54 protein-coding genes and 1 pseudogene (2 of these 55 running past the window's edge) are annotated in these 55888 nt (G+C 63.3%); 26 read left to right on the top strand and 29 right to left on the bottom strand.

The genetic code is table 11. From position 1 onward, the window contains the following. On the top strand, nucleotides 1-1108 hold the end of the coding sequence (locus BM019_RS23470) for a discoidin domain-containing protein (protein ID WP_092420658.1). 1760 nt of this gene lie to the left of the window's left edge; the window shows 1108 of its 2868 coding nt (coding positions 1761-2868); the start codon falls outside the window, past its left edge; the stop codon is at nucleotides 1106-1108. A 73-nt stretch (nucleotides 1109-1181) separates the two neighbouring features. On the opposite strand, the gene yedA is transcribed toward BM019_RS23470, so the two are convergent. Then, nucleotides 1182-2096, bottom strand: coding sequence for a drug/metabolite exporter YedA (gene yedA / locus BM019_RS23465; RefSeq protein WP_009045765.1), 915 nt, complete (start codon nucleotides 2094-2096; stop codon nucleotides 1182-1184). Nucleotides 2097-2257: 161 nt separating this feature from the next. Between yedA and BM019_RS23460 the strand changes: the two genes are divergently transcribed. Then, the gene (locus BM019_RS23460; protein WP_007930752.1) at nucleotides 2258-2710 is read left to right on the top strand and encodes an Lrp/AsnC family transcriptional regulator; all 453 of its coding nucleotides are present in this window, start codon (nucleotides 2258-2260) and stop codon (nucleotides 2708-2710) included. A 124-nt stretch (nucleotides 2711-2834) separates the two neighbouring features. Here the strand turns inward: BM019_RS23460 and BM019_RS23455 are convergent, their stop codons facing one another. From BM019_RS23455 to BM019_RS23445, 3 genes are all read right to left on the bottom strand, one after another. Continuing rightward, nucleotides 2835-3446 (bottom strand): 3'-5' exonuclease, encoded by a 612-nt coding sequence (locus BM019_RS23455; RefSeq protein WP_053281051.1) that lies wholly within the window; start codon nucleotides 3444-3446, stop codon nucleotides 2835-2837. Nucleotides 3447-3478: 32 nt separating this feature from the next. Next, nucleotides 3479-3958, bottom strand: coding sequence for an NYN domain-containing protein (locus BM019_RS23450; protein ID WP_007929138.1), 480 nt, complete (start codon nucleotides 3956-3958; stop codon nucleotides 3479-3481). A 136-nt stretch (nucleotides 3959-4094) separates the two neighbouring features. Continuing rightward, a complete protein-coding gene (locus tag BM019_RS23445; RefSeq protein ID WP_007929140.1) occupies nucleotides 4095-4877 on the bottom strand; it encodes a DUF2076 domain-containing protein in 783 nt (260 codons plus the stop codon). A gap of 179 nt (nucleotides 4878-5056) precedes the next feature. Here BM019_RS23445 and BM019_RS23440 point away from each other — a divergent pair, with 179 nt between their 5' ends. Both BM019_RS23440 and BM019_RS23435 read left to right on the top strand, forming a co-directional pair. Next, nucleotides 5057-5716: a DUF7847 domain-containing protein gene (locus BM019_RS23440; RefSeq protein ID WP_092420655.1), complete on the top strand. Its 660-nt coding sequence runs from the start codon at nucleotides 5057-5059 to the stop codon at nucleotides 5714-5716. An 89-nt stretch (nucleotides 5717-5805) separates the two neighbouring features. Then, a complete protein-coding gene (locus BM019_RS23435; RefSeq protein WP_092420652.1) occupies nucleotides 5806-6885 on the top strand; it encodes an endonuclease/exonuclease/phosphatase family protein in 1080 nt (359 codons plus the stop codon). Between the two features lie 393 nt (nucleotides 6886-7278). Here BM019_RS23435 and hrpB read toward each other — a convergent pair whose 3' ends face one another. Beyond that, complete coding sequence (hrpB, locus tag BM019_RS23430) at nucleotides 7279-9810, bottom strand: ATP-dependent helicase HrpB (protein WP_092420649.1); 2532 nt, start codon at nucleotides 9808-9810, stop codon at nucleotides 7279-7281. 117 nt (nucleotides 9811-9927) lie between these two features. Here hrpB and BM019_RS23425 point away from each other — a divergent pair, with 117 nt between their 5' ends. Both BM019_RS23425 and BM019_RS23420 read left to right on the top strand, forming a co-directional pair. After that, nucleotides 9928-10347 (top strand): hypothetical protein, encoded by a 420-nt coding sequence (locus tag BM019_RS23425; RefSeq protein ID WP_007927053.1) that lies wholly within the window; start codon nucleotides 9928-9930, stop codon nucleotides 10345-10347. Between the two features lie 31 nt (nucleotides 10348-10378). Beyond that, nucleotides 10379-11275 (top strand): cation diffusion facilitator family transporter, encoded by an 897-nt coding sequence (locus BM019_RS23420; protein WP_085534548.1) that lies wholly within the window; start codon nucleotides 10379-10381, stop codon nucleotides 11273-11275. Here BM019_RS23420 and BM019_RS23415 read toward each other — a convergent pair. Next, nucleotides 11269-12267: a DUF6515 family protein gene (locus BM019_RS23415; RefSeq protein WP_062824499.1), complete on the bottom strand. Its 999-nt coding sequence runs from the start codon at nucleotides 12265-12267 to the stop codon at nucleotides 11269-11271. The two genes, BM019_RS23420 and BM019_RS23415, sit on opposite strands and share 7 nt — an antisense overlap. Nucleotides 12268-12710: 443 nt before the next feature. Between BM019_RS23415 and BM019_RS23410 the strand changes: the two genes are divergently transcribed. After that, nucleotides 12711-13190, top strand: a complete 480-nt coding sequence (locus tag BM019_RS23410) for an Lrp/AsnC family transcriptional regulator (RefSeq protein WP_009045772.1) — start codon at nucleotides 12711-12713, stop codon at nucleotides 13188-13190. Between the two features lie 213 nt (nucleotides 13191-13403). Continuing rightward, a complete protein-coding gene (locus BM019_RS23405) occupies nucleotides 13404-13613 on the top strand; it encodes a DUF2788 domain-containing protein (protein ID WP_007927060.1) in 210 nt (69 codons plus the stop codon). Here the strand turns inward: BM019_RS23405 and BM019_RS23400 are convergent. The 4 genes from BM019_RS23400 to BM019_RS23385 form a co-directional block, all read right to left on the bottom strand. Beyond that, on the bottom strand, nucleotides 13608-14249 hold the full coding sequence (locus BM019_RS23400) for a pseudouridine synthase (RefSeq protein WP_009045773.1): 642 nt from the start codon (nucleotides 14247-14249) through the stop codon (nucleotides 13608-13610). The genes BM019_RS23405 and BM019_RS23400 overlap by 6 nt on opposite strands. A gap of 70 nt (nucleotides 14250-14319) precedes the next feature. After that, on the bottom strand, nucleotides 14320-15792 hold the full coding sequence (gene amn / locus BM019_RS23395; RefSeq protein ID WP_162270017.1) for an AMP nucleosidase: 1473 nt from the start codon (nucleotides 15790-15792) through the stop codon (nucleotides 14320-14322). Nucleotides 15793-15957: 165 nt separating this feature from the next. Then, entirely contained in the window at nucleotides 15958-17607 is a 1650-nt protein-coding gene (locus BM019_RS23390; protein WP_092420647.1) for an acyl-CoA dehydrogenase family protein, read from the bottom strand. A 75-nt stretch (nucleotides 17608-17682) separates the two neighbouring features. Then, complete coding sequence (locus tag BM019_RS23385; protein ID WP_092420645.1) at nucleotides 17683-20064, bottom strand: hybrid sensor histidine kinase/response regulator; 2382 nt, start codon at nucleotides 20062-20064, stop codon at nucleotides 17683-17685. Between the two features lie 292 nt (nucleotides 20065-20356). Between BM019_RS23385 and BM019_RS23380 the strand changes: the two genes are divergently transcribed. The 4 genes from BM019_RS23380 (at nucleotide 20357) to BM019_RS23365 (ending at nucleotide 23867) form a co-directional block, all read left to right on the top strand. Further along, nucleotides 20357-21154: a hydroxymethylpyrimidine/phosphomethylpyrimidine kinase gene (locus tag BM019_RS23380; protein ID WP_007927070.1), complete on the top strand. Its 798-nt coding sequence runs from the start codon at nucleotides 20357-20359 to the stop codon at nucleotides 21152-21154. Between the two features lie 17 nt (nucleotides 21155-21171). After that, complete coding sequence (gene thiE, locus BM019_RS23375; RefSeq protein WP_009045778.1) at nucleotides 21172-21789, top strand: thiamine phosphate synthase; 618 nt, start codon at nucleotides 21172-21174, stop codon at nucleotides 21787-21789. Between the two features lie 24 nt (nucleotides 21790-21813). Then, the gene (gene hemL, locus BM019_RS23370) at nucleotides 21814-23097 is read left to right on the top strand and encodes a glutamate-1-semialdehyde 2,1-aminomutase (RefSeq protein WP_009045779.1); all 1284 of its coding nucleotides are present in this window, start codon (nucleotides 21814-21816) and stop codon (nucleotides 23095-23097) included. A 215-nt stretch (nucleotides 23098-23312) separates the two neighbouring features. Next, nucleotides 23313-23867 (top strand): tetratricopeptide repeat protein, encoded by a 555-nt coding sequence (locus tag BM019_RS23365; protein ID WP_007927077.1) that lies wholly within the window; start codon nucleotides 23313-23315, stop codon nucleotides 23865-23867. Nucleotides 23868-23914: 47 nt separating this feature from the next. On the opposite strand, the gene BM019_RS23360 is transcribed toward BM019_RS23365, so the two are convergent. After that, nucleotides 23915-24241, bottom strand: coding sequence for a DUF1820 family protein (locus BM019_RS23360; protein WP_007927079.1), 327 nt, complete (start codon nucleotides 24239-24241; stop codon nucleotides 23915-23917). Between the two features lie 135 nt (nucleotides 24242-24376). Here BM019_RS23360 and miaB point away from each other — a divergent pair, with 135 nt between their 5' ends. From miaB to lnt, 5 genes are all read left to right on the top strand, one after another. Then, nucleotides 24377-25705 (top strand): tRNA (N6-isopentenyl adenosine(37)-C2)-methylthiotransferase MiaB, encoded by a 1329-nt coding sequence (gene miaB, locus BM019_RS23355; RefSeq protein ID WP_175510722.1) that lies wholly within the window; start codon nucleotides 24377-24379, stop codon nucleotides 25703-25705. Nucleotides 25706-25883: 178 nt separating this feature from the next. Then, nucleotides 25884-26894 (top strand): PhoH family protein, encoded by a 1011-nt coding sequence (locus BM019_RS23350; protein ID WP_092420639.1) that lies wholly within the window; start codon nucleotides 25884-25886, stop codon nucleotides 26892-26894. Further along, on the top strand, nucleotides 26887-27381 hold the full coding sequence (ybeY, locus tag BM019_RS23345) for an rRNA maturation RNase YbeY (protein ID WP_007927084.1): 495 nt from the start codon (nucleotides 26887-26889) through the stop codon (nucleotides 27379-27381). The genes BM019_RS23350 and ybeY overlap by 8 nt, the downstream gene beginning before the upstream one ends. Before the next feature lie 5 nt (nucleotides 27382-27386). Beyond that, nucleotides 27387-28226 carry an HlyC/CorC family transporter gene (locus tag BM019_RS23340; protein WP_007927086.1) on the top strand — a complete coding sequence of 280 codons (840 nt, stop codon included), beginning with the start codon at nucleotides 27387-27389 and terminating at the stop codon, nucleotides 28224-28226. An 8-nt stretch (nucleotides 28227-28234) separates the two neighbouring features. Continuing rightward, entirely contained in the window at nucleotides 28235-29758 is a 1524-nt protein-coding gene (gene lnt / locus BM019_RS23335) for an apolipoprotein N-acyltransferase (protein WP_092420637.1), read from the top strand. 72 nt (nucleotides 29759-29830) lie between these two features. Here the strand turns inward: lnt and BM019_RS23330 are convergent, their stop codons facing one another. After that, nucleotides 29831-30601 carry a YdcF family protein gene (locus BM019_RS23330; RefSeq protein ID WP_062824492.1) on the bottom strand — a complete coding sequence of 257 codons (771 nt, stop codon included), beginning with the start codon at nucleotides 30599-30601 and terminating at the stop codon, nucleotides 29831-29833. Nucleotides 30602-30728: 127 nt separating this feature from the next. Further along, entirely contained in the window at nucleotides 30729-31049 is a 321-nt protein-coding gene (locus BM019_RS23325) for a hypothetical protein (RefSeq protein WP_009045783.1), read from the bottom strand. A 260-nt stretch (nucleotides 31050-31309) separates the two neighbouring features. On the opposite strand from BM019_RS23325, the gene leuS reads away from it, so the two are divergent. From leuS to BM019_RS23300, 5 genes are all read left to right on the top strand, one after another. Next, a complete protein-coding gene (gene leuS, locus BM019_RS23320; RefSeq protein ID WP_092420635.1) occupies nucleotides 31310-33916 on the top strand; it encodes a leucine--tRNA ligase in 2607 nt (868 codons plus the stop codon). An 88-nt stretch (nucleotides 33917-34004) separates the two neighbouring features. Further along, a complete protein-coding gene (gene lptE, locus BM019_RS23315; RefSeq protein ID WP_009045785.1) occupies nucleotides 34005-34610 on the top strand; it encodes an LPS-assembly lipoprotein LptE in 606 nt (201 codons plus the stop codon). A 39-nt stretch (nucleotides 34611-34649) separates the two neighbouring features. Continuing rightward, nucleotides 34650-35687 (top strand): DNA polymerase III subunit delta, encoded by a 1038-nt coding sequence (gene holA, locus BM019_RS23310; protein ID WP_092420633.1) that lies wholly within the window; start codon nucleotides 34650-34652, stop codon nucleotides 35685-35687. 153 nt (nucleotides 35688-35840) lie between these two features. Further along, entirely contained in the window at nucleotides 35841-36002 is a 162-nt protein-coding gene (arfA, locus tag BM019_RS23305) for an alternative ribosome rescue factor ArfA (protein WP_007927093.1), read from the top strand. 61 nt (nucleotides 36003-36063) lie between these two features. Beyond that, a complete protein-coding gene (locus tag BM019_RS23300; RefSeq protein WP_092420630.1) occupies nucleotides 36064-37386 on the top strand; it encodes a lytic murein transglycosylase in 1323 nt (440 codons plus the stop codon). A 78-nt stretch (nucleotides 37387-37464) separates the two neighbouring features. Here BM019_RS23300 and BM019_RS23295 read toward each other — a convergent pair whose 3' ends face one another. From BM019_RS23295 to BM019_RS23235, 13 genes and pseudogenes are all read right to left on the bottom strand, one after another. Continuing rightward, entirely contained in the window at nucleotides 37465-38412 is a 948-nt protein-coding gene (locus tag BM019_RS23295) for a S66 peptidase family protein (RefSeq protein ID WP_092420627.1), read from the bottom strand. A gap of 168 nt (nucleotides 38413-38580) precedes the next feature. After that, a complete protein-coding gene (gene lipA / locus BM019_RS23290) occupies nucleotides 38581-39603 on the bottom strand; it encodes a lipoyl synthase (RefSeq protein WP_007927101.1) in 1023 nt (340 codons plus the stop codon). Between the two features lies 1 nt (nucleotide 39604). Beyond that, a complete protein-coding gene (gene lipB, locus BM019_RS23285; RefSeq protein ID WP_092420624.1) occupies nucleotides 39605-40252 on the bottom strand; it encodes a lipoyl(octanoyl) transferase LipB in 648 nt (215 codons plus the stop codon). Then, nucleotides 40252-40527 carry a DUF493 domain-containing protein gene (locus tag BM019_RS23280; protein WP_007927103.1) on the bottom strand — a complete coding sequence of 92 codons (276 nt, stop codon included), beginning with the start codon at nucleotides 40525-40527 and terminating at the stop codon, nucleotides 40252-40254. The genes lipB and BM019_RS23280 overlap by 1 nt, the downstream gene beginning before the upstream one ends. 80 nt (nucleotides 40528-40607) lie before the next feature. After that, on the bottom strand, nucleotides 40608-41765 hold the full coding sequence (locus BM019_RS23275; RefSeq protein ID WP_007927104.1) for a D-alanyl-D-alanine carboxypeptidase family protein: 1158 nt from the start codon (nucleotides 41763-41765) through the stop codon (nucleotides 40608-40610). 185 nt (nucleotides 41766-41950) lie between these two features. Then, nucleotides 41951-42952 carry a septal ring lytic transglycosylase RlpA family protein gene (locus BM019_RS23270; protein WP_007927105.1) on the bottom strand — a complete coding sequence of 334 codons (1002 nt, stop codon included), beginning with the start codon at nucleotides 42950-42952 and terminating at the stop codon, nucleotides 41951-41953. Further along, the gene (gene mltB, locus BM019_RS23265) at nucleotides 42952-43965 is read right to left on the bottom strand and encodes a lytic murein transglycosylase B (RefSeq protein ID WP_009045789.1); all 1014 of its coding nucleotides are present in this window, start codon (nucleotides 43963-43965) and stop codon (nucleotides 42952-42954) included. The genes BM019_RS23270 and mltB overlap by 1 nt, the downstream gene beginning before the upstream one ends. 17 nt (nucleotides 43966-43982) lie before the next feature. Then, nucleotides 43983-45086, bottom strand: a complete 1104-nt coding sequence (gene rodA / locus BM019_RS23260) for a rod shape-determining protein RodA (protein WP_051003959.1) — start codon at nucleotides 45084-45086, stop codon at nucleotides 43983-43985. A 31-nt stretch (nucleotides 45087-45117) separates the two neighbouring features. Beyond that, complete coding sequence (gene mrdA / locus BM019_RS23255; protein WP_009045790.1) at nucleotides 45118-47013, bottom strand: penicillin-binding protein 2; 1896 nt, start codon at nucleotides 47011-47013, stop codon at nucleotides 45118-45120. Between the two features lie 12 nt (nucleotides 47014-47025). Next, nucleotides 47026-47493, bottom strand: a complete 468-nt coding sequence (gene rlmH, locus BM019_RS23250) for a 23S rRNA (pseudouridine(1915)-N(3))-methyltransferase RlmH (RefSeq protein ID WP_003185785.1) — start codon at nucleotides 47491-47493, stop codon at nucleotides 47026-47028. A gap of 9 nt (nucleotides 47494-47502) precedes the next feature. After that, nucleotides 47503-47910: pseudogene (rsfS, locus tag BM019_RS23245) on the bottom strand (ribosome silencing factor); the annotation flags it as partial. A 75-nt stretch (nucleotides 47911-47985) separates the two neighbouring features. Then, nucleotides 47986-48630 carry a nicotinate-nucleotide adenylyltransferase gene (gene nadD, locus BM019_RS23240; protein ID WP_007927112.1) on the bottom strand — a complete coding sequence of 215 codons (645 nt, stop codon included), beginning with the start codon at nucleotides 48628-48630 and terminating at the stop codon, nucleotides 47986-47988. Next, nucleotides 48630-49895, bottom strand: coding sequence for a glutamate-5-semialdehyde dehydrogenase (locus BM019_RS23235; RefSeq protein WP_053262799.1), 1266 nt, complete (start codon nucleotides 49893-49895; stop codon nucleotides 48630-48632). The genes nadD and BM019_RS23235 overlap by 1 nt, the downstream gene beginning before the upstream one ends. 176 nt (nucleotides 49896-50071) lie before the next feature. Between BM019_RS23235 and BM019_RS23230 the strand changes: the two genes are divergently transcribed. Both BM019_RS23230 and BM019_RS23225 read left to right on the top strand, forming a co-directional pair. Then, nucleotides 50072-50758, top strand: a complete 687-nt coding sequence (locus BM019_RS23230; RefSeq protein WP_007927114.1) for a DNA-3-methyladenine glycosylase — start codon at nucleotides 50072-50074, stop codon at nucleotides 50756-50758. A 95-nt stretch (nucleotides 50759-50853) separates the two neighbouring features. Further along, the gene (locus BM019_RS23225; protein ID WP_009045793.1) at nucleotides 50854-52170 is read left to right on the top strand and encodes a bifunctional DedA family/phosphatase PAP2 family protein; all 1317 of its coding nucleotides are present in this window, start codon (nucleotides 50854-50856) and stop codon (nucleotides 52168-52170) included. Nucleotides 52171-52330: 160 nt separating this feature from the next. Here the strand turns inward: BM019_RS23225 and BM019_RS23220 are convergent, their stop codons facing one another. From BM019_RS23220 to BM019_RS23210, 3 genes are read right to left on the bottom strand one after another with little or no spacing between them, the layout of a single operon-like run. Next, nucleotides 52331-52921: an LON peptidase substrate-binding domain-containing protein gene (locus tag BM019_RS23220; protein WP_007927116.1), complete on the bottom strand. Its 591-nt coding sequence runs from the start codon at nucleotides 52919-52921 to the stop codon at nucleotides 52331-52333. A 10-nt stretch (nucleotides 52922-52931) separates the two neighbouring features. Further along, nucleotides 52932-53648, bottom strand: a complete 717-nt coding sequence (locus tag BM019_RS23215) for an LrgB family protein (protein ID WP_007927117.1) — start codon at nucleotides 53646-53648, stop codon at nucleotides 52932-52934. Beyond that, entirely contained in the window at nucleotides 53645-54007 is a 363-nt protein-coding gene (locus BM019_RS23210) for a CidA/LrgA family protein (protein ID WP_009045794.1), read from the bottom strand. Before BM019_RS23210 ends, BM019_RS23215 begins: the two co-directional genes overlap by 4 nt. 182 nt (nucleotides 54008-54189) lie before the next feature. Between BM019_RS23210 and BM019_RS23205 the strand changes: the two genes are divergently transcribed. Together BM019_RS23205 and BM019_RS23200 are read left to right on the top strand one after the other, a co-directional pair. After that, on the top strand, nucleotides 54190-54645 hold the full coding sequence (locus BM019_RS23205; protein WP_009051047.1) for a MaoC family dehydratase: 456 nt from the start codon (nucleotides 54190-54192) through the stop codon (nucleotides 54643-54645). Between the two features lie 103 nt (nucleotides 54646-54748). Then, on the top strand, nucleotides 54749-55888 hold the 5' portion of the coding sequence (locus tag BM019_RS23200; protein WP_009045796.1) for a C13 family peptidase. Its footprint extends 579 nt past the window's final position; only the first 1140 of its 1719 coding nucleotides appear in the window; its start codon is at nucleotides 54749-54751; its stop codon lies beyond the right edge, outside the window.

The raw sequence follows: 55888 nt of genomic DNA, 5'->3' as shown, positions 1-55888 counted from the left end.
CTCCCAGTTGCATTACCTGCCACGCCAGGACCAGGGCCTGAGCGGCAATATCAAGGATTACCAGGTGTATGGCGGCGCCGGCCCGGACGGTCCGTGGACGCTGCTCGCCGATGGCGAATTCAGCGCCGACAACGAGGTCAAGTCCGCCGCCCTCAAGCCGGTCGACGCCGATCTGCCGCCGGTGGCGGTGATTCATGGCAAGACCGAGGCCGAGGCCGGTCAGCAGGTAGTCCTGGATGCCTCCGCGTCCAGCGACCCGCAGGGCAATGCCCTGAGTTACGCCTGGGAAGTGACGCCGGCCCTGGACTTCAGCTTCGACGGCCCGCGCCTGAGCTTCAGCGCTCCCGAACGGGCCAGCGACACTCGCTACCGCTTCACGTTGAAGCTGAGCAACGGCAAGCAGAGCAGCAGCGCCAGCCATGAAGTGCTGGTCAAGGCCGGCGGCAACGCGGCCAGCTGCCAAGCCCAGTGGGAAGCCGGCAAGGTCTATACGGAGAAAAACCAGGTGCAGCACAAGGGTCGCCAATACATGGCCCGCTGGTGGGTACAGGGCAGCGAACCCGGCAATCCGAACTTCACCGGCGCCGACGGCAGCGGCAAGGTGTGGAAGGATCTGGGGCCATGCGACAATGACACTCAGGTCGAGCCACCGCTACCGAGCATCAACGGTGCGACCCAAGCCAAGGCCGGCGAGCAGGTCCGGCTCGACGCCTCGGGCTCCAGCGACCCCGCGGGCCTGCCCCTGGAGTACCGTTGGAGCGTCACCCCGAGCCTGAGTTTCCAGGCCAACGGGCCGCAACTGACGTTCATCGCGCCGAAGACCGGCAAGGACGCCAACTACCGCTTCAGCCTCGAACTGAGCAACGGCCATCACACAGTGGTCAGCGAGCACAACGTGAAGGTCAGCGCCGAGGAAGGTGGGCAACCCAGCCTCTGCCTGGGGCAATGGAACGCGAATAACGCGTACCTGGCCGGCAACAAGGTCAGCCACAACGGCCACTTCTATACCGCGCGCTGGTGGACCCAGGGCAATGAACCGGGTAACCCGGCGTATACCGGAGGCGAAGGCAGCGGCAAGGTCTGGCGCGACGAAGGCGCCTGTAACTGATGCCCCTGTAACTGCCCCCCGGGCGAACGCAGCGCGCTCGCCCGGGGGTTCAGGGCAATCACGACCACCAGTGTCAGGCGGTCGTTTCTTCCGCCAGCACTTTCACTTTCGGTCGGCTCCACTGCGGCAGGCCGATCAACACCACGGCACTGATGATCACCACCATCGCCAGCGCCTCCTCCAGGCCGATGGTCTCGCCGACAAACACGATCCCCAGCAGCACCGCTACCGCCGGGTTGACGTAGGCATAGCTGGTGGCCGCCGCCGGACGCACATGCTTGAGCAAGTACATGTAGGCGTTGAAGGCGATGATCGAGCCGAAACCGATCAAGTACGCCAGGGCTGCCCAGCCTTCGATCGGCGGAACGGCGGCCAGTTGCTCGCCGCTCAACCAGCTGCCGATCAGCAGCACCACGCCGCCCACCAGCATCTCGACGGCACTGGCCATCGCCCCTTGCGGCAACGGCAGGTGCTTGCTCCACACCGAACCGAAGGCCCAGGCCGCCGCCGCGAACACCAGCAAGGCCGCGCCGGTCGGGCTCGACTGCAGGTTGGAGCCGAGGTTGAGCATGGCGATGCCGATCAGCCCGAGGACGATCCCCGCCCATTCCAGGCGAGTGTTGCGCGCACCCCAGAAGTAACCGCACAGCAGGGTGAACAGCGGCACCGTGGCCACCGCCAGGGCCGCCACTCCGGACGCCACGCCCATGTGTTCGGCGACAGTGACCGCGCCATTACCGCAGCTCAGCAGCAGGATGCCGATCACCCCCGCCGCCCGCCATTGCGCCCAGGTCGGCGCCGGCGCCCCGCGCCAACGCAGGAAGCCGTACATCAGGCTGCCGGCGATAACGAAACGGATGCCGGCGAGCATCAGCGGCGGCCAGTATTCGACACCGATACGGATCACCAGGTAGGTCGACCCCCAGATCACGTACAACGCAAAAAAGGCGGCAATCAGGGGCAAGGGAAAACGGCGTAGGCCAGGCATGGGAAGCTCGAAGACAGGACGAGGGAGAGGGTTATTCTAGAAAGCCGGCCGGCGGAACTTAAGTTACAAAACCTGTTTAAAGCATCGGTACACTTTTCAAAACATGGAGATTCTGGCTATAAACCATGCTTTCGAAAGTCGCTGAGTTTGGGAGCCTTATCATGGATAAATATGACCGCATGCTCCTCGCCGCCCTGCTGGAAAATGGCCGGGCGAGCTACGCGGAGCTGGCGCGCAAGGTGAACCTCTCCGCCCCCGCCGTGGCCGAACGGGTGGCCAAACTTGAAGCCAGCGGAGTGATCACCGGTTACCAGGCCAAGGTCGACCTGGCCAAGCTCGGGCTGCCGATCCAGTGCGTGATCGAACTGCGCATGGCCCAGCACGGCAATCAGAAGGCCTACGACGAACTGAGCCGGATCCCGCAACTCACCGAATGCCAGCGGGTCACCGGCGATCCGTGCGTGATCATGCGCGCCGCCGTCGGCTCGATGCCGGAGCTGGAAGAGCTGATCAACCGGGTGGCGAAGTACGGGTTCAGCAAGACCTCGATCGTGCTCTCCAGCGCCATCGAACAGCGCGTGCCGCTGGGGCATCTGGAGAGCAACGGCAAGTGAACCCGGCCAGCACCGATCTGTAGCCGCTGCCGCAGGCTGCGATAAGGCTCGAAGAGCCTTCCGAGGCCCTCAAGAGCGCGTCTCCTTCGGAGCCGATCGCAGCCTTCGGCAGCGGCTACGGGAGTCAGGCGCCGCGATGGCGCTTGAGGTGTTCGCCGATCTTGGCGGCCGGCACTTTCTGCAATTTGCACAGGAAATCGTGGGACAGCTCGCGCAGCCCGTGTTTCTGCCGCAGCTCCAGCGCCAGGTGGGCGGTGAGGTTGGCGGCCATTTCCGCATCGGCCATGGCCCGGTGAGCCTGGCCGGTATGGGGCAGGCTGGCGAACGTGGTGAGGGTGCCGAGCTTGTGGTTGGGCGCCGCCGGCATCAGCCGTCGGGCCAGCAACAGGGAACAGGCGAAGTTCTGCAAGCGGGTGCGCTTGATCCGGCCGAGTTCGTAGTCCCAGAACTTCTGGTCGAACGCAGCGTTGTGCGCCAGCAGCGGCGTGGTGCCGACGAACTCGTTGACCTCGTTCATCACCTGCTCGGCCGGCGGCGCGCCGCGCAGCATGGCGTTGCTGATGCCGGTCAGTTGTTCGATGAAGGCCGGCACCCGCACGCCGGCGTTCATCAGGCTCTGGTAACGCTCGACGATGCGCCCCTGCTCAAGGATCACCACGGCGATTTCCGTGGCCCGGCAACTGCTGCTCGGGGAGATCCCGGTGGTTTCAAAGTCGATGACTGCGATGCGTTCCAAACCTGTCCAGCTCCGTACAAAAAATAGTCAGCTCAGCTTTTGAGCAGTAGTGCGCCTTCGATTGGCACGTAGCGCGTGGCCGCGCGAATCAGCGAATTGGCGGTCAGCCCCGGCACGCCATAGGCCACCGCTTCGACCCCGTGCTTGCTGATGATGCGCTCGAGCAACAGGTCGAAATCGCCGTCGCCGGAGGCCAGCACCACTTCGTCGACATGGGCCGCGGCGTCCATGATGTCGATGGTGATACCCACGTCCCAGTCGCCCTTGGCCGAGCCGTCGCTGCGCTGGATATAGGGTTTGAGTTTTACCGTGAAGCCCAGGTTGCGCAGGATCTGCTGGAACTGCTGCTGCTTGCTGTCGCCCCGGTCGATCGCATAGGCGTAGGCCTCGACTATCTGCCCCTGCTGGCTGATATCGGCCCACAGGGCGGCATAGTTGAAGTGGCAGCCATAGGCCTGGCGCACGGTGTAATAGAGATTCTGGACATCGGCGAACACAGCGATTTTTTTCACCGCTTATCCTCATGGCGCTCACGCGCGCGAACTGGGCCGGGACTCAACCCTGAAAAGTCGCCCAGTATGCCAGCCAGAAGGAAGGTTCCGCGAATAATCGGTCCGGGACGCTGTTGCGTTCCGGACCGATGGCGGATCAGACGAAGGAATCGTCGTCGGAAAAGAACGAGCTGTCGTCGTTGCCGTAGTCGGCATCGCTGAAACCACCCTGGTCGTTGTTGCCCCAGGAGTCGTTGTTGGCCATACGCTGCTCGTCATTGCCCCAGCCACCCGCGTTGTCGCTGGCGGGCGCCGGTTCTTCCTTGATCACTTCGACGATTTCCTGCGGCTGCTGGTTGCCGTGGAACAGGCTGCTGAGGCCTTGCGCCAGCATCACGCCACCTGCCACGCCGGCGGCGGTTTTCAGCGCGCCGCCGAGGAAGCTGCTGCCAGCCGCGGCCGGAGCCTGCTGGGGTGGCGCGGCATAGTTTTGCTGGGGATAGCTCTGTTGCGGGTAGTTCTGCTGCGGCTGCGGGTTGAACGCCGGCCGCGCCGGTTCGCGCCAGCCACCACCGGACGAGGCCGGAGCGCTTTGCGTCGGCGCCGGCTGCGGATCGCGGGAACCGCTACCGAAGATGCTCGAAAGGAAGCCGCCACCGCTGCTGGGCGCCGGCGCCGCGGCCTGGGATCTGGCCTGCTGCAACTCGGCCTGCAGTTGCTGGACTTGCTGGGTGAGTTGCTTGTTCTGCTCGTCGAGGCTCTTGATTGCCGCCTCTTGCACCAGAATCGCCTGGGTCATGAAATACCCGGCGGCAGGCTGCCGGGTCAGATGCTCCTTGATCCGCGCCTCGGCCTGGGCGTCGCGCGGGGCTGAATCCTTCTCGGCTTGCTGCAACCGTGAAAACAGTCCATCGATCAGGGTTTGCTCTTCGCTGTTCATGGCGACCTCTTTAGATTGCCGGTAAAAAACGGGGCCTTGTCGTCATGCACAAGGTGCAACCAGTAATGGGGCTGCCCGGCGAGCTTTCAATGGCCTTTACCTAACGTTTACGTTTGCTCGCCCCGGGGCTGCATCGGTTAAAGTGTCCAACCGCTTTTTGTGATCTGCGATAACCACTGATGAATCCGTTAACCGTTCTGCGCGACTCCCTGTACTTCTGCCAGCGCAACCTGGGCCGTATCGTCCAACTGTGCCTGCCGCTGGTGGTCCTCGAAGCGCTGCTGCAGCAGGCGGTCGACAGCTCGCTGGGCCCCGAGGCCTTTCCCGGCTACAGCGTGATCGTCGGCCTGTTGATCTACCCGCTCTACACCGGGGTACTGATCCTGTTTCTCGATGCCCGCAGCCGTGGCGAATCGCCATTGGCCCGCGACCTGCTCGCCGCGACCGTCAGCCTGTGGCCGCGCTTTGCCTTGCTGACCGCCATCAACACCCTGCTGATCCTGCTGGGTCTGTCGCTGTATTTCCTGCCCGGGCTGTGGCTGATGGTGACCCTGGCCTTCGCCGAATACCTGCTGGTGCTCAAGGGCCTGCAACCGCTGGCCGCGATCAAGGAAAGCTTCCGCCTGACCCGCGGACACTTCCTGCGGATCCTGGTCTGCATCCTGGCCGTGATGGCCCCGCTGTGGGTACTCAAGGGCGCCAGCCTGGCGGCCTACCCCGAGCCGGGTCCGATGCTGTCGCTGCTGATCGAAAGCGCCCACAGCTTCCTGCAATTGTTCACCAGCGTGGTGGTATTCCGCCTGTTCATGCTGATCGGCGAGTCGCCTGACCAGCAATGACCCCGGGGGCCGACCGCTCTACCCCTTGGGCCGCGGTCCCGCTCTCGGTTATGCTCGGGCTCAATCCAGCAACGCCATAAGCCGAGCCGATGCCCCGTCTATTTCGCTTCATCCTCCTGGGCCTGCTGATCAGCGCAGGCCTGTTGTCAGCCCTGGTCTACAGCCTGACCTGGCGCCCCGACGCCAAGGAGTCGCTGCCGGTCGCCTGCACGGGCAAGGTGCCCAGCCTGGTGCCGGGCCAGGCGCTGAAGGTAATGACCTGGAACGTGCAGTACCTGGCAGGCAAGCGCTACGTGTTCTGGAACGACCAGGCCCAGGGGCCGGACGAGCGCCCGACCCCGGAAGACATGGCCTTCAGCCTGGACGAAGTGGCCCGGGTGATTCGCGATGAACAGCCGGACATCGTGCTGCTGCAGGAGCTGGACGACGGCGCCAAGGCCAGCGACTACCAGGACCAGCTCAAGCTGCTGCAGGAACGCCTGACCGACCTGTATCCGTGCAGCACACAGGCCTTCGACTGGAAGGCCGACTTCGTACCCTCCCCGCACATCTTCGGCAGCGTCGGCCGGCAACTGGCGACCTTGAGCCGCTACCGCATCGAACACGCCGAACGCCTGCAATTGCCGGTGCCCGAGGCCAATCTCCTCAGCCGCCAGTTCCAGCCGAAAAACGCCGTGCTGGTGAGTTACCTGCCGTTAAGCGACGGCGGGCAGATGGCGGTGCTCAACACCCATCTGGACCGCGCGACGAAACCCGACGACACCCTGCAAGCCCAGGTGAACGCGGTCACCAGGATCCTCGACCGCTTCGAAGCCCGTGGCACGCCCTGGCTGATCGGCGGCGACTTCAACCTGCTGCCCCTGGGCCAGTACCAGCGTCTCGCCCCCGAGCAACGCACGCCCTACTCCGCCGACAGCGCGTTGCACACGCTCTGGGACAAGTACCCGATGATTCCCACCAACAACGAGGCCAGCGGCATCGACCGCGCCCTGTGGCTGACCCACTACCCCAACGACCCGACCCTGAGCGGCCCGGATCGCACCCTCGACTACCTGTTCCACAGCCCCCGGCTCAAGCGGGTCGAGGCCCAGGTACGGCAGGACGACACCCTGCGCATCTCCGACCACCTGCCACTGATCGCCCGCTTCCTGCTGCCCGCCGCGTTGTAGCCGCTGCGGCAGACTGCGATAAGGCCGGAACGGTCGCTGGCGTCGGCACTGGCGCTGGAGGTCCTGCGGACCTATCGCAGCCTGCGGCAGCGGCTACGGAAACGGGGCCTGTGGCGTCATCAGGTTGTCATCAAAAAGTGGGCGCCTTACCCCCAACCGCTGTGGAGCCGCTTGTGGATAACCTGCGCGTAAGCCGCTGCACGTCAGGCAATACAAGCTCTCCAGCCCACTGCTCACTTTTCGACCAACACCTGTAGCCGCTGCCGCAGGCTGCGATCGGCTTGGGCGGCATTCCGACGCAGCGGACGCAAAACCTGAGTCCGCGTCCTGACATGAACCGGATGGCGAGCGCTACGCGCTCGATCGCAGCCTTCGGCAGCGGCTACACACTGGTTACTTGCGCGGTTTGGCGCGGGCCGTGGCTTCGGCCACCAGCGGGTCGTCCGGCCAGTAGTGTTTCGGGTAACGGCCCTTGAGGTCTTTCTTCACCTCGGCGTAGGTGCTGCGCCAGAAGTTCGCCAGGTCCTGGGTGACCTGCACCGGCCGCCGCGCCGGGGACAGCAGGTGCAGCTTGACCACCTGCCGGCCGCCAGCGATCCGTGGTGTTTCTGCCAGGCCGAACAACTCCTGCAGGCGCACCGCGAGAATCGGCGGTTGTTCACTGTAATCAAGGCGGATCGACGAGCCGGACGGCACCGTCAGGTGGTGCGGCGCCAGCTCGTCCAGGCGCTGCGGCAACGGCCAGGGCAGCAGGCTGTGGACAATGCTGGCCAGTTCCAGGTTGGCGAAGTGGCTGAGGCGCGAAACCTTGCCCAGGTACGGCAGCAGCCAGTTTTCCAGGCTCTTGAGCAGCGCCGCGTCACTGACATCCGGCCACTGGCTTTCGCCCTTGGCCTCTAGATCGAGCTGGCGCAACAAAGCCACCCGGGCCTGCCACTGGCGCAGCTCCGGGGTCCAGGGCAACAGTTCCAGGCCCTTGCGCCGCACCAGGTTGACCAGGGCCTGGCAGCGCGCCGCCTCGTCCAGGCCGGTCAACGGCTCGCGGCTGAGCACCAGTTCGCCGACCTTGCGCTGGCGCTCGGCGCGCAACACACCTTCGCGCTCGTCCCAGTCAAGCTGATCGACGCAGCGCACCTGCTCGGCCAGGACCGAGTCGAACAACGCTGGGTCGAAATCCGCCGCCAGGTAGATACGCTCTTCCCGCTGCCCCTGGCGACTGCCCAGGTCGGCGATCACCAGCCAGGGCTGCTTCATCAGGCTGTCGGTCTCGCTGAACAGCGCCGCGCGGCCGTTGGCCAGCCGGTATTCGGCGCCGCCGGGGCGACGTTGCTGGGCGACCCGATCCGGATAGGCCAGCGCCAGCAAGGCGCCCAGCCAGCGCGGGTGATCCGGGTCCGCCACCGCCTGGCTTGGCTGGCCGCGCAGATAACCACGGTATTGCCGGGCCAGTTGCCGAGCCCGCTGGACCCCGCCCTGGGCGCCACGGGCCGCGCGCTCTTCGCCCGACAGCAGCACCAGGCGGCTATGCAGGTCGGCACCGCCGCCACGCAGGATGTCGCGCTCGCCGAGCAAGGCGGCGACGTCGCAGGCCATGTTCGCCAGCCCCAGGGCCTGACCCCGCAACAGCAGATGGGCAATGCGCGGATGGGCCGGCAACTCGGCCATTGCCTGGCCATGAGGTGTCAGCTTGTAGTCCTCGCCAGCCTTGGCCGTCAGCGCTCCGAGGCGTTCGAGCAAGTCCTGGGCCTGGGCATAGGCCGCGCCGGGCGGCACATCCAGCCACACCAGTTGCGCCGGTGTCACACCCCAGCGGGCCAGTTGCAGGGCCAGGCCCGCCAGGTCCGCCTGGAGAATCTCCGCGCTGCCATAGGCCGCCAGTTGTTCATGCTGGTCCTGGGACCACAGGCGATAGCACACGCCCGGCTCCAGGCGCCCGGCCCGACCGGCGCGCTGGGTGGCGCTGGCCCGGGAAATACGCAGGGTGTCGAGACGGGTCATGCCGCTGCCCGGGTCGAAACGCGGCACCCGCGCCAGCCCGGCATCGACCACCACGCGCACGCCGTCGATGGTCAGGCTGGTCTCGGCGATATTGGTCGCCAGCACCACTTTGCGCTTGCCCGGCGGGGCCGGCTCGATGGCCGCGCGCTGCGCGGCCAGGTCCAGTTCACCGTGCAGCGGACAAAGCAGAATCTCCGGGCGCTCGCCCAGGGCGTCGGCCAACTGCTGGTGCACCCGACGGATCTCGGCCTGCCCCGGCAGGAACACCAGGACGCTGCCGCTTTCATCGTTCAGCGCTTCAAGAAGGGTCTGCACCAGCCGGGGCTCGATGAACTCGCCCGGCTGGAAGGGCCGCCCCCAGCGCACATCGACCGGGAACATGCGGCCTTCGCTGCGCAGGATCGGTGCGTCGTCCAGCAGCCCGGCCAGGCGCTCGCCTTCCAGGGTCGCCGACATCAGGAGGATTTTCAGCGGCTGCTCGTCACGGAACAGATCGCGGCCATTAAGGCTCAAGGCCAGGGCCAGGTCGGCGTCGAGACTGCGCTCGTGGAATTCGTCGAAGATCAGCAGGCCGACGCCTTCCAGCGCCGGATCGTCCTGCAGGCGGCGGGTCAGGATCCCCTCGGTAACCACCTCGATGCGGGTGTTCGGGCCGACCTTGCTATCCAGACGGATGCGGTAGCCCACGGTTTCGCCGACCTTTTCCCCCAGTTCGCTGGCCAGCCGCTCGGCCGCCGCCCGCGCCGCCAGGCGCCGCGGTTCGAGCATGAGAATGCGTTGTCCGGCCAGCCAGGGTTCGTTCAACAGGGCCAAAGGCACACGGGTGGTCTTACCGGCGCCGGGCGGTGCTTCGAGCACGGCCTCGTGGCGTGTCGCCAGGGCTTCACGCAGGGCGGGTAAAACTTCATCAATTGGCAAAGAATTCATACTGGCTCCCAAACAGAGGCGCGAGTATAACGGCGAACTGCCTGGCGTTAATCACGGTCTGAATTCATACCGGCAACGCTTCAGCCTTGCTCTTTCGTGTCTGTTCAGGAGATTTACATGCGTATTCCTTTCCGCATCATCGGTGGCGTCCTGGTTGCCACCCTGCTGACTCAGCTCACCGCCTGCGGCTCGATCTTCTTCCCCGACCGACGCGGCCAGATCGACGGCAAGATCGACCCGCTGGTAGCCGTGCTCGACGCTGTGGGCCTGCTGTTTTATGTGATCCCGGGGCTGATCGCCTTTGGCGTCGACTTCGCCACCGGCGCCATCTACCTGGAACCGGGCAAGACCGCGCAGGTCGACCCGCACAAGCTGCAGCAAGCCATAGGCGCCGACGGCCAGGTCGATAACCACAAGTTGCAGGCTATCCTCGAAAGCGAGCTGGGCCGCAGCTTCCCTCTGGACGATCCACGCCTGATCCAGCACAAGGGCAGCGCGCAGCAGCTGGCCCTGTACGGTCTGCAACCGGCAGCCTGACCCTCGCGTTTCTTGAAGGAACAAGCCTTGTATGAGCAGTAGCCCGGAACACGCACGCCTGTTGCGCCTGGCCACCCGCGCCTCGCTGGCGGTGGCCAGTATCCTGATCGTGGCCAAGGCCATCGCCTGGTGGCTGAGCGGCTCGGTCAGCCTGCTGGCCGGCCTCACCGACTCGCTGCTCGATGGCGCCGCGTCGTTCCTCAACCTGCTGGCCGTGCATTACGCCCTGCGCCCGGCCGACGAAGACCACCGCTACGGCCACGGCAAGGCCGAGTCGCTGTCGGGCATGGCCCAGGCGCTGTTCATCGCGGTGAGCGCGGTGCTGATCGGGGTACAGGCCGTCGAACGCCTGCAGAACCCCGAACCGCTGGGCGCGCCCTGGATCGGTATCGGCGTGATGCTGTTGTCGCTGGCGCTGACCGTGGCGCTGCTGATGGTGCAACACCGGGTGATCCGCGAAACCGGCTCCACCGCGGTACGCGCCGATTCGCTGCACTATCGCTCCGACCTGCTGCTCAATGGCAGCATCCTGCTGGCGCTGGTGCTGGCCAGTTTCGGCTGGCAGCAACTGGATGCCTGGTTCGGCCTGGCAATTGCCGTCTACATCCTGTGGAGCGCGATCCAGATCGCTCGGGAAAGCGTGGCGGTGCTGATGGATGAGGAACTGCCGCCCGAGGTCAGCCAGCACATGCTGGAACTGGTATGTGCCGTGCCCGGGGTACTCGGCGCCCATGACCTGCGCACGCGGATTTCCGGCAACCACTGGTTCGTGCAACTGCATCTGGAATTACCGGGGGAACTGACCCTGTCGGTGGCCCACGGCATCAGCGATCAGGCCGCCGAGGCGATCCATGCGGCCTATCCGCGGGCCGAGGTGCTGGTGCACGCCGACCCGCAGGAAGCGGTGCTCGCCGCCCGGGCTCAGTAAGTCACCTGATAGCCGCGCGAGCTCAGGCAACCGCCCTGGGCCTGGCGGTAGGTCTGGACCACCTGAGGCGCCGGGGGATAGGTCATCGCCGCCGGGTCGAAGCCGCTCTGCTGCACCGCCCAGCGATAACAGTCGTAGCGGTCCTGATTGATCTGCTGCGGGCTCTGCCCGCTGACCGGGTAGGCCAGCACGTTGTAATCATTGCCGGCCTGCGGCGGCGGGCTGGCCACCGGCGGCTCGACCACTACGTACTGCTGGGTACTGGCCTCGTAGATGTAGTAGGCGCCCGCGGCCAGGAAGAACAGCGCGCTGCCGATCCATACCTCGCGCGCGTAGTCCGGCAGGTAGGCCACGCGAATCCCGTAGGGTGGGCGCACCACAACGTAACGCGGCCCCTCTGGGCGGTACCAATAGCCGCCGGAGAAGTAATAGTCCCGGCCGCGATAAGGCACACGGTAATGCCGGTCCGGAAAACGATCGATCACATAACCCGGCCGATATTGCGGGCCAGGCCCCCAGCCATTGCCACGACCCTCCGGACGGCCCGGCCAGCGATAGTCATAGGGACGCGACCCCCCTCCGCCGGCCTGCCAATGCGGGTTGTAGTCGTTGCGGCGCGGGATGTCCTGGTAATAACCCTGGCGCGGTTCCTGGGTCTGGCGGACGGTATCGGGGCGACCCTGGATCGGCAGGTTGGCGGACGGCTGTGCCTGTCGTTCCCGCCCTTGATCATTCGGCCCGTGGTTCTGCCAACGCCCGTTCTCGACGTTGCGCTCGAACTGCTGGCTGTTGTCGCCGCGAATGATTTCAGTCTGCTGGCGCGACTGATGGCTTTCGCCTCGCCCCTGGCCGTTTCCCGGATACCCGTCGTCACTGCGCTGGCCGCCATTGGACCAGCCACGGCCGTCATTGCGGTCATCGGCAAGCCCCTGCGCACTGACGCTCACACAGAGCAAACCAACACCTGCCAAACGCCAGATGCGCGATTTCATGCTATTCCTCACTACGGATGGGGGCCTGTAGATAAGACTGGAAAAGCCCAGGCCGGTTCTGCCACAGGTTATCAGTCGCAACACTTATTTATTGAGGCGCCACGGGATATTTCCTGGCGCGCAGGCAATAAAAAAGGGGGACCCGTCGGTCCCCCTTTGAGAATTTCGTCCGTGCTCGACGCTTATGGCGCCGGCTCACCTCACGCCGTCTTCTGGACAGTGTGTAGCCCGGGGGCCGGCTCAACCCTGTGGGATTGGCGGCCGCGGCAGGCCTGATTCGGCGGGCCGCAGTGGACTCTATGTCCGGGCAGTGATTCTGGTGATAAGAATAGGCCTGGGGCGCCGACAGAGGATTGCGAAGATTGCTCTAATAAACATGACTTGCGCAATTTTTAACCCAGGATAGATAATATCGCGCAATAGTTATTAAAAAGGCCTGTCCCATGAGCAAACTCGACCGATACGACCTCAGCATTTTGGCGGAATTGCAGCGCGACGCCCGCATCTCCAATCAGGAACTGGCCGAACGTATCGGCCTGTCGCCTTCGCCGTGTTCGCGTCGGGTCAAGCAACTGGAAGATGACGGCTACATTTCCCGCCAGGTCGCCCTGCTGGACCGCAAGATGCTCGGCCTGAGCCTGACCGCCTACGTGCTGATCGGCATGGACCGCCACACCCCCGAGCGTTTCGAGAACTTCGAGGCGGCGATCCGCAGCCTGCCGCAGGTCCTCGAATGCAGCCTGGTGACCGGGATGGACGCCGACTACCAGCTCAAGGTGGTGGTGCCGGACATGGATCACTACCAGAAACTGCTGCTCGGCCATCTGACCCGCATCGAAGGCGTGACCAGCGTACGCTCCAGCTTCGTGCTCAACCAGGTGCTCAACAGCACCGAACTGCCACTGACTCACCTGCGCAACTGAGCGCTATCTCTTCTGTAGGAGCGAGCTTGCTCGCGATAGAAATGTCCGCCCGCAACCGATGTATGGCCTGGAATATTTATCGCGAGCAAGCTCGCTCCTACAAGGACATGCAGAGCCTGTGACGACGAAGCGCACCTGGACCAATGCCCGGCCGCGGCCCCTTGGCGTATACTCGCCCCCGCCTTTTAGCCTTGCCCGTGCTGGAGATGTTCGATGGATCCTGCAGTATTCGAAGAGTGGATGATGACCGGTCTGGTGACCATCCTGATCATTTTCATGGCCTTCATCGTCTGGGATCTGGCGAAGAAGTCCAAGGCCGGACGCTTCGGCTCGTTCATCCTGTTCTTCGTCCTGGGCCTGGGCGTGGCCGCGTTCATTATCAAGAGCGTGGTGATCGGCCTGATCGAATCCGGCGCCTTATAAGCGCGCCGGAACCTCCTTCCACTGGCCCTGATCAAGCCCCTCGATCGTCCAGTCGCCGATCCTGACCCGCACCAGGCGCAATGTCGGCAACCCCACGGCGGCGGTCATGCGCCGCACCTGGCGATTGCGCCCTTCACGAATGATCAATTCCAGCCAACTGGTGGGCACGCTCTTGCGAAAGCGCACCGGCGGATTGCGCGGCCACAGTTGCGGCTCTTCCAGCTGCCGGGCTTCGGCCGGCAGGGTCATGCCGTCATTCAATTCCACGCCATCACGCAGACGCTGCAATTGCTCGGCCGTGGGCTCCCCCTCCACCTGCACCCAATAGGTCTTGGCCAACTTGTGCCTGGGATCGGCGATGCGCGCCTGCAACTGGCCGTCGTTGGTCAGCAGCAGCAAGCCTTCGCTGTCGCGGTCCAGGCGACCGGCCGGGTAGATGCCGGGTATCGCGATGAAGTCCTTGAGGGTCGCCCGCCCTTCGCCGTCGCTGAACTGGGTCAGCACATCGAAGGGTTTGTTGAACAGGATCAGCTTCGGCTCGGCCGGTGGCGCCTTGGCAACACGGCGCGGCGCGGAAGACGACGAAGGACTCTTCACGCCAGGGCGGCGGGAAGCGGGACGAGGAGGACGAGACATGGCGAAAAGAACATCTAACGGTCAGGGCCGACCATGCTAGTGGCCCGACCGTTAAATGACCATCCCGCGATCAGCGGAACGGCGGCTCGTCGAAGCTGCGCAGCTTGCGCGAGTGCAGCGAGTTGAGCTCGGTGCGCAGCAGATCCACCGCGGCGATACCGATCTTCAGGTGCTGGCTGACCGCGCGCTCGTAAAAGGCGTTGGCCGAACCCGGCAGCTTGATTTCGCTGTGCAGCGGTTTGTCCGAGACACACAGCAAGGTGCCGTACGGCACCCGCAGGCGATACCCCTGGGCGGCGATGGTGCCGCTTTCCATGTCCACCGCCACGGCGCGGGACAGGTTGATCAGCGGACGCTCCTGGGCCCAGCGCAACTCCCAGTTACGGTCGTCGTAGGTCAGCACGGTGCCGGTGCGCAGGCGTTTTTTCAGGTCGTCGCCCTTCTCGCCGGTGACGTTGGCGGCGGCCTGCTGCAATGCCAACTGCACTTCGGCCAGGGCCGGAATCGGAATGTTCGGCGGCACCACGCGATCGAGAATGCCGTCGCGACGCATGTAGGCATGGGCCAGTACGTAGTCGCCGATGGTCTGCGACTGCCGCAGGCCGCCGCAGTGGCCGATCATCAGCCAGCAGTGCGGACGCAATACCGCCAAATGGTCAGTGATGTTCTTGGCGTTGGACGGGCCGACGCCGATGTTCACCAGGGTCACGCCGTGGCCGTCGCTGGCCAGCAGGTGATAAGCCGGCATCTGGTAGCGGTGCCAGACCACCCCGGCGGCGATCGACGAGGCTTCGCCGTGGTCCATGCCCTTCTCGATGATCACATTGCCCGGCAGGACCATGCGCACGAACCGCGGATCGCTGCGCAGCTGTTCAAGACCGTGGGTGATGAACTGGTCGACATAGCGGTGGTAGTTGGTCAGCAGGATCCACGGCTGCACGTGGCGCCAGTCGCTGCCGGTGTAGTGCACCAGGCGGCGCAGGGAGAAATCCACGCGCGCGGCATCGAACAGCGCCAGGGGCAGCGGATTGGTGTTTTCCCAATCGTACAGCCCGTCGGCGATGCCATCGGTGGCGGCGGACAGGTCGGTGCTGGGGAACACTCGCGCCAGCACCGCAGCGGTGACACCGGAACCGGCCAGCTCATCGCCCTGCTCGACCACGTACGGATACGGGATGTTCTGCTCGCTGACGCCCACTTCCACGGTCACGGTGAAGTCGTGCATCAGGGGCACCAGCTGTTCCAGCAGGTACTTACGGAAGGCGGCGGGATGGGTGACCGTGACGCTGTAGGTGCCCGGCAACTGGACCTTGGCGTAGGCGCGGGTGGTCTGCGGGACTTCGCCCTGGCAGAGATAGGTCAGGCGTAATTCCGGGTAACGAAACAGGGCGCGCTGTTCGGCGTCCGGTTCGACACGATCCTTGAGGTAACGCTTGAGCGCCTGGCTCAGCGACGTGGTGGCCCGCTCATGCAAAGCGGCAAGCCGGTCCACGGCTTGCTCGGCGGTTTGAACGACAATAAAAGCTTCGGTCACGGTAAGCATCCTGTGTTCTGATCTTGCAGGCCTTCATCTTGCCTGCAACGCCGTCTCACGGGAACAGCGGAATATGCGTAGGAGCGAGCTTGCTCGCGAAAGATCTTTCAGGCCCCAGCCGATCGGTAGCCTGGACTATTTATCGCGAGCAAGCTCGCTCCTACAACAAACCAGTCAGAAGCCTGCCGGGGTCGAGCGCGCGACTATCGCTTCCACATCCAGCCCTCGCGGCAAGGTGCCGTAGACCCTTCCTGCCGAACCCAGGCGACTGGCGATAAAGGCATCGCTGACCACCGCGTTGCCGGCTTCCAGCAACAGCTTGGCCTGCAGGCCCAGGGCGATGTCCTCGGTCAGCTGGCGGGCGCGGTACTGAATGTCGTCGGTGTCCTGGAAGGCGCCTTTCAGGTTGGCGATATGCGCGGCCAGGCGCCTGTCGCCATGGCCATCGCCCAGCTCGGCGAACAGCGCATCGAGCACGCCCGGCTCCTTGGACAAGGCACGCAGCACATCCAGGCACTGCACGTTGCCGGAACCTTCCCAGGTCGAGTTGACCGGCGCTTCGCGGTACAGCCGCGGCAGAATGCTCTCCTCGACATAACCGGCGCCGCCCATGCACTCGGCGGCCTCGTTGATCATTGCCGGGGCCCGCTTGCAGATCCAGTATTTGCCCACCGCCGTCACCAGCCGCGAGAACATGGCTTCTTGCGGGTCATCCAGGTTATCCAGCGCGCGGCCCATGCGCAGACTCAAGGCCAGCGCCGCCTCGCTTTCCAGCGCCAGATCGGCCAGTACGTTCTGCATCAAGGGTTGCTCGCTGAGCACACGCCCGCCCACCAGCCGATGGGCACAGTGATGGGCGGCCTGGGTCAGGGCCTGGCGCATCAGCGAGCTGGAGCCGACCATGCAATCGAAGCGGGTCATGGCCACCATCTCGATGATGGTCGGCACGCCGCGCCCTTCTTCACCGATCATCCACGCCAGGGCCCCGCGGAACTCCACTTCGCTGGAGGCATTGGAGCAATTGCCGAGCTTGTTTTTCAGGCGCTGGATATAGAACTGGTTGCGGCTGTCATCCGGACGATGGCGAGGCAACAGGAAGCAGGTCAGGCCTTTTTCGGTCTGGGCCAGGGTCAGGAAGGCGTCGCACATCGGCGCCGAACAGAACCATTTGTGGCCCACCAGCTCATAAGCCTGCCCCGGCCCCGTAGCGCCCACCGGATACGCCTTGGTGGTGTTGGCGCGCACATCGGTACCGCCTTGTTTCTCGGTCATCGCCATGCCGATGGTGACACCGGCCTTGTGGGCCATGCCGACATTGCGTGGGTCATATTCGGTGGCGAGGACTTTCGGCAGCCATTGTTCGGCGAGATCCGGCTGCAGCTTCAACGCCGGCACACAGGCGAAGGTCATGGTCAGCGGGCAACCGCTGCCGGCCTCGGCCTGGCTGTGCAGATAAGTCATGGCGGCGCGCGCGACATGCGCCCCGGATTGCGGATGAGCCCAGGGCAAGGACGTCAGGCCGTGCTCGATGGCGGTACGCATCAGCTCGTGATACGCCGGATGAAACTCCACCAGGTCGAGGCGATGCCCGTAACGGTCATGGCTGGTGAACACCGGCTTGTTCTGGTTGGCCAGGAACCCCGCCTCCATCAGCGGCCCACCGGCCAGGGCACCGTAGGCGTCGATCCGCGCTTCGGCCCAACCAGCGCCGAAACGCCGTGCCCACTCCTGCAACGGCAGATCGATTCGATAGAGGTTGGTACCGTCCAGGGAAGGTGGCTGGTTGGTGACTTCGTGGGTCTCGGCGAACTGGTGCAGGTTCATGTCGGGGCTCCTTGAGGGGTGTGCCAGAACCTCAGTTAAGCACCCCCTCCCCACCGAACAAAGTGGCATACCCGCCTAAATGCCGGCGCTTTCGCCCTGCTCCGAGGTCAGCACCCGACGCGCCAGAACAGCTTGCAACTCCTCGAATTTCACCGGCCAAGAGAGGTAATCGAGCAGGCAGCGCTCAGCCTCCACAGCGTGCGCCGAGGCCGACACCAGCAGCACCGGCAAGCCGGCGCAACCCTGCATGCCGCGCATCTGATCGCACAGCTTGAGCGCCTCGGCCTGCTCGATCTGGCAATCGAGCAGCACCGCATCCACCGACTCCCGGCGCAACAACGCCAGCGCCCCGCGAGCGTTCTCCGCCGTGCGTACCTGATAACCCAGCTTGAGCAACATGCCGCGGATCACCAGTTGATTGATGCTGTTGTCGTCCACCAGCAGCACGCTGCAATCCTGCGGCCTGCGCCGGACGGCGCGGACCCGCAAGGCCGGCTGGGAGGCCATAGGCTGCTCGCCGTCCACATCGAAGGTCACCTCCAGCCGGAAACAGCTGCCACGCCCCGGCTCCGATTCGTGGGTCAGGTGACCACCCAGCAGATCCACCAGTTGCCGACAGATCGCCAGCCCCACGCCCAGCCCGCCGTATTCACGGGTCATTGAGCCATCGAGCTGGAAGAAGCGCTGGTACAACGAGGCCTCATCGAGATTGACGAAACCGATGCCGGTGTCGATCACCGCGAAGGTCAGCGCCACCCGCCCGGTTGCCACCGGCTTGCCAGTCACTCGCAGGACCAGGCCGCCCACCCGGGTGAACTTGATGGCATTGTCCAGCAGGCACTCCAGGCACTGGCTCAACTTGCCACGATCGCCCAGCAGCCGATCGGGCAGCCCGGCGGCCAGGTCGACATCGAAGCCCAGCCCCTTGGCCGAGGCGTTGGCGCAAAACTGGCCCAGCAAAGCATCGAGCAGCGAACGCAGGCTGAAGCTCTCGTGCTGGGCACTGAGCTTGCCGGCCTGCAGTTCGGTCAGGGTCAGGATGCCATTGACCATGCGCATCATGTCCCGGGCCGAACCGGCGGCAGTCTGCTGGTATTGCTCCAGCTCCGGATCGAGATCGACGGTCTGCATCAGCTCCAGGGAACCGATCACCCCATTCATCGGCGTGCGCAGTTCGTGGGTCAGGGTGGCGAGAAACTCATCCTTGAGCCGGTTGCTGTGGGCCAGCTGCTGGTTGAGCACTTCGAGCTTCTGCCCGGCATCGAACAGGGTCTGCGCCTGCTGTTCGCGCATCGAGTTGATGCGGTCGGCCAGGGCCAGCGACAACAGCGCCACCTCGATGGCCGAACCGATCTGGCTGGAATACATGGTCAGGAACATATTCGGCAGATAACCCAGCACCATCAGGGTATTGATGATCCCGCCCACCAGGAACGCCGACCAGGCGATGATGAAGTAACGCGCCACGCGCATGCCGCGGCACCAGGCGACGATGCCGGAGACGAAGATCACCACGGTAAAGACCAGCGCCAGGGCCGTGGCCAGACGCAACGCCAGGGCGTAGCTGGTCATCAGCGACAGGGCCACCACCACAATGCTGCACAGGATCAGCACCAGCAGCAGGCGATCGACCCAGCGGCTGTGGCTGGCGGTCTGCAGGAAACTGCGGGCGAACTGACTGCCGAACAGGGCCGCCGCGCCAATGAAAAACGGCGTCGCCGCGTTGGCCCACCACGGGTTGTCCGGCCAGAAGTACTCCACCGCGGCGCCGTTCACCGACAGTTGGTACAGCCCGAACGAGGCGATGTAGAGGATGTAATAGAGGTAACTGGTGTCGCGCACGCTCAGGTAAATGAACAGGTTGTAGACCAGCATCCCCAGCAGCACGCCGTAGATCAGGCCGAGTACATACAGGCGCACCGGCTGCGCTTCCAGGTACGCCGTGCTGGACCAGAGCGTCACCGGCGCCTGGACCGAGCCCTGGCTCTGCAGGCGCAGGAACAGGGTCTTTTGCTCGTAGGGCGCAAAACTCAGGTCGAACAGGTAATTGTTCTGGCGGATCTGCCGGCTGTCGAACGGCAAGGCATCGCCGGTGCGCTGGGCCAGACGGTAGCCACCGGTTTCATCGGGCACATACAGTTCCAGATGATCGAGCGGCGGATAGGCCAGCTCCAGCAGCCAGGTGTGTCGTATGGAAGGGTTGGCGGGACGGTAGCTGAGGTGGATTTTCAGCCAGAATGCCGAGCGGGAGTAACCGGCGTTGAGGGTGGCCTTGTCATGGGTCTTGAAACTGCCGGCCATCGCCGCTGTGCTGACATCCGCGATCGTTGCCTGACCACTCGCGTCTTCAAACACCTGCATCACCCGACCCAAGGGCAGGCTTTGGGTGAACTCGTCGAACTCGACCGCGCCAGCCAGCATCGGCAAGCTCAACAGCAACATCAGCAAATAGCGCATAAAGCCCCAGCGTGGCTTGTCCGGTTATGTCAGGAAGCCCCCCATTTCCCTTTGAGTAGACGTAAAACCGGCATTACCTGTTATTGGTTTGGATCCACTCTAGCATAGCCGTTGATGGCCAATGAACACCACCAAAAACTTTAGTTTAAAGGCTCTAGAACGGGCGTTTCAGCGCTATCCATTGATCTAGAGCTGTTGCCTCGGTCAACTTGTCGGGAAGGCGGAAAAACCAGCTCCGGCCAACGCGCGAGGGGCCGTGCAAAAAAGACGTTTGGTGGTAAGCTCGCGCACCATGAATATCTACAGCTCTCGCCCCGTTGTCCTCTGTCTCTCCGGCCACGACCCCAGTGGCGGCGCCGGCCTGCAGGCAGATATCGAAGCCCTGCTCGCCCAGGGTTGCCATGCAGCTCCCGCTGTGACCGCGCTGACCGTGCAGGATACGGTCAACGTCAGCGACTTCCGCGTGCTGGATCGCGAGTGGGTGCTGGCCCAGGCCAACGCCGTACTCAACGACTCCACGGTCGCCGCGGTCAAGCTGGGCATGCTCGGCTCGCTGGAAATGGTCGACACCGTGGTCGAGCTGTTGCAGGCGCATCCGCACCTGCCGATGGTCTGCGACCCGGTATTGCGCGCCGGCGGCGGCGGGCGCCTGGGCAAGGACGAGGTCGGTTACGCCATGCGTGAACGCCTGCTGCCACTGGCGACCATCGCCACCCCGAACCTTCCGGAAGCACGAATCCTCGCCGAGTTGCCCGAAGGCACTGCGGACCAATGCGCGGAAAAGCTCCTGCCATTCGTCAAACACCTGCTGATCACCGGCGGCCATGGCGACGAGCATGAAGTGCATAATCGCCTGTACAGCCGCGACGGCAGCCGTCACACCTACACCTGCCAGCGGCTGCCGGGCAGTTATCACGGTTCCGGTTGCACTCTGGCCAGCGCCCTGGCCGGACGCCTGGCCCAGGGCGAAAACCTGGCCAGCGCCGTGAAGTCGGCCCTCGATTACACCTGGCGCACCCTGCGCGACGCCGAGCAACTGGGCCAAGGCCAGTTCGTACCGCGCCGCCTGCCGCTGGACTTCTGCTCGTAAGCCATGAGGCTCGCTCGATGAAACTACGTGGTCTGTATGCCATTACCGACAGCCAACTGTTGGCCGGCAAATTCCTGCAGTACGTGGAGGCGGCGCTCGACGGTGGCGTGACCCTCCTGCAATACCGCGACAAGAGCAGCGACGAGGCCCGCCGTCTGCGCGAAGCCGAAGCCCTGCACAGCTTGTGCGAGCGCTATAAGACACAACTGATCATCAACGACGACGCCGAGTTGGCCGCGCGCATTGGCGTCGGCGTGCACCTGGGCCAGACCGACGGCCCGCTGACTCCGGCCCGTGCCCTGCTCGGCCGCCAGGCGATCATCGGCTCGACCTGCCACGCCCAGCTGGAGCTGGCCGAGCAAGCCGCCAAGGAAGGCGCCAGCTATGTCGCCTTCGGGCGCTTCTTCAATTCCAACACCAAGCCCGGCGCGCCGACGGCCAACCTGGAGTTGCTGGACCAGGCCCGCGCCCGGCTGCACCTGCCGATCTGCGCGATCGGCGGCATCACCCTGGAGAACGCCGCGCCGCTGGTCGCCCATGGCGTCGACCTGCTGGCCGTGGTCCATGGCCTGTTCGGCGCCGACAGCGCCCAGGAAGTGACCCGCCGTGCCCGCGCCTTCAATGCCCTCTTCTAACCGCTGATTTCCGAGAGTCCGATCATGTCTCGTTCCGAAACCCTGTTTGCCAATGCCCAGAAACACATCCCCGGTGGCGTGAACTCGCCCGTGCGTGCGTTCAAGAGCGTGGGCGGCACGCCGCTGTTCTTCAAACACGCCGAAGGCGCCTACGTCACCGACGAAGACGACAAGCGTTATGTGGACTACGTCGGTTCCTGGGGGCCGATGATCCTTGGCCACAGCCATCCGGATGTGCTGGACGCGGTGCGCAAGCAGCTGGAACACGGTCTGTCCTACGGCGCCCCGACCGCCATGGAAACCGAAATGGCCGACCTGGTCTGCTCCATCGTGCCGTCCATGGAAATGGTGCGCATGGTCAGCTCCGGCACCGAAGCGACCATGAGCGCGATCCGCCTGGCCCGTGGTTTCACCGGCCGCGACAGCATCATCAAGTTCGAAGGCTGCTACCACGGCCACTCCGACAGCCTGCTGGTCAAGGCTGGCTCCGGCGCGCTGACCCAGGGCGTGCCCAGCTCGGCCGGCGTACCGGCGGCCTTCGCCAAACACACCCTGACCCTGCCGTTCAACGACATCGACGCGGTCGAGAAGATGCTCGCCGAAGTCGGCCAGGAAGTGGCCTGCATCATCGTCGAGCCGGTGGCCGGCAACATGAACTGCGTGCCACCGGCCCCGGGCTTCCTCGAAGGCCTGCGCAGCCTGTGCGACAAGCACGGCGTGGTGCTGATCTTCGACGAAGTGATGACCGGTTTCCGCGTCGCCCTGGGCGGTGCCCAGGCGCACTACGGGGTGACCCCAGACCTGTCCACCTTCGGCAAGATCATCGGCGGCGGCATGCCGGTGGGCTGCTTCGGCGGCAAACGCAAGATCATGGAACACATCGCGCCGCTGGGCCCGGTCTACCAGGCTGGCACCTTGTCGGGCAACCCGCTGGCCATGGCCGCCGGCCTGACCACCCTGCGCCTGATCAGCCGCCCGGGCTTCCACGCCGAGCTGAGCGACTACACCAGCCGCCTGCTCGACGGCCTGCAGCAACGCGCTGACGCCGCCGGCATCCCGTTCGTGACCACCCAGGCGGGCGGCATGTTCGGCCTGTATTTCAGCGGCGCCGACGATATCGTCACGTTCGACGATGTGATGGCCAGCGATGCCAACCTGTTCAAACGCTTCTTCCACCTGATGCTCGAAGGCGGTGTCTACCTGGCCCCGAGTGCCTTCGAAGCCGGCTTCACCTCGATCGCCCACGGCGACGCCGAGCTGAAACTGACCCTGGACGCGGCCGAACGCGCTTTCGCTGCCCTGAAGTAACCTTCCCCGCCAAACCGGCGCCACACTTGCTGGCGCCGGTTTTACGCTGCATTCGCGCCCCAACTCCCGAAACAGCCCCGAAAGCGGCGGATATCGCGCCCGCGCAGCAGAAAAACGAGTAAAGACTTTGTAAGGTTGGCCCTGCTTATTTCATAATGCGCGCTTATTGGATCCCTCGATGGGTCCGCGCGCCCTTCAGAGGTAAGTCGATTCCCATGAACCGCACCGGCCGCGCCCTTGCACTGGGCTGCCTGTTGCTCCTTCAGCCCCTGCTCGCGCACGCACAAGCAGGCGGCAACTCGTTGTTGATCCCAGCGATGGGTCGCTGCACCCTCAATACTCAGTCACAGGATCTGTCCGAGGCCCTGGCGGTCTGCCAGAAGGCGGCTGACGAAGGGGATGCGCAAGCGCAATACGAGTTGGGCGAGTTCTACTACGAAGGTAAAAATACCCCGCGCGATCTCAATCAGGCCCTGAGCTACTTCGAAAAGGCCTCGCTGCAAGGCCACGCCCAGGCGCAATTCAAGCTCGGCACCATGTTCTTTCGCGGCGAAGGCGTACCGGCCAACAACGTTCAGGCCTATATCGTGCTGAAGATGGCCGCGGTCAACGGCGCCGAAGAGGCACTGGACACGGCCGACGAAGTGGCCGAGCACATGCAGCGCGATGAGCTGGAAGTCGCCACCCAGGTGCTGGGGCAGATTTTCCGCAAATACCTGATGGAATTGCAGAGCGCCGACGGGCGTTCGCCCTTCTCACCCCTGCCTTGATGACATCGCGAGCAAGCTTGCTCGCGATAGCACACTCGATACAGCCCTTACTTCTCAGGCATCGGCATCGGAAACGGCATGACGTTGCTCACGCCACGCGCCTCGCTGATCTTCGGCGTACCCAGGCGCTCGACCTCGTCGATGCGCACGATCGAATGCATCGGCACAAAGCTGCGCACCACGCCTTCGAACTGGGCCTTGAGCTTCTCTTCGCTCGGATCGACGACCACTTGCGTGCGCTCGCCAAAGACGAACTCTTCCACCTCCAGGAAACCCCACAGATCACTTTGATAGATCTGCTTGGCGTACATTTCGAACACCTGTCCCTGGTTGAGGAAAATCACCTTGTAGATTGGAGCTTCACGTTTGGTCATGGTGGGCGGGTAACACATCGGGGGATATAAAAGAGGGCGCGAACTATAGCATAGCCACCGGACGCGCAGCGGTAGGAACCTCAGGCCATGTTCCCTATAATGCGCGGTTCTTTGAATCACGTGATGACTCCGTCCATGGCCAAGAAGCTCTACATAGAAACCCACGGTTGCCAGATGAACGAGTACGACAGCTCGCGCATGGTCGATCTGCTGGGTGAACACCAGGCTCTGGAAGTCACCGCCCGCGCCGAAGACGCGGACGTCATCCTGCTCAACACCTGCTCGATCCGCGAACGAGCCCAGGACCGGGTGTATTCCCAACTGGGTCGCTGGCGCGAGCTGAAGCTGGCCAACCCGGACATGGTCATCGCCGTCGGCGGTTGCGTGGCCAGCCAGGAAGGCGCGGCCATCCGTGATCGCGCGCCCTATGTCGACGTGGTCTTCGGCCCGCAGACCCTGCACCGCCTGCCGGAAATGATCGATGCCGCCCGCAGCAGCAAGCTGCCGCAGGTCGACGTCTCGTTCCCGGAAATCGAGAAATTCGACCACCTGCCAGAGCCGCGCATCGACGGCCCGAGTGCCTATGTCTCGGTGATGGAAGGCTGCAGCAAGTACTGCACCTTCTGCGTGGTGCCCTACACCCGTGGCGAGGAAGTCAGCCGGCCGTTCGACGACGTGATCTGCGAGATCATCCACCTCGCGGAAAACGGCGTGCGCGAAGTCACCCTGCTGGGGCAGAACGTCAACGGCTACCGTGGCCAGACCCACGACGGCCGCCTGGCCGACCTCGCCGAACTGATCCGTGTGGTCGCGGCGGTCGACGGTATCGAGCGCATTCGCTATACCACCTCCCATCCGCTGGAGTTCTCCGACAGCCTGATCCAGGCCCACGCCGAAGTGCCGGAACTGGTGAAACACCTGCACTTGCCGGTGCAATCGGGTTCCGACCGGATTCTCGCAGCCATGAAGCGCAACCATACGGCGCTGGAATACAAATCCAAGCTGCGCAAACTGCGCGCCGCCGTGCCGGGCATCTGCATCAGCTCGGACTTCATCGTCGGCTTCCCCGGCGAGACCGAAAAAGACTTCGAACAGACCATGAAGCTGATCGAAGACGTCGGCTTCGACTTCTCCTACTCGTTCGTCTACAGCCAGCGCCCGGGCACCCCGGCGGCCGACCTGGCGGACGACACCCCGGAAGAGTTGAAAAAGGAACGCCTGAACGCGCTGCAACATCGGCTGAATCAGCAAGGATTCGAAATCAGCCGACAAATGGTCGGTTCGATCCAGCGCATCCTGGTTACCGACTATTCGAAGAAAGACCCGGGCGAACTGCAGGGGCGGACCGAGAACAACCGCATCGTCAATTTCCGCTGCGACAACCCGACGCTGATCGGCCAGTTTTCCGATGTGCATATCGACTCGGCCCAGCCTCACTCGCTGCGCGGATCGCTGCTGCAATAACCTCCTGCCGATGCGGGCTGACCAGTGGTAGTGGCCTCGGGCACGCCATCGCCGGGAAGCCGGCCTCCAAGGAAAATGTGGCGAAAGACATTGCTTTGTATAAGAGCTTTCGCACCCAGGCCTCTGGCGTTATCCTTGATTTCATCCTTTATTGCCGTTGGGCGGCTAAAAAACGACCTTGAACGCACCCATAGAACCACATCGTTTCATCCTCGAGCCCTTTGAGGCTCGCCGCTTCGCCAATCTGTGCGGGCAATTCGACGAGCATTTGCGCTTGATCGAGCAGCGCCTGACCATCGAGATCCGCAACCGCGGCAATCAGTTCGAACTGATCGGCGAACCCAAGCACACCACCTCCGCGGAAAACCTCCTGCGCCGCCTGTACCGGGAAACCAAGGGTACCGAGCTGTCGCCGGACATGGTGCACCTGTTCCTCCAGGAATCCGCCGTCGAAGAGCTGAACAATCACCCTGTCGCCGAAGCGGCCGTGGCCCTGCGCACCAAAAAAGGCATGATTCGCCCCCGCGGCTTGAATCAGCAGCGCTACGTCAAGGAAATCCTCGGCAACGACATCAACTTCGGCATCGGCCCGGCCGGTACCGGCAAGACCTACCTGGCCGTGGCCTGTGCGGTAGACGCACTGGAGCGCGAGCAGGTACGACGCATCCTGCTGGTGCGTCCGGCGGTCGAAGCCGGTGAGAAACTCGGCTTCCTGCCGGGTGACCTGGCCCAGAAGATCGACCCGTACCTGCGCCCGTTGTATGACGCGTTGTATGAAATGCTCGGCTTCGAACACGTGGCCAAGCTGATCGAGCGCCAGGTCATCGAGATTGCGCCGCTGGCGTATATGCGCGGCCGTACGCTGAACAACAGTTTCATCATCCTCGACGAAAGCCAGAACACCACCGTCGAGCAGATGAAGATGTTCCTGACCCGGATCGGCTTCGGCTCCACCGCCGTGATCACGGGCGACATCACCCAGGTCGACCTGCCCAAGGGCACCAAGTCCGGCCTGGCCCATGTGATCAACGTTCTCAAGGACGTCCCGGGCATCAGCTTCACCCACTTCATGCCCAAGGACGTGGTGCGCCATCCGCTGGTGCAACGCATCGTCGAAGCCTACGAGCGCTTCGAGCAGCGCGTGGCCGACGAGTCCGCCGCGGAAAAAGGCAATCGCCACGATGCTTGAGCTTGATCTGCAACTGGCAAGCGACAAGCCTGCTCCCAGTGAAGCCCTGTTCCGCCAATGGTGTGAGCTGGCCCTGCGCCAGCGCACGGCCGACTCGGAACTGACCATCCGCCTGGTGGACGAACCCGAAGGCCGCGAACTGAACCGCACCTGGCGGCAGAAGGACTACGCCACCAACGTCCTGTCGTTCCCCGCCGATGTGCCGGACGAACTGCTGGACATTCCATTGCTCGGCGATCTGGTGATCTGCGTCGAAGTGGTCGAGCGCGAAGCCGCCGAACAAGGCAAGGACCTCCAGGCCCACTGGGCCCATCTGGTGATTCACGGCTGCTTGCATCTATTGGGTTACGACCATATAGATGACGACGAAGCCGAGGAAATGGAAGCACTGGAACGAACGTTGCTTGCAGAACTGGGTCATCCCGACCCTTATGCGGACGACGAAACCGAAGAACATCCATCTGTAACAACCAAGGATTTAGAGTAATCGCTATGAGCGAAGACCGATCGAGCAGCGGGCAAAAGTCGTGGCTGGGTAAACTGACCCAGGCTTTTGCCCATGAGCCGAAAAACCGCCAGGAGCTGCTGGAGCTGCTGCGCGAAGCCCATCAGAACAAGTTGCTGGACAGCGAAGCGCTGGCCATCGTCGAAGGCGCCATCCAGGTCGCTGACCTGCAGGTACGGGACATCATGGTTCCGCGCTCGCAGATGATCAGCATCAAGGCGACCCAGACTCCCCGCGAATTCCTGCCGTCCGTCCTCGATTCCGCGCACTCGCGTTATCCGGTGATCGGCGAAAGCCATGACGACGTCATGGGCGTCCTGCTGGCCAAGGACCTGCTGCCGCTGATCCTCAAGGAGAACGGCGACAGCTTCAACATCAAGGACCTGCTGCGTCCGGCGACCTTCGTTCCCGAATCCAAGCGCCTGAACGTGCTGCTGCGCGAATTCCGCGCCAACCACAATCACATGGCCATCGTCATCGACGAATACGGCGGCGTGGCAGGCCTGGTGACCATCGAGGACGTGCTGGAGCAGATCGTCGGCGACATCGAAGACGAGCACGACGTCGAGGAAGACAGCTACATCAAGCCCCTGCCAAGCGGCGATTTCCTGATCAAGGCGTTGACGCCGATCGAGAACTTCAACGAGTTCTTCGACAGCGAGTTCTCCGACGACGAGTTCGACACCGTCGGCGGCCTGGTGATGAGCGCGTTCGGGCACCTGCCTAAACGTAACGAAATCACCGAAATCGGTGCCTATCGCTTCCGTATCCTGAATGCCGACAGCCGTCGGATTCATCTGCTGCGACTAACGCCTATCCCCCGCTAAGGATCGACATGCTGCGCTTAACCCGCCCCGGCTGGCCCGGTAACCTGCTGGCCATGGCGGCTGGCGCAATCACCACCCTGGCCCTGGCGCCGTACGACATCTGGCCGCTGGCACTGCTGGCGGTCGGCTTCTTTTACGCCGGCCTGCGCGAGCTGAGCCCGCGCCAGGCGTTGTGGCGCGGCTGGTGTTTCGGCTTCGGCCTGTTTGCCGCCGGCACCAGCTGGATCTACGTCAGCATCCATACCTACGGCGGCGCCTCGGTGCTGCTGGCCGGTTTACTGATGCTGGCCTTCATTGCCGCCATCGCCTTCTTTTTCGCCCTGCCGGCCTGGCTCTGGGCGCGCTGGCTGCGGCGCAATGAAGCCCCTCTCGCCGATGCCCTGGCCTTCGCCGCCCTTTGGGTGGGCCAGGAAGCCTTCCGCGGCTGGTTCCTGACGGGTTTCCCCTGGCTCTATTCCGGCTACAGCCAACTCGACGGCCCGCTGGCCGGCTTGGCCCCTCTGGGCGGCATGTGGCTGATCTCCTTTGCCCTGGCGCTGACCGCAGCCCTGCTCTACAACCTGCCCGGCTTGATCCGCACCGGACGCAAGGGGTTTATCGCCGCCGGCCTGGCGCTGCTGGTCGCCCCCTGGGTGATCGGCATCGCGCTCAAGGGACATGCCTGGACCAGCCCGTCGGGCGAGCCGCTGACCGTGGCGGCGATCCAGGGCAATATCGAACAGAGCCTGAAATGGGACCCTGCGCAACTCAACTCCCAACTGGCGCTGTACCGCGACATGAGCTTCAGTTCCAAGCGCGTGGATCTGTTGGTGTGGCCGGAAACCGCGGTGCCCGTGCTCAAGGAGTCGGCCGAAGGTTATCTGAACATGATGGGCAATTTCGCCGCCGACCGGCATTCGGCGCTGATCACCGGCGTACCGATCCGCCAGGAAGTGCACCATCAGAAGCGCTACTTCAATGGCATTACCGTAGTCGGCGAAGGCGATGGCGAGTACCTCAAGCAGAAGCTCGTGCCATTCGGTGAGTACGTGCCCCTGCAGGACTTGCTGCGCGGCCTGATTGCGTTCTTCGACCTGCCCATGTCGGACTTCGCCCGCGGCCCCGCCGACCAGCCTTTACTGCAAGCCAAGGGTTACCAGATCGCGCCGTTCATCTGCTACGAGGTGGTGTATCCGGAATTCGCCGCCAGCCTGTCAGCCCGCAGCGACCTGCTGCTGACCATCAGCAACGACACCTGGTTCGGCACCTCGATCGGTCCGCTGCAGCACTTGCAGATGGCCCAGATGCGTGCCCTGGAAGCCGGCCGCTGGATGATCCGCGCCACCAACAACGGGGTGACCGGCCTGATCGATCCGTTCGGCAAGATCACCGTGCAGATTCCGCAGTTCGAACGCGGAATCCTGTACGGCGAAGTGGTGCCGATGCACAACCTGACGCCTTACCTGCAGTGGCGCTCGTGGCCACTGATCATTGTGAGCCTCCTGCTGTTCGGCTGGGCCCTGCTGGCCAGCCGGATCGCCAAGACCGTCTGACTTCATCGCGAGCCTGCTCGCTCCTGCCGGGGATTTGCGATTCCTGTGGGAGCGGACTGGCTCGAGATGAACCTAGTCCTCTCCACGATAAAACAGCTTGTAGCCCACCAGCCCCACCGCCTCGTTCAACAACTGGCCGCTCTGCCAGATCGATTTGAACTCCGGCATCCAGCCACCCAACGGCCTGGCGTTATCCACCCCGAGGAACCCCACGGGGGCCGGCACCACGGTGAATCCTGCCTGTTCGAAACTCCAGACAGCCCGCTGCATATGCCAGGCCTGGGTGACCAGCACCACACGCTTGACGCCCTGCGGCTTAAGCACTTGCGCGGTGAATTGGGCGTTTTCCCAGGTCGTGCGGCTACGCCCTTCCTGCCAGCGCACCGTTACGTCGAAATCGTTCAGCAACGACTCGGCCATCAGCGCTGCTTCCGTGGGCGGCGTGCCGTAGTGCAGGCCACCGCTGGTCAGGATCGGCAGCCCGGAAGCCTTGGCCAGGCGCGCCGCATAGCGCTGGCGCTCCAGGCCAACACCGGTCGGCTGGTCGGAACCCCAGGCCGGATCGCCACGTTCACGGCCCGAACCCAGCACCACAATCGCATCGGCCTGTCCGGCCAGGGTCGACCACTGGCTTTGCGTCAGCGCCGGCTCACTTTCCAGGGCACTCGCGCCCCACTCCACCATCACAGGCAGGCTCATCAACCAGAACCCGCCCAGGCCGAGGGCAAAACACACACCGGCCAATCGCGGCCTCGAGCGGCGAAACCACCAGGCGAGCAGAAGCAGCAGCAACAGAAGGCCTGGCGGCAGGAGTAGTTGTTTGACGAAATAACGAAAAGGCATCGAGCATCTCCAAAGATGCTCGAAGCCTAAGTGGGTAAAAGCAAAGCAACAACAGATATGAAACAGATTTCACGCACAAGGTACGCGGCGTTGACGCTGCGCAGATGCCCGCATGGGCTGCGCAGACTCACTTGAACTGCAGGGATCGGACCTTTACCGCATCCCGGGCGGGCACCTTGTCTTTCAACCAGATGACCTTGGCCGAATGTGGAGTCACTTCGTGCCTCAGGCATTCGAGCACGCTCAATTGCGTCTCACGCTCGCTACGATCCAGATAGGCTTTGATCACCTCAAGCTCGGCGTGACTCAGGCCCCGCAACTCCAACTCCGCAGGACGCTCATTACGCAAGCTCCCTGCTGTTTTCGCTGTATCCAAGGCCAAAGCCAGACGATCTATCAATCGTTCGTACAACTCGGGTTTTGTAACTTTTCGCTGCGACTCAACCATCCACTCACCTCATGAAAGTAAGAATCACTCCCCCTTTTTGAGCTTAGCCGCACTGCCGAAACCGGCAGGGTGCCGCGACCAACGGCCCACGGCGCGTAATCAGGGTTTCCCTCGGTAGAGCGCGGTCATGTATGCTACGGCGCTTCCTGTAACTCCACTTCCAGCTCGACTGGGTAGCGAAAACGCCATATCTGGCGCCATCACCACCCAACGTTGCATTGAAGAGGATTAGGCCACCCCTATTCAGTTCAAAAGTAGCCATGCACGAACACTATCAGCCCCGTGAAATCGAAGCCGCCGCCCAGTCGTTCTGGGATGAGCAAAAGTCCTTTGAAGTCAGTGAACAGCCAGGCAAGGAAACTTACTACTGCCTGTCGATGTTCCCTTACCCCAGCGGCAAGCTACACATGGGGCACGTGCGTAACTACACCATCGGCGACGTGATCTCCCGCTACCAGCGCATGCAAGGCAAGAACGTACTGCAACCCATGGGTTGGGACGCCTTCGGCATGCCGGCGGAAAACGCCGCGATGAAGAACAACGTCGCACCGGCCAAGTGGACCTACGAAAACATCGCCTACATGAAGTCCCAGCTGCGCAGCCTGGGCCTGGCGGTGGACTGGTCCCGCGAGGTCACTACCTGCAAGCCGGACTACTACCGCTGGGAACAGTGGCTGTTCACTCGCCTGTTCGAAAAAGGCGTGATCTACCGCAAGAACGGCACCGTGAACTGGGACCCGGTCGACCAGACCGTCCTGGCCAACGAACAGGTGATCGACGGCCGCGGCTGGCGTTCCGGCGCGCTGATCGAAAAACGCGAAATCCCGATGTACTACTTCAAGATCACCGCCTACGCGGATGAGCTGCTGGAGAGTCTCGACGAGCTGCCGGGCTGGCCCGAGCAGGTCAAGACCATGCAACGCAACTGGATCGGCAAATCCCGTGGCATGGAAGTGCAATTCCCCTACGACCAGGCCTCCATTGGCGAAGCGGGCGCACTGAAAGTCTTCACCACCCGCCCTGACACCCTGATGGGCGCGACCTACGTCGCGGTAGCCGCCGAACACCCGCTGGCCACCCTGGCGGCGCAGAACGACCCGGCGCTGCAAGCCTTTATTGCCGAGTGCAAGGGCGGCAGCGTCGCCGAAGCCGACATCGCCACTCAAGAGAAGAAAGGCCTGCCGACTTCGCTGTTCGTCGAACACCCGCTGACCGGTGAGAAACTCCCGGTATGGGTCGCCAACTATGTTCTGATGCACTACGGCGATGGCGCGGTGATGGCCGTTCCGGCACACGACGAGCGCGACTACGAATTCGCCACCAAGTACAACCTGCCGATCAAGAACGTGGTGCGCACCAGCGCTGGCGACGAAACGCCAGCACCTTGGCAGGACGCCTACGGCGAGCACGGCGAACTGATCAACTCCGGCGAGTTCAACGGCCTGGATTTTGCCGGCGCCTTCGATGCCATCGAAGTCGCCCTGCTGAAGAAAAACCTCGGCCAATCCCGCACCCAGTTCCGCCTGCGCGACTGGGGCATCAGCCGCCAGCGCTACTGGGGCTGCCCGATCCCGATCATCCACTGCGACAGCTGTGGCGATGTACCGGTCCCGCAAGACCAGTTGCCTGTGGTGCTGCCGGAAGACGTGGTGCCGGACGGCGCCGGTTCGCCACTGGCGCGCATGCCCGAGTTCTACGAATGCAGCTGCCCGAAATGCGGCAAGCCTGCCAAGCGTGAAACCGACACCATGGACACCTTCGTCGAGTCCTCGTGGTACTACGCCCGCTATGCCTCGCCAAAATACGAGGGTGGCCTGGTCGACCCGGCCGCGGCCAACCACTGGCTGCCGGTGGACCAGTACATCGGCGGTATCGAACACGCGATCCTGCACCTGCTCTACGCTCGCTTCTTCCACAAGCTGATGCGCGACGAAGGCCTGGTCAGTTCCAACGAGCCGTTCAAGAACCTGCTGACGCAAGGCATGGTGGTCGCCGAGACCTACTACCGCCGCGAAGCCAACGGTGCCTACACCTGGTACAACCCGGCCGATGTCGAGCTGGAGCGTGACAGCAAGGCCAAGATCGTCGGCGCCAAGCTGATCAGCGACGGCCTGCCGGTGGAAATCGGCGGCACCGAGAAGATGGCCAAGTCGAAGAACAACGGCGTCGACCCTCAGTCGATGATCGAACAGTACGGCGCGGACACCTGCCGCCTGTTCATGATGTTCGCTTCGCCGCCCGACATGAGCCTGGAATGGTCCGACTCCGGCGTCGAGGGTGCCCATCGCTTCCTCAAGCGCGTCTGGCGTCTGGCTCAGGCTCACGTAGCCCAGGGCCTGCCGGGCACACTGGAGCTGGGTTCGCTGAACGACGAACAGAAAGTCATTCGTCGCGCCATCCACCTGGCGATCAAGCAAGCCAGCCAGGACGTCGGCCAGAACCACAAATTCAACACCGCCATCGCTCAGGTCATGACGCTGATGAACGTGCTGGAAAAAGCACCGCAAGCCACCCCGCAGGACCGCTCCCTGTTGCAGGAAGGCCTGGAAACCGTGGCCCTGCTGCTGGCACCGATCACCCCGCACATCAGCCACGAGCTGTGGAGCCAGCTGGGTCGCAGCGGCGCCATCATCGACGCCGGCTGGCCGGTACTGGATGAGAACGCCCTGGTTCAGGACAGCCTGCAGCTGGTCATTCAAGTGAATGGCAAACTGCGTGGCCAGATCGAAATGCCGGCCAGCGCCAGCCGTGAAGAGATCGAAGCCGCCGCCCGGAGCAACGAGAACGTGCTGCGCTTCACCGAAGGCCTGACGATTCGTAAAGTGATCGTCGTGCCTGGCAAGCTGGTCAATATCGTCGCTAGCTAATTGGATCAGGCGTCAGCCCATGGCTGACGCCGAATAAAACCTCCAGGGCCGCCCTATCGGCCCACATGGTTTCAAGGGGAGCAACAAGATGATCAAACGCAACCTCCTGGTGATGGGCCTGGCCGTACTGCTGAGCGCCTGCGGCTTTCAGCTGCGCGGTACCGGCACCACCGAACTGGCGATCAAGGAACTCGACCTGAGCGCCCGTAACGCTTACGGCGAAACCGTGACCCAGCTGCGCCAGGTTCTGCAGAGCAGTGGCGTCAAGGTCTACGCCGGTGCGCCCTACAAGCTGGTGCTGACCCGCGAACAGGAATCCCAGCGCAGCCTCAGCTACGCCGGTGCCGGTCGTTCGGCCGAATATGAAATGACCACCGTGCTGAACTACGAGATCCAGGGCCAGAACAACCTGACCCTGCTCAGCGACAAGCTGCAAGTGCAGAAGGTCTACATCCACGACGGCAACAACCTGGTGGGTTCCGACCAGGAGTCGCTGGAAGTGCGCAAGGAAATGCGTCGCGACCTGGTGCAGAACATGATGCTGCGCCTGCAACTGCTGACCCCGACCCAGCTGGATCAACTGCAGCAGACCGCGGATGCCCGCGCCAAGGCCGAGGCCGAGGCGCTGGAAGCCGCGCAGAAGGCTGAGGCGGAAATCCCGCAACAGTCGCCCATGCAGCTGCCGAACCAGTAAGCCTTGTGGGGCGCCCAGGCGCCCCGCTTGCCCCTCCTTATGAAACTCGCCCCCGCTCAGCTCGGCAAACACCTGCAAGGCACGCTCGCACCGGTCTATGTCATCAGTGGCGACGACCCGTTGCTGTGCCAGGAAGCCGCCGACGCCATTCGCACCGCCGCCCGCCAGCAAGGCTTCGATGAACGCCAGGTATTCAGCGCCGACGCCAATTTCGATTGGGGAACGCTGCTGCAAGCCGGCGCGAGCATGTCGTTGTTCGCCGAAAAACGCTTGCTGGAACTGCGCCTGCCTTCGGGCAAGCCCGGCGACAAAGGCGCCGCGGCCTTCATCGAATACTGCTCACGGCCGGCCGAAGACACCCTGCTGCTGATCAGCCTGCCCAAGCTCGATGGCAGCGCGCAAAAGACCAAATGGGGCAAGGCCCTGATCGATGGCGAGCAGACCCAGTTCATCCAGATCTGGCCGGTGGATGCCAACCAGTTGCCGCAGTGGATTCGCCAACGCCTGTCCCAGGCCGGGCTTTCCGCCAGCCAGGACGCCGTGGAGCTCATTGCGGCCAGGGTAGAAGGCAATCTGCTGGCCGCGGCCCAGGAAATCGAAAAGCTCAAGCTGATGGCCGAGAGTGGCCAGATCACGGTGGAAACCGTGCAAGCGGCAGTCGCCGACAGTGCGCGCTTCGATGTGTTCGGGCTGGTGGACGCCATCCTCAATGGCGAGGCCGCGCATGCCCTGCGCATGCTCGAAGGCCTGCGCGGCGAAGGTGTCGAACCGCCGGTGATTCTCTGGGCGCTGTCCCGGGAATTGCGGGCGCTGGCCAATATGTCGCTGCAGTACAGCCAGGGCACTCCGCTGGACAAAGTGTTCAGCCAGGCCCGTCCGCCCGTCTGGGACAAACGCAAGCCGCTGATGAGCAAGGCCCTGCAGCGCTATTCCGCGCCGCGCTGGGCGCAATTGCTGCTCGACGCCCAGCGTATCGATGCGCAGATCAAGGGGCAGGCCGCCGGTTCGCCTTGGAGCAGCCTGAGCCGCCTGTCGCTGTTGATGGCCGGGCAACGCCTGCCTCTCCCAGCCGAGTAACCCCAACGTCTTGCAGAAGCAAGGCTCGTTCCTACAGGGAATGGGGGGAATCCGTAAGGTTTGCTGAAAAACCCTACGCATCACAGGGCTGGACAGCAGGGTCAAGCTGGCCGATCATCTGCCGCGCAAACCCACCTCAAGCGAGAACCCAAAATGAGCAAGCCATCCAAGCATGGCCCCAACAAGGCCAAATCCATCATCGCCCAGCCACTGTTCCGCAGCCGTCAGGAACGACCCGCCAAGGGCAAAGGCAGCTACCGCCGCGAAGCCTTCCAGTCTAAAAGCTGGGAGGCTTCTTACTTTCTGGCTGCATAAAGCGGAGAACCCCGCCGGCGTGATAAGGTCTGTATCTGATTCGTATTCTCTGGACCTGTGCATGCCCTTTTGTCTTTCCCGTCGTTGGCACCTGCGCCAACTGATCGCTGCCTCCAGCCTTGCCCTGCTCGTCGCCTGCGCGGAAAAACCCACCGCCGCCGATGCCCAGCCACTCCAAAGCATTCAAGCCGCCCCTCTCGCCGCGCCTGCAACCGTCGCTCCGCTGGCCGTCGACAACCTGGACATCCAGCCAACCCAGACCTTTGCCCAATGGCAGGCAGGCTTTCGTGTCGAAGCCCTGAACGCCGGGATCCGTGCCGATCTTTTCGACCGTGCATTCGCCGGTATCACCCCCGACATGGGTGTGATCAAGGCCGACCGCAGCCAGCCGGAATTCACCCGGCCGGTGTGGGAATACCTCGACGGTGCCCTGTCGCCGCTGCGCGTGCGCAAGGGCCAGGCACTGCTCAATCAGTACGCCGACATCCTGCAGCAGATCGAACAGCGTTATGGTGTCGATCGCCAGGCCCTGGTGGCGGTCTGGGGTATGGAAAGCAACTTCGGTGAGTTCCAGGGCAACAAATCGGTCATCCGTTCCCTCGCGACCCTGGCCTACGAAGGTCGCCGTCCGGCCTTTGCCAACAGCCAGCTGCTGGCCGCCCTGCAGATTCTCCAGCACGGCGACATCCAGCCCGAGAAGATGCTCGGCTCCTGGGCCGGCGCGATGGGGCAGACCCAGTTCATCCCGACCACCTACAACACCCATGCCGTGGACTTCGACGGCGATGGCCGCCGCGACATCTGGAACAGCCCGGCCGACGCCCTGGCCTCGACCGCGCACTATCTGCAAAGCTCCGGCTGGCAGAAGGGCCAGCCATGGGGTTTCGAAGTGCAACTGGCCAATGGCTTCGACTATGCGCTGGCGGATGGCGCGATCCGCAAATCGGTAGCCGAATGGCTGCGCCTGGGCATGCAGCTGCCTAACGGCGCCAGCGTTCCGGCCGGCGCCGAGCAGCTTTCGGCGGCCTTGCTGTTGCCGGCGGGTTATCGCGGGCCGGCATTCCTGATCCTCGACAACTTCCGCGCCGTTCTGAAGTACAACAACTCCTCGTCCTATGCCCTGGCGGTGAACCTGCTGTCCCAACGCTTCAACGGTTCGGGCCTGATCAACGGCGTCTGGCCGAAGGACGACATGCCCCTCAGCCGCTCCGAGCGCATCGAGCTGCAGAACCTGCTCAGTGCCAACAATTACGATGCCGGCAACCCGGACGGCATTATCGGCGCCAATACCCGCAAGGCGATTCGCAGCGCCCAACAATCGCTGGGCTGGCCCGCCGACGGCTATCCGACCCACAAGCTGCTGGAGAGCCTGCGCTCGCGCTGAGCCAGGCCTGCGCGCCGAATCATAGGGGCGCCATAGTTGAGCAAGCTCGCTCCCACAAGGGCAGCGAGCACGGGCTGATCAGCCGAATACCACGTCCTGTTCCAGGATCAACTGCTTCTCCCCCGCATCCAGCCTGACCATCGCCCCCATCGGCAGGGTCAGGTTCGGATCGCAGTGGCCACTGCGCCATCCCGCCAACACCGGGATGCACAGGGGTTCGAAGGTCTGCTTGAGCAGCCCGGCAAGCGCCTGGGGCTCTACTCCCGCCACATCTCCCACCAGCACCCCGCGAAGCCTGTCGAGCTTGCCAGCCAGACGCAGATGCGTCAGCAGACGGTCGATCCGGTACAGAGGCTCGTTGATGTCTTCGATAAACAGAATGATGCCGTCGCCATTGATCTCGTATGGCGTGCCCATGGTCGCGGCGATCAACGACAGGTTGCCCCCCAGCAACTGACCGCAGGCGATGCCAGGCTCGACGGTGGTCAAGGGATAAGCCGCCGGATGCGGCATCAGGCTGCCAGCCTTCAACTGCCCCCGGAGCAGGCTGAACAGCGAGGACTCGGTAGGTGGCTGTTTGTCACCCAACAAGTCGGCATTGAGCATCGGCCCATGAAAGGTCACGAAACCCGCATGACGATTGATGGCCAGATGCAGCGCGGTGATGTCGCTGTAGCCGACAAACGGCTTGGCATTGCGGCGTAGCAGGTCGTAATCGATCCGGTCGAGCAAGCGTGGGCTGCCATAGCCGCCCCGCAGGCACAGGATGGTATCGACATCATCATCGGCAAAAGCGGCGTGCAGGTCGTTCAGGCGGACCTCGTCGCTACCGGCCAGATAGCCGTCCTTCTGCTGGACCCCAGGATAAATCCGCAGTGAATAACCTCGAGCGCGCATCCAGCGGGCGGCTTGCTCGGTGTCCAGGGCTGCGGGCCCGGCGGGCGCAATCAAGCCGATCAGCCCTTGCGAAGGCAGCGCCGGCACTGGCCGTTGCGCACAAAGGACATCAGTCGGTTGGAGGGTCATCCAGTGGTTCTCCCTGTGTGGATTCTCTAGTGCACAGTAGACATGAAAGCGGGCAAACAGAAGTGCCGAAACGCCACGGCGCTTGCAGGAAAAGTCTATGAAGGGAGGGAGACGCAGGCGTAACGGAAGATGACGCCCGCAAGGAAAAGACCTTGCGGGCGTATTACATCAGGAGACCAGGCCTTCTTTGGCCAGCTTCGCCTGCTCGTCGGCGTGGTACGAGGAACGTACCAGCGGGCCCGAGGCGACGTTCTTGAAGCCCATCTTGTAACCTTCCTCGGCGAACCAGGCGAAGGTGTCCGGGTGCACGAAACGCTGCACCGGCAAGTGGCTGCGGGACGGTTGCAGGTACTGGCCGAGGGTCAGCATGTCGATGTCGTGCTCGCGCATGCGCTTCATGACCTCGATGACTTCGTCGTCGGTCTCGCCCAGGCCCAGCATCAGACCGGACTTGGTCGGTACGTGCGGTACCAGCTGCTTGAACTTCTGCAGCAGGGTCAGCGACCACTGGTAGTCCGAACCCGGGCGCGCGGCCTTGTACAGGCGCGGCACGGTTTCCAGGTTGTGGTTGAACACATCCGGCGGCTCGGCCGCGGTGATTTCCAGCGCTACGTCCATGCGGCCACGGTAGTCCGGGACCAGGGTTTCCAGTTGCACGTTCGGCGACAGCTTGCGGATTTCGCGGATGCAGTCGGCAAAGTGCTGGGCACCGCCGTCGCGTAGGTCATCGCGGTCGACCGAAGTGATCACCACGTACTTCAGGCGCAGATCGGCGATGGCCACCGCCAGGTTCATCGGCTCATCGACGTCCAGAGGCTTCGGACGGCCGTGACCGACGTCGCAGAACGGGCAGCGACGGGTGCAGATGTCGCCCATGATCATGAAGGTGGCGGTACCGCCGGAGAAGCACTCGCCCAGGTTCGGGCAGGACGCTTCTTCGCAGACGCTGTGCAATTTGTGCTTGCGCAGCAATTGCTTGATCCGGTCGACTTCCGGGGAAACCGGAATACGCACGCGAATCCAGTCCGGTTTCTTCGGCAGTTCGGTGGTCGGGATAATCTTCACCGGGATACGCGCGACTTTCTCGGCACCGCGCAATTTAACGCCGGTTTCAACTTTCGCACGGGCCGGGCGCTCGGAAACATCCAGCGTCGGGATCAGGGTTTGCACAGCGTCTTGCGCAGTAGTCATATCAGTCGATTCCGCCCGTTAGGGTCGTCTGCTCAGCATAGTCGAGGTGTTTGACGAGCTGCGCACGCAGCCGGGCACTTACCTCGGCAAATTCAATCGGTCCTGTGTGGTCGCTCAGCTGGGTCATTGCCAGCCCGGCATAGCCACAGGGGTTAATCCGTCGAAACGGCTGCAGATCCATGTCCACGTTCAAGGCCAGGCCATGAAAGGAACAACCATGGCGGATCCGCAGGCCCAGGGAGGCGATTTTCGCGCCATCGACGTAAACGCCGGGGGCATCCGGCTTGGCCGCCGCGGTCACGCCGTAGCTGGCCAGCAGCTCGACCAGGCACTGCTCCATCCGGCTGACCAGGTCGCGCACGCCAAAACCCAGGCGGCGCACGTCCAGCAGCATATAAGCCACCAGTTGGCCAGGACCGTGATAGGTCACCTGGCCACCCCGGTCGACCTGCACCACCGGGATATCCCCGGGAAGCAACAGGTGTTCGGCCTTGCCCGCCTGGCCCTGGGTAAAGACCGGCGGATGCTGCACCAGCCAGACTTCATCGGGAGCGTCGGTGCCGCGTTCGTTGGTAAAGCGTTGCATGGCCTGCCAGACCGGCTCGTAGGCCATCTGGCCGAGCTCGCGAAAGCCCAGCGTTTGTGGCATCACAGCACCATGTGCACGAAGCCGGTGGCCCGCAGTTCGCTGTTGATGTCGTACAGCTGTTCTTGACCGGTGGCGACGATGTGCAACTGGATGGTCGTGTACTTGCCGTTGGTGCTCTGGCGCTCGGCCAGGGTCTTGTGGTCAACGGTCGCGTGTTTTTCAAGGATCGCGATGATCTTGTCCTTGAAACCCACGCCGGTATCGCCGATCACCTTAATCGGGTAATCCGCGCAGGGGAATTCGATCTTTGGCGCCTTTACTTCGGTGTCTGTCATGGCGTAACGGCCTCGTAAGCCGTGGCGACGGACGCGGCCCCCGCTCTATTTCAGAGCGAGGGCCGCGCGGGTCGACAATATCAGTTGAACAAGCCGTAGAAGAATAGACGGATGCTATCCCACATGCGGCGGAAGATACCACCTTCGTCGACCGCGTCCAGAGCGATCAGATCGGCGCTGTGCACCACCTTGTCGTCCAGTTTCACTTCGACTTTACCGATCACGTCGCCCTTGGCGATAGGTGCGATCAATTGTGGATTCATGGTCATGCTGGCAGCGAGCTTCTTCAGCTGGCCTTTGGGCATGGTCATGGTCAGGTCCTGGGCCAGGCCGGCCTTGATCTGGGAGGTGGTGCCTTTCCAGACAGGGGCCTGAGCCAGCTCGGTGCCCTTCTGGTAGAAGGTCTGGGTTTCGAAGAAGCGGAAACCGTAGGTCAGCAGCTTCTGGGTTTCGGCCGCGCGAGCCTGCTCGCTGTTGGTACCGAACACCACGGCGATCAGGCGCATGCCGTCACGCACGGCCGAGGACACCATGCAGTAGCCGGCTTCGTCGGTGTGACCGGTTTTCAGGCCGTCGACGGTCTTGTCGCGCCACAGCAACAGGTTGCGGTTAGGTTGCTTGATGCCGTTCCAGAAGAACTCTTTCTGCGAGTAGATCGCGTAGTGAGCCGGGTCTTCGTGAATGATGGCGCGAGCCAGTACCGCCATGTCGTGCGCTGACGAGTAGTGCTCGGGGTTCGGCAGGCCGGTCGGGTTCATGAAGTGGCTGTTGCTCATGCCCAGGTCGCCGGCGGTCTTGTTCATCATGTCGGCAAAGGCGTCTTCGCTGCCGGCGATGTGCTCGGCAACCGCGACGCTGGCGTCGTTACCCGACTGAATGATGATGCCGTGCAACAGGTCGCTGACAGTGACCTGCGAGCCGACCTTGATGAACATCCGCGAACCGCCGGTACGCCAGGCGTTCTCGCTGACGGTCACCGGGTCGTTCTCGCCGATCTGGCCGCGACGGATTTCCAGGGTCGCGATGTAGGCCGTCATCAGCTTGGTCAGGCTGGCTGGCGGCAGGCGCTGGTCACCGTTGTTCTCCACCAGCACGTTACCGCTGCTGGCATCCATGAGTACGTAGGACTTGGCGGCCAGCTGCGGTGGCGACGGCATCACCTCTACCGCCCAGGCGGCAGGCGTGATGATCAGCGGGACAAGCAGACACAGGCGTTTGGCAAAGGTGGTGATGTTCATCCGTCTCTCGAAATTGCTAATGGAAACTTGTCCTCGCGGACAAAACTATTCAGACAGCCTTCTAAAGGGCTGTCGCGTGTTCAGTTGTTCACTCACTGACCCTTGCCGGGCTTTTGTTGTACGACGAGCCAACAACCTGGGTTCACCCCCCAAATACCGTAGGCGAACCATGAATCAATGTCCGATTACTCGGCGGTTACCAGGCTCGGCTGCCCCAGATTGGCCAGCCGGACGCTGTTCTGCACTTGCTGGATCTCACCCGGCGAGCCGATCGGCCCCAGGCGCACCCGGTGCAGGGTCTGTTGATTGCGCACGATCGAGCTGATGAACACCGGAGCGCTCACCATCCCGCTCAGCTTCGAGCGCAGGAGCTCGGCAGCGTCCGGGTTGGCGAAGGCGCCCACCTGCAGATACTGGCCAGAGGCTTGCGCAGAAGCGTTTTTTTTTGCATCCAGTTGCACCGGCACAACGGCCGCGGCGTGCTGCTGTGCAGGTGGCGTCCATTGCTCGACGGTCCCCGTGGACGCCGTCATCACTGGCGCGGCTTTCGGCTCATTGAGCATCAAGGGTGCCGGCCGACCGCGCTGGGCCCACCATTCCTGCGGGTCGATACCCTCGACCTTGACCCGGGCGGTACCGATCTCGGCATAACCGAGCTTCTTGGCCGCGGCGTAGGACAAATCGATGATCCGGTCCGAATAGAACGGCCCACGGTCATTGACCCGCAGGATCACGCTTTTGTGGTTATCCAGGTTGGTCACCCGGACATAACTCGGCAATGGCAGGGTCTTGTGTGCGGCACTCATGCCATACAGGTCATACACCTCGCCATTGGCGGTGTTCTGCCCGTGGAACTTGGTGCCGTACCAGGAAGCCGTGCCCGAAGCGACATAACGCTTGGATTCGGCCATCGGGAAATAGGTCTTGCCCAGCACCGTATAAGGATTGGCCTTGTACGGGCCGGTGTGCAGGGTCGGCGTGGCGTCGGGGATGCGCGATACATCGACGTCCCACCAGGGTGCGCCGTCTTTGTGGGCGCGGTTGATGTCCAGGCCCGGCGTCGAACGTACGGCTGTCGTCGGGCCCTTCTGTTTCGGCGCCTGGGTTGACGAACAACTGACCACCAGCAAGGACAACGCGGCAAGAGCCACCAGCTTCAGGGGTTTGCGGTTTGGCGATGCCAGCATTACTTGACGCCCCGTGCTTGGACCAGCTGTTCAGAGAGCTGATGTACGGCCATGGCGTACATCACGCTGCGGTTATAACGCGTGATCGCGTAGAAATTCTTCAGGCCCATCCAGTACTCGGGGCCATTGTCACCTTCCAGGCGGAAAGCCGTGACCGGCATATCATCGCGCAGCGCATCATGACTCGACCAGCCCAGCGCCCGCAACTCCCCGACGGTTTTCGTCGGCTCGATACCGGTGGTCAAACCTTCGTCGACCTGATCGCCGCGCACTTCGGCCCGGCTGACCACCGGCTGCCCGGCCTCCCAGCCGTGACGCTTGAAATAACTGGCGACGCTGCCGATGGCATCGTCCGGATTGGTCCAGATATTGATGTGGCCATCACCGTCGAAGTCCACAGCATAGGCGCGAAAACTGCTCGGCATGAACTGCGGCAAGCCCATGGCGCCCGCGTAGGAGCCTTTCAGGGTCAGCGGGTCGACCTGTTCTTCACGGGCCAGCAGCAGGAATTCGCGCAATTCCTTGCGGAAGAACTCGGCACGTGGCGGGTAATCGAAGCCCAAAGTCGACAGTGCATCGATCACCCGGTAATTACCGGTGTTGCGCCCAAAGAAGGTTTCGACGCCGATGATCGACACGATCACCTGGGCCGGCACGCCGTATTCCTGCTCGGCACGGGCCAGTACCGCTTCGTGCTGGCGCCAGAAGTCCACACCGCGGGCGATGCGCGCGTCGGTGATGAACATCGGCCGGTATTCTTTCCACTGCTTGACCCGCTCGGCGGGCCGGGAAATGGCGTCGAGGATCGACTGCTTGCGCTCGGCCTCGCGAAACACGCCCATCAGCTGTTCGCCCGCGAAGCCATAGTCGCGAGTCATTTCGCCCACGAATTCGGCTACTTGAGGGGAACCTTCGTATTCGCCGCCGGCCAGCGCTTCCTGCGCCGCGCCAAGGATGCCTACCAGACCGACCCACGGTGCATACCGAGCAGTCCAGCCACGCATTACTTGCATTGAATTCTTCACCTTATTCAAACCTGCGCGATCCACTTACGATGGGTATGGATCGACATCAAAACCCCAAACGCTGACAGCAGCGTCACCAGCGAAGTTCCTCCGTAGCTAATGAACGGCAACGGCACCCCCACGACCGGCAACAGGCCACTGACCATACCGATGTTGACGAAAACGTAAACAAAAAACGTCATGGTCAGGGCGCCGGCGAGCAATTTGCCGAACAGCGTCTGCGCCTGGGCGGTGATCACCAGCCCCCGACCGATCAGCAGCAGATAGATCAGCAGCAAAGCGCAAATGCCCACCAGGCCAAACTCTTCGCCCATGACCGCGATAATAAAGTCGGTGTGGCTCTCGGGCAAAAAGTCCAGGTGGGACTGAGTGCCGAGCAGCCAGCCCTTGCCGAAGACGCCGCCAGAGCCGATGGCCGCCTTGGACTGAATGATGTTCCAGCCAGTGCCCAGCGGATCGCTTTCCGGGTCGAGGAAGGTCAGGATCCGCTGCTTCTGGTAGTCGTGCATGATGAAGAACCACATGGCGATCGCCACCGGTACCGCGGCGGCCAGCACGCTGAGGATCCAGCGCCAGCGCAGCCCGCCCATGAACAGCACGAAGGCGCCACCGGCGAGAATCAGCAGCGAGGTCCCGAGGTCCGGCTGACGCACGATCAGAATGAACGGAATACCGATCAGGACCAGGCTGATGCCCACATGCTTGAGCTGCGGCGGCAAGGTGCGCTTGGCCAGGTACCAGGCGATGGTCGCCGGCATGATGATCTTCATGAATTCCGAGGGCTGGAAGCGAATCACCCCGGGGATGTTGATCCAGCGGGTGGCGCCCATGGCGTTGTGGCCCATGACATCCACCACCACCAGCAGTATCACGCCGAACACATAGGCCAGTGGCACCCAGCGCGCCATGAACCGGGGCTCGAGCTGGGCAATGACGATCATCGACACCAGGCCGATGCCGAATGACGTCGCCTGCTTGCCCAGCAGATCCCAGCTCTTGCCGCTGGCCGAATACAGGACGAACAGGCTGCCGGCCGCCAGGGTCAGCAGCAGGATCAGCAATGGGCCGTCGATGTGCATGCGCTGCAGCAGCGTCGCCCGGCGACGCATCACATCCTCGCTGGACAGGATGCGATCGAAATTACTCTTCACGGGCCGTAGCCTCCGCACTGATAGGGCCGGCAAACTCAGGCTTGAGCAGGCCATCCGGGCCGAGGAGCCAGGCGTCCATCACCTGACGCACCACCGGGGCCGCCACGCCGGAACCGGACTCGCCGTTCTCGACCATGACCGAGACCACGATTTTCGGGTTTTCCGCCGGCGCGAAGCCGACGAACAGGGCGTGGTCGCGATGACGCTCCTGGACCTTGGAGCGGTCGTACTTCTCGCCCTGCTTGATCGCGACCACCTGGGCCGTACCACTCTTGCCGGCGATCCGGTATTGCGAACCGATGGCCGCCTTGCGCGCCGTACCGCGGGCGCCGTGCATCACCTGCTGCATGCCGTGATTGACCTTCGTCCAGTCCGACGGATCGCGCAGGATGATGTCCGGCATCGGGTTCTCATCCACCGGCTTTTCGCCCTCGATAGTCTTGGCCAGGTGCGGACGGTTCCATTTGCCCTTGTTCGCCACCAATGCCGTGGCCTGGGCCAGCTGCAACGGGGTGGACTGCATGTAACCCTGGCCAATCCCGAGAATCAGCGTCTCGCCCGGGAACCAAGCCTGGCGACGGGTGGCGCGTTTCCATTCCCGCGACGGCATCAGGCCCGGCGACTCTTCGAACATGTCCAGCGAGACCTTCTGGCCGATCCCGAACTTGTTCATATAAGCCGACAACCGATCGATCCCCAGCTTGTGGGCCAGGTCATAGAAGTAGGTGTCGTTGGACCGCATGATCGCGGTGTCGAGATCGACGTAACCGTCACCGCTGCGGTTCCAGTTACGGTACTTGTGATCGTAGTTGGGCAGTTGGTAGTAGCCCGGGTCATAGACCCGCGTGGAGGCCGTCACCACCCCGGAGTCGAGACCGGCAATGGCCACCGCCGGCTTGATGGTCGAACCCGGCGGATACAGGCCGCGCAGCACCCGGTTGAACAATGGACGGTCGATGGAGTCGCGCAGCTCGGCATAGGCCTTGAAGCTGATGCCGGTGACGAACAGGTTCGGGTCGAAGCTCGGTTGGCTGACCATGGCCAGCACTTCCCCGGTGCGGGGGTCCAGCGCGACCACCGCGCCACGCCGGCCGCCCAAGGCCGCCTCCGCGGCTTCCTGCAGCTTGATGTCCAGGCTCAGGACAATGTCCTTGCCGGGAATCGGGTCGGTACGCTTGAGCACCCGCAACACACGGCCGCGAGCGTTGGTCTCGACCTCTTCGTAACCCACCTGGCCGTGCAGCTCGGGCTCGTAGAAGCGCTCGATACCGGTCTTGCCGATGTGGTGGGTGCCGCTGTAGTTCACCGGGTCCAGGGTCTTCAGCTCTTTCTCGTTGATCCGCCCCATGTAGCCCACCGAGTGCGCGAAGTGCGCGCCCTGAGGGTAATGACGGACCAACTGCGCCACCACTTCCACCCCAGGCAGACGGAACTGGTTGACCGCGATCCGGGCGATCTGCTCTTCGTTGAGCTCGAACAGGATCGGCACCGGCTCGAACGGCCGACGCCCCTGCTTCATGCGCTTCTCGAACAGCGCCCGGTCTTCCGGCGTCAGTTCCAGCACCTCGACAATGACGTCGAGCACCTGGCGCCAGTCGCCGGAACGCTCACGGGTCATGCTCAGGCTGAAGCTCGGCCGGTTGTCGGCCACCACCACGCCATTGCGGTCGAAGATCAGACCGCGGGTCGGCGGAATCGGCTGGACGTGAACCCGGTTGTTTTCCGACAGGGTCGAGTGATAGTCGTACTGGATCACCTGCAGGTAATACAGCCGCGCGATCAGCACCCCGATCAGGCAGACCACGGCAATAGCCCCGAACACGACCCGGCCACGCACCAGACGGGCGTCTTTTTCGTGGTCCTTGATACGGATCGGCTGGGACATTAGGGGCGCGGGCTATTTGTGATAAGGGTGCCCGGACAGGACTGTCCAGGCGCGATACAGCTGTTCACCGATCAGGATCCGTACCAGCGGGTGCGGCAAAGTCAGCGGCGACAGCGACCAGCGCTGATCCGCCCGCGCGCAGACTTCCGGCGCCAGCCCCTCGGGGCCGCCGACCATGAAGTTCACGGTGCGCGAGTCGAGGCGCCAGCGATCCAGCTCCACCGCCAGCTGCTCGGTACTCCAGGGCTTGCCGTGGACCTCGAGGGTGACGATCCGCTCGTTCGGGCCGACCTTGGCCAGCATGGCTTCGCCCTCCTGACGGATGAAACGAGCCACATCGGCGTTCTTGCCACGGGTATTGAGCGGTATTTCCACCAGTTCCAGCGCCAGTTCGGATGGCAGACGCTTGGCATACTCGTGCCAACCCTCTTCCACCCACTTGGGCATGCGTGAACCGACAGCGATCAGACGCAGGCGCACAGCCGTCCCTTATTGCTGGTCTTTGTTGAGCTTGGTGAAGTGCTCATGGGTGTGCTCCGGGCTGTGGTGCTTGCCATCGGCCGCACGGCTCTGCTCGGCGCCCTGCCACAGCCGTTCCAGGTCGTAGAACTGGCGCGCGGAGGCGGTCATCATGTGCACGATCACGTCGTCCAGGTCCAGCAGCACCCAGTCGCTGTCGCCCTTGCCTTCTTCACCCAGCGGCTTGACGCCCTGGGCCTTGACCATCTCGCGGACCTTTTCCAGCATCGCGCCGATCTGGCGGTTGGAAGTACCGGTGGCGATGATCATGTAGTCGGTGATGCTCTGCTTTTCGCGAACATCGATCACCAGGACGTCCTGGGCCTTGACGTCTTCCAGCGCGGCGACTGCCACCTTGACCAGATCTTCGCCTTTCATTACTTGGTTAGTCATATAAAACTCGTTCAGCTCGTATGTATGGCGCGTTGCACGGCATCAGCCGGCAGCGCGCCTTCAGTTCGGCCCACGGTAAAGACCGTGTGCATCGATATAGGCCAGGACCGCATCAGGCACCAGGAAACGTACCGACTTACCGCTGGCCAGCAGTTGACGGATCTGGGTGGCGGACACCGCGAGCGGTGTCTGCCAGACGAATGCAATGTGTCCTCCGGGCCCTTGCAGGGCCAGGGGATCGCTCACCGAGCGCGCCGCCAGCAGGTTGCGCAACGCATCCGGCGGCTCGCTGTCGGCATCCGGGCGTTGCAGCACCAGGATGTGGCAATGCTGGAGCAACTCTTCCCAGCGATGCCAGGTAGGCAGGCCGCAAAAAGCGTCCCAGCCCAGCAACAGGAACAACTGGTCATCCGCGGCCATCTCGGCCCGCATCTGTTCCAGGGTGTCTAGGGTGTAGGACGGCTTGTCCCGTTTCAGCTCACGGTCGTCCACCACCAGGGGTGAAACGCCCGCCACCGCACACTCGACCATCGCCAGACGGTCCAGCGCCGACACCTGCGGTGCATCGCGATGCGGCGGCCGCGCGCTGGGGGTCAGGCGCAGCTCATCGAGCCCCAGCGAATCGGCCACCTCCAGCGCACTGCGCAGGTGACCGATGTGCACGGGGTCGAAGGTACCGCCCAGCAGACCGATACGTTTGCTCATCAAGTGCGCACATGGCCGTCGCCGAAGACGACATATTTCTCGCTGGTCAGCCCTTCCAGGCCAACCGGACCACGGGCGTGCAGCTTGTCGGTGGAAATACCGATCTCCGCGCCCAGGCCATATTCGAAACCGTCGGCAAACCGGGTCGAGGCATTGACCATCACCGAGCTGGAATCCACCTCGTTGAGGAAACGCCGGGCGTCGGTGAAGTTCTCGGTGACGATGGCGTCGGTGTGGTGCGAACCGTAGATGTTGATGTGCTCGATGGCCGCGTCCAGGCTGTCGACCACCAGGATCGACAGGATCGGCGCGGTGTACTCGGTACTCCAGTCTTCTTCGGTGGCCTCGATCACATCGTCGCCCAGCAAGGCACGGGTACGCGGGCAACCGCGCAGCTCGACCTGCTTGTCGCGATAGATTGCCGCCAGCGGCGGCAGTACGCGCTCGGCAATACCGGCGTGGACCAGCAGGGTCTCCATGGTATTGCAGGGTGCGTAGCGCTGGGTCTTGGCGTTGTCGGCGATGCGAATCGCCTTGTCCAGGTCGGCCGCCACGTCGATGAACACATGGCAGACGCCGTCCAGATGCTTGATCACCGGCACCTTGGCGTCGCGGCTGACCCGCTCGATCAGGCTCTTGCCGCCACGCGGCACGATCACGTCGACGAACTCGGGCATGGTGATCAACGCGCCAACGGCCGCGCGGTCGGTGGTTTCCACCACCTGCACCACTTGCGCCGGCAAGCCGGCCACCGCCAGCCCTTGCTGGATGCAGGTGGCAATGGCGCGGTTGGAATTGATCGCCTCGGAGCCGCCACGCAGGATGGTGGCGTTGCCGGACTTCAGGCACAGGCTGGCCGCATCGATGGTCACGTTGGGGCGCGACTCGTAGATGATGCCGATCACGCCCAGGGGAACGCGCATCTTGCCGACCTGGATGCCCGAAGGCAGGTAGCGCATATCGCGGATTTCACCGATGGGGTCAGGCAGCTTGGCCACCTGACGCAGGCCTTCGATCATTTCGTCGATACGCACCGGAGTCAACGCCAGACGATCGAGCAATGCCGGTTCCAGACCATTGGCCCGGCCGTTGGCCAGGTCCTGCTCATTGGCCGCGCTCAGCTCGGGGCGAGCAGCGTCCAATGCATCGGCAGCCGCCAGCAATGCGCGGTTTTTCTGCGCAGTGGTGGCACGGGCGATTACCCGCGAGGCTTCGCGGGCAGCGCGACCCAAACGGGTCATGTAGTCAAGAACGGACTCAGTCATGGTCTGCTGTGGTCTTGGCAAAGAGGAAAGCGGCTGATTATAGCTGTCGCGCCGGTCCACGGACAGCGGTCACGGGCGGATGGTCGAAATGGACGGCAAATACCTCTCGTTCAGCCTGAATTAAGCCTGGAATTGATATCATTCCGAACCAATTCCCGTCATCGCTCCTGGCCACCATGTCCATTCTGTCCACCCCGACGCTGCCCAAGGCCCTGCCCGACCGCTTTTTCGATCGTGATGCCCAGGTCCTGGCCCGTGAACTGCTCGGCAAAATCATCCGCCATCGGGTCGGCGATCTGTGGCTGTCGGCGCGCATTATCGAAACAGAAGCCTATTACTGCGAGGAAAAAGGCAGCCATGCCTCCCTCGGCTACACAGAAAAGCGTAAGGCTTTGTTTCTGGACGGCGGCCACATCTATATGTACTACGCCCGCGGCGGCGATTCGCTGAACTTCAGCGCCCAGGGGCCGGGCAACGCGGTGCTGATCAAGTCGGCCTACCCTTGGGTCGACGAAGTCTCCGGCCCCGCCAGCCTGGCGCAGATGCTGCTGAACAATCCCGATGCCAGCGGCCGGCCGCGCCCCTCGCAAAAGCTCTGCGCCGGCCAGACCCTGCTGTGCAAGGCCCTGGGCCTGAAAGTCCCGGTATGGGATGCCAAGCGCTTCGACCATGAAGTGCTGTTCGTCGAGGATGTCGGCACGCCCGTCGCCAGCATCATCCAGACCACTCGCCTGGGCATTCCCCACGGCCGCGACGAACACTTGATGTACCGCTTTGTCGATGCCGCCTACGCCCCCTACTGCACCCGGAACCCGCTACGTCGCGGGCAGGTCGAAGGTCGCGACTATCTGTTGCTCGATTGATCCCTTTCGCAGGAGCCGGCGTGCCCGCGGATGGCCTGATCGCGAGCAAGCCCGGTTCTACAGTTGAACCACCGAATAACCGGAGTTGAAAACCTATGGGCCAATGGCTCGATGGAATAACCGGCTGGTTGACGATGAACCCCCAATGGCTGGCGGCAGCCGTGTTCATCGTCGCTTGCGTCGAATGCCTGGCGATTGCCGGCCTGATCGTACCCGGCACCGTGCTGCTGTTCGCCATTGCCGTGATGGCCGGCAGCGGCGCGCTGTCCCTGGGTGAAACCCTGGCGCTGGGGTTCTTTGGCGGCTTGCTTGGGGACGTGGTGTCTTATCTGCTGGGCCGGCGCTTTCACCAGAATATCCGCCGCCTGCCGGGCCTGCGCCATCACCCGGAATGGATCAACGGCGCCGAAGCCTACTTCCAGCGGTATGGCATCGCCAGCCTGTTGGTCGGGCGCTTTATCGGTCCCTTGCGGCCCATGCTGCCAATGGTCGCCGGCATGTTCGACATGTCGTTCCCGCGCTTTTTCGCCGTCAGCCTGCTGGCCGCGGCCGGCTGGACCGTGGCCTACCTGCTACCGGGCTGGGCCACGGGCGCGGCGATCCGCCTGCCCTTGCCTGAAGGTTTCTGGCCGCAGGCAGGAATAGTCGCCGCCAGCATCGCCGTGCTGCTGGGCCTGAGCATCAACAGCACCGTGCGCCGCCATCGCAAGGCCAGCCCGCTGGTGGCCGGCCTCAGTCTGGCGATCCTGGCAGGACTGTTCATCGGTTACCCCTACTTGAACCATTTCGACCAGGGCTTGATCGCGCTAGTCCAGGAACACCGCAGCCCAGCAATGGACGAGGTGATGGTGGTACTCACCCAGTTCGGCGAATTTCGCACCATGCTGTTCGCCAGCGCCCTGGTCACCCTGCTGTTGCTGATTGCCCGGCAATGGCGGCAGGCGATTTTCGCGGGCACCACGCTACTGGGCACCGCATTGGCCAACACCGGCACCAAGCTGTTCTTCGCCCGGGTACGCCCGGAAGTCCTGACCGACCCACTGACCAGCTACAGCATGCCCAGCGGCCACAGCTCCGGCTCGTTCGCCCTGTTCCTGACCCTGGCGATACTCGCCGGTCGCGGCCAGCCGCCGCGCATGCGCCTGACCTGGCTGCTGCTGGGCTGCCTGCCGGCGGCGGCGATTGCCTTGTCGCGGATTTACCTGGGCGCGCACTGGCCCTCCGACATCCTTGCCGGCGCCATGCTTGCCGCCTGCGTGTGCGCCGCCAGCCTGTGGTTCGCCCAGCGCCAGACACCACTGGAGCCTATGCCGGCCAAGATCTGGTGGCTGGTATTGCCGGCGCTGACGGCGCTGTTCGGCTTCGAAGCCGTCAGGCATCTACCCCACGCCATGTTGCGTTATGCCTACTAGATAGAACGAACGCCCCTGTAGCCGCTGCCGCAGGCTGCGATAGGCCGAAGGCCTTCAGCGGTTTCGGAATCTGCGCCCACTGTGTGGGCGATCGCAGCCTGCGGCAGCGGCTACAGGATCAGGATCAGGATCAGGATCAGGATCAGGATCAGGATCAGGATCAGGCGAACAGTTCGCCCTGCAATTCGTCCAGCAAGGCCTGGATCGCATCCAGGCGTTGCTGCGGATCGTCCAGTTGCAACAGGTCGATCTTGTCCAGCTCGGAGAACGGCAACAGGTAGGCCAGCTGGTTGGCCAGCGACTGCTGGCCGGTGGCTTCGGTGCCCATGTTCAGGGCTTCGACCATCGGGTGTTCGGCCAGCGCCTTGAGCAAGGCGATCAGGTCCCCGTCTTCATCCTGCAGCGGCCGCTCCGGCGCCTCGTCCAGCCACTCGACTTCAGCCACCCGCAACTGATCGCGCTGCACTTCGCTGCTCAGCACCCGAAAACGCCGCCCGCCCTTGACCCGAATCCCCAGCAGGCCGTTGTCCTGCTGATGGAAGTCAGTGATCAGCGCTTCACAGCCCACCCGCGCAAAACCTTCCGGGGCGATACCCACCTCTTCGCCTTCGAGGATGCACACCACGCCGAAGCCGCTGCCCTGTTTCATGCAGCGACCGATCATGTCCAGGTAGCGCGCCTCGAAAATCTGCAAGTCGAGAATGCAGTCGGGGAACAGCACCGTGTTCAGCGGGAAAAGCGCCAGGCTCATACAGGTTTCCTTAAACCACCAACGACACCGCCAACGGCAGGAAGACCGCCGTGGCCACACCCATCAGACTCATCGCCAGCGCCGCGAAAGCACCGCACTCATCACTTTCCTGCAAGGCCACCGAAGTGCCCACCGCGTGAGCCGTCATGCCCAGCGCCATGCCCCGGGCTTCCGGGCTATGCACCTGCAGGCGGTTGAGGATGGCCGGACCGAAAATCGCCCCGATCACCCCGGTGATCAACACGAATACCGCAGCCAGCGCTGCGACACCGCCAATCTGTTCGGCCACCAGCATGGCGATCGGCGAGGTCACTGATTTCGGCGCCATGGTCATCAGGATCATGTTCTCGGCACCGAACCACCATCCCAGCAGTACGCCCAGGCCGGTGGCGACCACCCCTCCAATCACCAGCGTAGTAAATATCGGCCAGAACAACTGTCGAATCCGCCGCAGGTTGAGGTACAGCGGTACGGCCAGCGCCACCGTGGCCGGGCCCAGGAGAATGCTCAGGATCTCCGTGCTCTTGCGGTACTCGGCGTAGCTCAAGCCACAACTCAGCAGCACGCCGATCACCAGCAACATGGAGACCAGCACCGGTTGCAGAAAGATCCAACGGGTTTTCTCGAAGGCCGCGAGCACCAGTTGATAGGCGCCCAGGGTAATGCCGATGCCGAACAATGGATGGTGGATCACCGACGCCCAGGCGCCCTGCCAATCGAACATCATTGGCCGCCCTCCCGATGTCCGTGGCGCTTGACCAGCCGCTGCATCAGCACGCCGACGAAGGCCATGGAGATCACCAGCGACAACACCAGCGCGCCGACTATCGCCCAGAAGTCCGCGGCGATATCCGCCGCGTACACCATCACGCCCACCGCGGGCGGCACCAGCAACAGCGGCAGGTAACGCAAGAGACTTGAGGCGGCCAGATTCAGCGGCTCGCCCACTTCGCCGCGTGCCACCAGGAAGATCAGCAGCAACAGCAGGCCGACAATCGGCCCCGGCAGGATCGGCAGGAACAGATGATTGATCGCCGTACCGAGCAATTGAAACAGCACCAGCCATGTCAGACCGCGTAACAACATCTCTCATCTCCCCCGAAAAAGCGCCGGGCATTATAAGCACGCGAACGCTATGGACCGGCATTCGCCAAAAGCATGGAAGGTTGACCGGAGCAAACCCCCATGATGATCTACAGTGGGTGGTCAGGGGGTACGGCCCCCGCCCCTTTAGAACGATAAAACCGATGAACCCAAGGAGAGTCTCAATGCCGTATGTTCCTGTTGCAGAGCTCAAAGATTATGTCGGAAAGGAACTAGGACGTTCCGAATGGCTCACCATCGATCAGCAGCGTATCAACCTGTTCGCCGAAGCCACGGGTGACTTCCAGTTCATCCACGTCGACCCGGTGAAAGCCGCCCAGACGCCGTTCGGCGGCACCATCGCCCACGGTTTCCTGTCGCTGTCGCTGATCCCGAAACTGATGGAAGACATCCTGATCCTGCCCGAGGGTCTGAAGATGGTGGTCAACTACGGCCTGGACAGCGTGCGCTTCATCCAGCCGGTCAAGGTCGATTCCAGGGTCCGCCTCAAGGTCGACCTGGTGGACGTCACCGAGAAGAAACCCGGCCAATGGCTGCTCAAGGCCACCGCCACACTGGAAATCGAAGGCCAGGAAAAACCAGCCTACATCGCCGAGCCCTTGTCCCTCTGCTTTGTCTGAAACCTTCCTGATGCGAAACAGCTCACGCTGTTTCGCGCAGCCTCTCTATATATAAGCCTCGCTGCTGCGGCATACTCGGTCCCCTAATTATCCGGATCCCGCTATGCACCCACTTGTACCCCTGGCTCTGACCCTGTTGCTCACCGCATGTGGAGACGGCGAATCGCTGCTGCCTCCCGACGCCCGTCTGCCGGACGGTGGTCGCTACCGCGGCGATGTGGTCAACGGGTTGCTGCAGGGACAAGGCCGCATCGACTACCCCAACGGCAGCTGGTATGCCGGCCAGTTCGACAGCGGCCAATGGCATGGCCAGGGCGAATGGCACGGCAGCGACGGCGAGGTCTACCGCGGTCAATTCCAGCAGGGCCTGTTCCACGGCCAGGGCAGCCTGATCACCAAGGACAGCAGCTATACCGGCGGTTTCAAACTGGGCCGGCGCGACGGTGAAGGCACCCTCAAGGAACGCGGCATGACCTACCGCGGCGAATTCAAGTCCGACCTGTATTCCGGGCTCGGTCGTCTCGAACTGGAAGACGGCAGCCAGTACCAGGGCCAGTTCTCCCGCGGCAAACCCAACGGCGAAGGCCAGCGCAGCGATGCCAGCGGCAACCAGTTCAGCGGCCACTTCGTCGATGGCCAGCTGGAAGGCAACGGCACCTTCAGCAGCGCCGAGGGCGACCTCTATGTCGGCGGCTTCAAACAGAACCAGCTCAGCGGCAAGGGCCGCTACGAAAACGCCGACGGCGATGTCTGGATCGGCCAGTTCAAGGAAGGCGCCCTCAGTGGCAAGGGAGAGCTGATCGGCGTCGACGGCAGCCACTACATCGGCCGTTTCAGCGACTGGCGCTTCAGCGGCCAGGGCCGCCTGAACCTCAGCGACGGCAGCTTCTATATCGGCGGCTTCGAAGGCGACAACTACCAGGGCCACGGTGTGCTGGTGCTGCGCGATGGCACCGTGCAAAGCGGCGACTGGATCAATGGCCTGCGGGTTCGCGATGCCGACGGCCGACTGTTGCCCGACCCACTGGAGACCGGCCTGCTGGCCCAGGGCCGCCTGCTCGACGACGCCCTCAGCGCGGTGCCGGCGTCGACCCCCGCCATCGAGCTCTACAGCCTGACGCTGGCCGGCGATGGCAAGCAAAGCGTGTTTCTGCGCGAGGCCGACTATGTCAGCAACATGCTTGCCACCCGCTTCGGCGCCTACGGCCAGATCCGCCTGGTCAACCACCGCGACCGCCTCGAC

Origin of the sequence: Pseudomonas sp. NFPP07, assembly GCF_900115645.1 — a bacterium.
GTDB lineage: Bacteria > Pseudomonadota > Gammaproteobacteria > Pseudomonadales > Pseudomonadaceae > Aquipseudomonas > Aquipseudomonas chlororaphis.
This window is presented reverse-complemented; position numbering and strand designations above follow the sequence as displayed.

What these genes read in the sequence shown, in the direction of transcription:
- nadD (WP_007927112.1), bottom strand. Translation starts at nt 48,630, where the DNA reads ATGAGCAAACGTATCGGTCTGCTGGGCGGTACCTTCGACCCCGTGCAC.
- BM019_RS23225 (WP_009045793.1), top strand. Translation starts at nt 50,854, where the DNA reads ATGGGCCAATGGCTCGATGGAATAACCGGCTGGTTGACGATGAACCCC.
- BM019_RS23300 (WP_092420630.1), top strand. Translation starts at nt 36,064, where the DNA reads ATGCCCTTTTGTCTTTCCCGTCGTTGGCACCTGCGCCAACTGATCGCT.
- arfA (WP_007927093.1), top strand. Translation starts at nt 35,841, where the DNA reads ATGAGCAAGCCATCCAAGCATGGCCCCAACAAGGCCAAATCCATCATC.
- BM019_RS23445 (WP_007929140.1), bottom strand. Translation starts at nt 4,877, where the DNA reads ATGAACAGCGAAGAGCAAACCCTGATCGATGGACTGTTTTCACGGTTG.
- BM019_RS23215 (WP_007927117.1), bottom strand. Translation starts at nt 53,648, where the DNA reads ATGATGTTCGATTGGCAGGGCGCCTGGGCGTCGGTGATCCACCATCCA.
- BM019_RS23205 (WP_009051047.1), top strand. Translation starts at nt 54,190, where the DNA reads ATGCCGTATGTTCCTGTTGCAGAGCTCAAAGATTATGTCGGAAAGGAA.
- lipA (WP_007927101.1), bottom strand. Translation starts at nt 39,603, where the DNA reads ATGACTACTGCGCAAGACGCTGTGCAAACCCTGATCCCGACGCTGGAT.
- BM019_RS23365 (WP_007927077.1), top strand. Translation starts at nt 23,313, where the DNA reads ATGAACCGCACCGGCCGCGCCCTTGCACTGGGCTGCCTGTTGCTCCTT.
- mltB (WP_009045789.1), bottom strand. Translation starts at nt 43,965, where the DNA reads ATGCAAGTAATGCGTGGCTGGACTGCTCGGTATGCACCGTGGGTCGGT.
- hemL (WP_009045779.1), top strand. Translation starts at nt 21,814, where the DNA reads ATGTCTCGTTCCGAAACCCTGTTTGCCAATGCCCAGAAACACATCCCC.
- lnt (WP_092420637.1), top strand. Translation starts at nt 28,235, where the DNA reads ATGCTGCGCTTAACCCGCCCCGGCTGGCCCGGTAACCTGCTGGCCATG.
- BM019_RS23360 (WP_007927079.1), bottom strand. Translation starts at nt 24,241, where the DNA reads ATGACCAAACGTGAAGCTCCAATCTACAAGGTGATTTTCCTCAACCAG.
- BM019_RS23390 (WP_092420647.1), bottom strand. Translation starts at nt 17,607, where the DNA reads ATGAACCTGCACCAGTTCGCCGAGACCCACGAAGTCACCAACCAGCCA.
- rodA (WP_051003959.1), bottom strand. Translation starts at nt 45,086, where the DNA reads ATGCGTCGCCGGGCGACGCTGCTGCAGCGCATGCACATCGACGGCCCA.
- BM019_RS23405 (WP_007927060.1), top strand. Translation starts at nt 13,404, where the DNA reads ATGGATCCTGCAGTATTCGAAGAGTGGATGATGACCGGTCTGGTGACC.
- BM019_RS23400 (WP_009045773.1), bottom strand. Translation starts at nt 14,249, where the DNA reads ATGTCTCGTCCTCCTCGTCCCGCTTCCCGCCGCCCTGGCGTGAAGAGT.
- BM019_RS23280 (WP_007927103.1), bottom strand. Translation starts at nt 40,527, where the DNA reads ATGACAGACACCGAAGTAAAGGCGCCAAAGATCGAATTCCCCTGCGCG.
- BM019_RS23295 (WP_092420627.1), bottom strand. Translation starts at nt 38,412, where the DNA reads ATGACCCTCCAACCGACTGATGTCCTTTGTGCGCAACGGCCAGTGCCG.
- amn (WP_162270017.1), bottom strand. Translation starts at nt 15,792, where the DNA reads ATGCTTACCGTGACCGAAGCTTTTATTGTCGTTCAAACCGCCGAGCAA.
- BM019_RS23435 (WP_092420652.1), top strand. Translation starts at nt 5,806, where the DNA reads ATGCCCCGTCTATTTCGCTTCATCCTCCTGGGCCTGCTGATCAGCGCA.
- ybeY (WP_007927084.1), top strand. Translation starts at nt 26,887, where the DNA reads ATGCTTGAGCTTGATCTGCAACTGGCAAGCGACAAGCCTGCTCCCAGT.
- BM019_RS23460 (WP_007930752.1), top strand. Translation starts at nt 2,258, where the DNA reads ATGGATAAATATGACCGCATGCTCCTCGCCGCCCTGCTGGAAAATGGC.
- lptE (WP_009045785.1), top strand. Translation starts at nt 34,005, where the DNA reads ATGATCAAACGCAACCTCCTGGTGATGGGCCTGGCCGTACTGCTGAGC.
- miaB (WP_175510722.1), top strand. Translation starts at nt 24,377, where the DNA reads ATGGCCAAGAAGCTCTACATAGAAACCCACGGTTGCCAGATGAACGAG.
- BM019_RS23410 (WP_009045772.1), top strand. Translation starts at nt 12,711, where the DNA reads ATGAGCAAACTCGACCGATACGACCTCAGCATTTTGGCGGAATTGCAG.
- BM019_RS23380 (WP_007927070.1), top strand. Translation starts at nt 20,357, where the DNA reads ATGAATATCTACAGCTCTCGCCCCGTTGTCCTCTGTCTCTCCGGCCAC.
- leuS (WP_092420635.1), top strand. Translation starts at nt 31,310, where the DNA reads ATGCACGAACACTATCAGCCCCGTGAAATCGAAGCCGCCGCCCAGTCG.
- BM019_RS23330 (WP_062824492.1), bottom strand. Translation starts at nt 30,601, where the DNA reads ATGCCTTTTCGTTATTTCGTCAAACAACTACTCCTGCCGCCAGGCCTT.
- BM019_RS23220 (WP_007927116.1), bottom strand. Translation starts at nt 52,921, where the DNA reads ATGAGCCTGGCGCTTTTCCCGCTGAACACGGTGCTGTTCCCCGACTGC.
- BM019_RS23210 (WP_009045794.1), bottom strand. Translation starts at nt 54,007, where the DNA reads ATGTTGTTACGCGGTCTGACATGGCTGGTGCTGTTTCAATTGCTCGGT.
- thiE (WP_009045778.1), top strand. Translation starts at nt 21,172, where the DNA reads ATGAAACTACGTGGTCTGTATGCCATTACCGACAGCCAACTGTTGGCC.
- hrpB (WP_092420649.1), bottom strand. Translation starts at nt 9,810, where the DNA reads ATGAATTCTTTGCCAATTGATGAAGTTTTACCCGCCCTGCGTGAAGCC.
- BM019_RS23275 (WP_007927104.1), bottom strand. Translation starts at nt 41,765, where the DNA reads ATGAACATCACCACCTTTGCCAAACGCCTGTGTCTGCTTGTCCCGCTG.
- yedA (WP_009045765.1), bottom strand. Translation starts at nt 2,096, where the DNA reads ATGCCTGGCCTACGCCGTTTTCCCTTGCCCCTGATTGCCGCCTTTTTT.
- BM019_RS23415 (WP_062824499.1), bottom strand. Translation starts at nt 12,267, where the DNA reads ATGAAATCGCGCATCTGGCGTTTGGCAGGTGTTGGTTTGCTCTGTGTG.
- BM019_RS23385 (WP_092420645.1), bottom strand. Translation starts at nt 20,064, where the DNA reads ATGCGCTATTTGCTGATGTTGCTGTTGAGCTTGCCGATGCTGGCTGGC.
- BM019_RS23230 (WP_007927114.1), top strand. Translation starts at nt 50,072, where the DNA reads ATGTCCATTCTGTCCACCCCGACGCTGCCCAAGGCCCTGCCCGACCGC.
- mrdA (WP_009045790.1), bottom strand. Translation starts at nt 47,013, where the DNA reads ATGTCCCAGCCGATCCGTATCAAGGACCACGAAAAAGACGCCCGTCTG.
- BM019_RS23325 (WP_009045783.1), bottom strand. Translation starts at nt 31,049, where the DNA reads ATGGTTGAGTCGCAGCGAAAAGTTACAAAACCCGAGTTGTACGAACGA.
- holA (WP_092420633.1), top strand. Translation starts at nt 34,650, where the DNA reads ATGAAACTCGCCCCCGCTCAGCTCGGCAAACACCTGCAAGGCACGCTC.
- BM019_RS23340 (WP_007927086.1), top strand. Translation starts at nt 27,387, where the DNA reads ATGAGCGAAGACCGATCGAGCAGCGGGCAAAAGTCGTGGCTGGGTAAA.
- lipB (WP_092420624.1), bottom strand. Translation starts at nt 40,252, where the DNA reads ATGCCACAAACGCTGGGCTTTCGCGAGCTCGGCCAGATGGCCTACGAG.
- BM019_RS23440 (WP_092420655.1), top strand. Translation starts at nt 5,057, where the DNA reads ATGAATCCGTTAACCGTTCTGCGCGACTCCCTGTACTTCTGCCAGCGC.
- BM019_RS23235 (WP_053262799.1), bottom strand. Translation starts at nt 49,895, where the DNA reads ATGACTGAGTCCGTTCTTGACTACATGACCCGTTTGGGTCGCGCTGCC.
- BM019_RS23270 (WP_007927105.1), bottom strand. Translation starts at nt 42,952, where the DNA reads ATGCTGGCATCGCCAAACCGCAAACCCCTGAAGCTGGTGGCTCTTGCC.
- BM019_RS23425 (WP_007927053.1), top strand. Translation starts at nt 9,928, where the DNA reads ATGCGTATTCCTTTCCGCATCATCGGTGGCGTCCTGGTTGCCACCCTG.
- BM019_RS23420 (WP_085534548.1), top strand. Translation starts at nt 10,379, where the DNA reads ATGAGCAGTAGCCCGGAACACGCACGCCTGTTGCGCCTGGCCACCCGC.